This is a genomic window from Streptosporangium sp. CA-135522 (assembly GCF_050949235.1).
Classification (GTDB): domain Bacteria; phylum Actinomycetota; class Actinomycetes; order Streptosporangiales; family Streptosporangiaceae; genus Streptosporangium.
The window spans coordinates 9193539-9249914 of sequence record NZ_CP192026.1 but is presented as its reverse complement, the minus strand read 5'-3'; the positions used below and the strand labels follow the sequence as shown (position 1 = coordinate 9249914).

The window sequence follows — 56376 nt, the reverse complement described above, 5'->3', positions numbered from 1 at the left end:
CGAGGCGCTCGCCTCCGCCCGCAGGATCCACGTACGCGGCGCCCGCCCCGCGACCTCCGACCTGGCCCTCGCGGTCGCGATCCCGGTCGCCCTGTACGGATTGGACGAGCTGGAGGATCCCGCTCTGGCGGCGGAGCTGAACCGCGCGCAGGCCCAGGGGGCCGCGACCGGCTCCAGCTGCGCCGGGGGCGCCTGTGGCGGCGGCTCTTCCGGCCCGGCCGACGGATCCTCCTACGGCGACGGCTCCTCCTATGGCGGCGGCGGTGACTTCGGCTCCGGCGGCTGGGGCGGCGGGGGAGACTCGGGCGGTGACTCGGGTGGCGGGTCGAGCTGCGGCGGCGGGTCGGGCTGCGGCGGCGGCGGATGCGGGGGTGGATGCGGTGGCGGCTGAGCGTTCGCCGTGGGTGACGGGGGAGGAGTAGTGATGGGGAGCGAGAGGCTGGGAGTCGGCATCGGGTGGCGGCCGGAGATCGATCTGACCGTGGAGCGCATGCCCGGCGTCGACTTCGTCGAGGTGGTGGCGGAGAACGTGCGTCCCGACCGGCTCCCGGAGTCGCTGCGGGTGCTGCGCGCCCGTGGGACGCCGGTCATCCCGCACGGCGTCGGGCTGGGCGTGGGCGGGGCCGAGCCGCCTGATCCGGCCCGACTGGCACACCTGGCGGCCTGCGCGCTGGCCCTGGACGCGCCACTGGTCAGCGAGCACCTGGCATTCGTGCGCGCGGGCGGCATGGAGGCCGGTCACCTGCTCCCGGTTCCGCGCACCAGGGCCGTGCTCTCGGTGGTCGCCGACAACGTACGGCGGGCGCAGGCGGCGCTTCCCGTCCCGCTGGCCCTGGAGAACGTGGCGGCCCTGTTCGGCTGGCCGGAGGACGAGATGACCGAGGCGCAGTTCCTCGGCGAACTGGTGGAGATGACCGGGGTGGGCCTCCTGGTCGATGTGGCCAACCTCTATACCAACCAGGTCAACCTGGGCCTGCCGGCCATCGGCGCGCTGGACGGCCTGCCGCTGTCCGAGCTCGCCTACGTGCACGTCGCTGGTGGCCACGCCCATCACGGGGTCTGGCACGACACACACACCGCGCGCGTCCCCGATGAGGTGCTGGACATCCTGTCCGAGCTCTGCGCCCGGGTCGATCCGCCCGGCGTGCTGCTCGAATGGGACGACGACTATCCCAGTGACGCCGCGCTCGAAGCGGAGCTCGGCCGCATCCGTGGCGCGATGGCCCGCGTCTGATGATCGCACCCGACGATCACGCTCGCGCCGCGTCGCCCGTCGCCCAGGATTCCCCGGTCGCCGCTCAGGGCTCCCCGCCCGTCGCCCAGGACTCTCCGATCGGTGCCGTGAAGGAGCCGGCCGGTGCCGTGAAGGAGCCGGCCGGTGCCCGGGAGGCACTGGCCGCCGCCCAGGCGCGGTTGCTGGCCGCCCTGGTCGCGGAGGGGGAGCCGCCCGCGGGATTCGACGAGGCGCGGCTGCGGATCCAGGCGTCCAGCCTGATCTCCAAACGGCGCGCGACGGTGGGCAGGCTCCGGCCGGACCTCGTCGCGGCGCTCGGTGGTGACTTCGCGCGGGAGTTCGAGGCCTACGCCCGTGGCCGCCCCAAGCCGCCCGGCGGTTCCCGTGCCGACGCCCGGGACTTCGCCGAACGGCTCGGAGAGGCGGGGCGAGTGCCGCCGGAGCGGGAAGCGGCCACCGGGGCCCGTCGATGGTCGCGGCTGCGCGACGGCGCCCGGAGACTGCTCAAGCGCGCCGGCCCTGCGGGGGGATCATGACCCTCGGGCGGCGCGGGCACATCCGGCACCGGAACGTTCGTTGGGAACGTTTTGGCAGGCTGTGCCGGGGATACCCTCTCTGAGGTGGGGGGACTGCGTTGCCTTGATGGGTCGTATCTGACCGTTACGCCGGTGGCGTGCCGGGACAGCGTCGGCCTGCCGTACGAGATCACGCTCGAACTCCACCGGGACGGCGCGCTCTACGGGACGGTGGGAGAGCGGTGCGGCTGGCTCCTCGTCCGGTTGGCCCGGGGCGTCGCCGAGGCCCGTGCCGTTTCCGAGGCGCAGTGGCCCGATCCCGACGACCGGTTCCCCGATGAGGAAGAACTGTTCGCCTTTCGTTACCGGACGAGGAACGGGATCGTCAGCGGCGGCGAACTCCGATGTCAGCTGCGCACCATCCCGATCTGGATCCCCGCCCAGCGCGGGGCCACCGGCGAATGGCGGCTGACCAGACGGGCGTTCGTGGAGGCGTGGGGCGGTGGTGGAGTGGGCATGAGGGCGGTGCTGACCTCGGCCGAACTGGCGGCCTTCGTGGAATCGCTCGTCACCGAGGCGGAGGAGTGCCTGGCACCCCAGGAGTCCGGCAACCCGACCAGAACCCGATAGACGGGGCGGAGAGGTCTCCCGGGCGGTGATAATTGCCTGTCAGCGCCCTTCGTCGGCGGGGCGTTGAGGGGAGGGGCTCCTATGGGCGTGCGCGATCTCGTCTACCGGCTGTACGAGCGACGGCTGGAGGCGAAGCTGCTCCGCCAGAAGGACATGTTCCCCAGGCACGTCGGCGTCATCGTCGACGGTAACCGGCGCTGGGCGCGCTCGATGGGCATCGCCGACGTCAGCCGAGGTCATCGCAAGGGCGCGGACAAGATCTCGGAGCTGCTCGGCTGGTGTCGCGAGGCCGGTGTCGAGGTCGTCACCGTGTGGCTGCTGTCCAGCGACAACATCAACCGGTCCAAGGACGAGCTGGACCTCCTCGTGAAGATCATCGAGGACGTGGTCCAGGAGCTCGTCGCCGACGGGTGGCACATCAACCCCATGGGCGCGCTCGATCTTCTGCCCGCTCACACGGCTCATGTCCTGAAAAACGCAAAAGAAGCAACATCACACCGTCCGGGTTTGATTGTGAACGTTGCTGTTGGGTATGGAGGAAGGCGTGAGATCGCTGATGCGGTGCGCTCCCTTCTCCAGGAGCACGCCAGCAAGGGCGCGAGCATCGAGGAGCTGGTCGAGGTCCTCGATGTGGAGCACATCGCGGAGCATCTCTACACGCGCGGCCAGCCCGACCCGGATCTCGTCATCCGGACCTCGGGGGAGCAGCGGCTTTCCGGCTTCCTGCTCTGGCAGAGCGCCCACTCCGAGTTCTACTTCTGCGAGGCCTACTGGCCTGACTTCCGCAGGGTCGATTTCTTGCGGGCTCTCCGCTCCTATGCCGCGCGGCATCGACGGTACGGCTACTGAAACACCACATGAACACCCCCTTTCGGACAGGCTTGTGCCTTGGGAAGGTGGGTATTCAGGACGTACCGTAACAAGTAGGCGGGCACGGTCCGCCTACTCCGGAGAGGGCTCGCCTTTGCGTCACGACTGCCAAGGAGGGCCGGTCACCGGCGCCTGCTCGGCAAGCCGCGAGCGTGAGCCCGGGTCCGGTCCGCATCCCAGCTCATGGCAGGGCGCCCCCCATGGCGCCCGGGGGAGAACGCGTGGCAAACCCTTCGTCCTCACCCACGTCGCCGGTAACCAGCCGGCGCACGTACGTCCTGGACACCTCGGTACTGCTGGCTGATCCAGCGGCGATGAGCCGCTTCGCCGAGCACGAGGTCGTCCTCCCGATCGTCGTCATCACCGAGTTGGAAGGCAAACGCCATCATCCAGAACTCGGATACTTCGCGCGTAAGGCGCTGAGATACCTTGACGACCTGCGGGTGACACATGGGCGGTTGGACGAGCCCATGCCGATCGGCGAGGGCAGCCTCCGGGTCGAGCTCAACCACAGCGACCCATCGATCCTGCCCGTCGGTTTCCGGCTCGGCGACAACGACACCCGTATCCTCACCGTGGCGCGGACCCTCGCCGCGGAAGGGCGCGACGTGGTGCTGGTCTCCAAGGATCTGCCGCTGCGCATCAAGGCCGCCTCCATCGGTCTGGCCGCGGAGGAATACCGCGCCGAACTGGTGGCGGAGTCGGGCTGGACCGGCATGGCCGAGCTCCAGGTGACCGACGAGGACGTCGAGACGCTCTTCGAGCACGGCACCGCCGATCTGGTCGATGCCCGTGACCTGCCCACCCACACGGGCCTGCGGCTGCTGTCCAGCCGGGGTTCGGCGCTGGGCCGGGTGCTGCCCGACAAGTCGGTGCGTCTCGTCCGCGGCGACCGCGAGGTGTTCGGCCTGCACGGCCGGTCGGCCGAGCAGCGCATCGCGCTCGACCTCCTGATGGATCCCGAGGTCGGCATCGTCTCCATGGGCGGCCGGGCGGGCACCGGCAAGTCCGCCCTCGCCCTCTGCGCGGGCCTGGAAGCCGTCCTGGAGCGCCGTCAGCACCGCAAGGTCATCGTCTTCCGCCCGCTGTACGCCGTGGGCGGCCAGGACCTGGGCTACCTGCCCGGCTCCGAGAACGAGAAGATGGGCCCGTGGGCGCAGGCCGTCTACGACACCCTCGGGGCGGTCACCACGCCCGAGGTGATCGAGGAGGTCATGGACCGGGGCATGCTCGAGGTGCTCCCGCTCACCCACATCCGTGGCCGCTCCCTGCATGACGCCTTCGTGATCGTGGACGAGGCGCAGTCGCTGGAGCGCGGGGTGCTCCTGACCGTGCTGAGCCGGATCGGGGCCAACTCGCGGGTCGTGCTCACCCACGACGTCGCCCAGCGCGACAACCTCCGGGTGGGCAGGCACGACGGTGTGGTGGCGGTGGTGGAGAAGCTCAAGGGCCACCCGCTGTTCGCGCACGTCACGCTGACCCGTTCGGAGCGTTCGCCGATCGCCGCCCTGGTCACCGAGATGCTGGAGGACGTCACGATGTAGGCGGGGTCCCGCCGTCCCGCCGGTCCCGTCCCCGCGAGCCGCCGTCCTGGCGGCCGCGGGCACGGGACCCGTGGCAGCGGGCTCGATCACGGCGGGAGCCGCACGCCTTTCGCCGCGAGATCGCGATACTCGAAGCAGGTGTGATCCCCCAGCGACTCCGGGGTCCCGGGAAACAGCCGGGTGACCTCGACGCTCCAGATGCTCGCCTGCTTGTTCTGCCTGATGGTGCAGGTGATCTGGGCGAGCCCCTCCCGGGAGACCTTCCCCGTGCCCGTGATGATCACATTCAGCCGGTAGCCCTGGTTGTCCACGGGATCGTTGCGTTCGGCGGTGTCGGAGTAGCGGGTGCTCTCGGTGTCGTAGTGGCTGAACTCGTCGAGCGCGCTGCTCAGGCCCGGTTTCGGCGGCAGCTTCCCGGCCCGGAACAGGGTGGTGATGATGTTGTCCGCCGAGTCGGAGGCCACCGGGATCCTGACGGGCTCCAGCCGGCCGTCGCGGAGCAGGTAGACCGTCACCAATGTCGGGCTGTAGCTGATCACCGGCGGGTGGCCCTGGTCGCGCACCCCGGTGGGGGCTATCCCGCAGCCGCACAGCGCCAGGGCGGCCAGGAGCAGGCTTCCCAGCCGCCTGGCGGCGGGCGTGGCCGTACGGCGGGGCCTGGCCGCCGGGGCGGCCGGAGCGTGAAGTCGCGTGTCAACCGGAGCCGCAACCGCAACCGGAGCCGGAGCCGGAGCCGGAGCCGCAACCGGAGCCGCAACCGGAGTTGGAGTCGGAGCCGGAGTGTGGAGCCGTGTGCCGCGCGGGGACGTACGGCGGGCCCTCATGCCGGGGGCAGCCAGACCGTGAAGAGCGTGCCCGGTTCCTGCCGTCGCACCGAGATGGTGCCGCCGTGCAGGCGCGCGTTGGCCCGCGCGATGGACAGGCCCAGGCCGCTGCCGTCACCCCGGGCGCCCGCCTTGTAGAAGCGGTCGAACACGTGAGCCAGAGCCGTCGCCGGGATGCCCTTGCCGTGGTCGCGCACTTTCACCTCCAGGCCGTTGGGAGTGCTGCGGGCGGTCACCACGACGGGGGGTTCGCCGTGGCGCAGGGCGTTGCCGACCAGGTTCGCCAGGATCACGTCGAAGCGCAGGGGGTCGACGGAGAAGGCCAGCCCCTGCGGCACGTTCACCTCGACCTGCTCCGACCAGCCGCGCAGCTCCAGGCAGTCCCCGATCGCGTCGGCGACGTTCACGGTGTCCACGTGCAGCGTGGCGGTGCCCGAGTCGAACCGGCTCGCCTCGATGAGCTGCTCCACCAGGGTCCGCAGCCGCCCGATCTCCCGCAGCACCAGCCGCACGGCCGCCGCCGGCTCCCGGGGCAGCCGCTCGGCCTCCTCGGAGAGCATGTCGGTCACCGCGGTCATCGCGGTCAGCGGGGTTCTGAGCTCGTGCGAGACGTCGGCCACGAACCGGCGGGACATCGCCTCCAGCGAGCGCAGCTCGGACACGCTCCGTTCCAGGGCTGCCGCGGTGTCGTTGAACGTCGCGGTGAGCTCGGCCAGCTCGTCCTGGCCGTGCACCGGCAGGCGGGTGTCCAGGTGGCCGGCGCCGAGCGCGCGGGCCGCCGACCCGAGCCGCCGCACCGGCAGCAGCACCCGGCGGGCCGACAGCAGCGCGACGGCGAGCGCGATGATCAGCATGATGATTCCCGCGGTGGCCAGGGGGCGCCGCAGGTCGGTCAGGAGCTGCTCCTCCTCTGCGAGGGGGACGAACACGAAGACGCTCATTCCGGTGGGCTGGGCGATGCTGTAGGGCTCGATCCGCCACACGGGGGTGCCGATGAGCAGCCACATCTTCCCGTCGATCTCCTGGAGCTCGGTCACCATCCGCCGGCTGGCCCCGATCTTGAGGGCGTGGGGGACGTCGCTCATGCTGAAGTCGCCGTCGGGGTAGAGGTAGTCCTCGTAGCTGACCACCACCCCGCCGTTGCGCATGCGCAGGCTCTTCTGGAGCGTGCTGATCTGCGTGTCGGTCGGCGGACTGTCTCCCGGCCAGAGCGCGCCGATGGGCACCCTGATGCCCTCCAGGGTGTCGCGCACGTCGCTCACGGCCACCTGCTCGGCCAGGCTGATCACGCGGCGTTTGACCAGTTCGTAGCCGATCCCCGCGACCAGCGTCGAGGCCGTCACCGCGATCAGGGTGAAGGTGATGACCAGGCGGCCGCGCAGCCCGGTGTAGGCCCGCTTCACGGGGGACTGAACCGGTAGCCGAAGCCGCGGACGGTGTGGATGAACTCGGGCTCGGCGGGCACCGATTCGATCTTGGCGCGGACCCGCTGGACGCAGGCGTCCACCAGGCGGGAGTCGGCGACGTGAGTGTGATCCCAGACGGCGCGCAGGAGATACCTGCGGTTGAGCACCTGGCCCGGATGGCGGACCAGTTCGAGCAGGAGCCGAAGCTCGGTCGGGGTCAGGTGGACCTCCCGGCCGGCCAGCGACACCTTGAGCGCCCCTCGGTCGATGACCAGGTCACCGAAGGTGATGCGGTCGGAGGCGACCGACTCCACCCGGCGCAGGATGGCGCGGATCCGGGCGTCCAGCACGCGTGGTTCGACCGGCTTGACCACGTAGTCGTCGGCTCCCGCCTCCAGGCCCACGACCACGTCGAGGTCGTCGCCCCGCGCGGTGAGCAGGATCACCGGCAGCTGGTCCAGCCTGCGGATGCGGCGGCACACCTCCACCCCGTCGATTCCGGGGAGCATGACGTCCAGGATGACGATCTCCGGACGGCGTGCCCGGATGTGGTCGAGCGCCTCCTCGCCGCTGGCGTAGGAGGTCACGGAATGGCCCTGGCGCGCCAGCGCCAGCTCAAGCCCGGTCCGGACCGAGGGATCGTCTTCAACAAGGAGGATGCCGGCCACGCGGTCATTATTAATGCAATGCCCGATAAGACCTGCATCATCACGAAACTGTGACACGAGGGGGACAGAAACCCGATGTGCCCTTGAGAGCCTGACAGAAGCGCTCCCGACGGCTCGGGGGTACGTGGGGGGCTCGCGCGGTAGGTGTGATGAAAATCACACCTACCGCGCTAAATGTCAGTAAAGTCCAGGTAACCAGCCAGTAGGCGGCAAAGAAGCCGGCGAACCGCATGGGGAACACCAACCAACTCTCCCGTTCGGGTTGCGGACCACCCCCCTGTCCACGGCAAGCTCATAGGTCGTGAGTTCAGGATCACCGCACTTGAAGGAGCACTCAGCTCCCCGCCCCCGCCGTACGGCCGACAAGCCCGTCAAGGCGAAGAAGCAGGGATGGCTGACCCCCAAGCGCGTCGTCATCATCGGCGCGGTGGCGGTGATCCTCGTGGGCGGCGGGGGCTTCACCGTCTACACCGCGATCCAGAACGCCTCGGCCCCGCCGGCCGCGCCGCTCAGTCTGGACGACCTGTCGAAGATGCTCGGCGACAACCCGTTCGGGCCCGATCCCAAGGCCGACGTGCTGAAGGCCCAGGCGGCCCAGGCGCTCAAGTCCGACAGGCTGAAGGCCCAGCGCGACCATCGCAAGCCGCTGGCCGCGATCGTGATTCCCAAGAAGGCGCCCGGCGGCGGCGGCTTCGACCCGCAGGCGCTCCCGCCCGGCACCGCCAACCCGACCGGCAACAAGGCGCTGGGCAAGCAGATGCTGGAGGCGCGCGGCTGGGCCGACCAGTGGGGTTGCCTGGAGAAGCTCTGGATGAAGGAGAGCGGCTGGAACGAGCGGGCGATGAACCGCTACAGCGGCGCCTACGGCATCCCCCAGTCGCTGCCCGGCCACAAGATGGCCAGCGCCGGCAATGACTGGCAGACCAACGCGGCCACCCAGATCGAGTGGGGACTCGGTTATATCAAGGGTCGTTACGGTACGCCTTGTGGTGCCTGGGGCCATTCCCAGGCCAAGGGCTGGTACTGAGACACCAGGAGTCGGCAAGTCTGGCCGCCTGCCGGCCGTGGGCGTCGCACGCTTGGCCGTATGGATGTGAAGGTCAGCGTGGTGGTGCCGGTGCACAACCCCGGTGATACCGCCGACGCGTGTATCCGTTCGGTGCTGGAGCAGTCGATGCCCTCGCAGGAGTACGAGGTCATCTTCGCCGACGACGGATCGGACGACGGGATCCAGCAGCGCCTCGACTCCGTCGCGGCGGTGCGGCCGAACGTGCGGGTGCTGCATCTGGGCCCCGACGGCTCCGCGACGCGCGCGCGCAACATCGGGATGGCGATCGCCAAAGGCGAGTACGTCTACCTGATGGGGCAGACGGACCGTCTGGAGCGGGTCGCCCTGGAGCGGATGTACGAGCGTGCGGTCGAGACCGACGCCGACATCCTCATCGGGCGACTGGTCAACGACCAGGGGCCGCCCTCCACCGTGTTCGACGGAGACCGCGAGCGCGCCGACCTCTTCAAGGACCGGCTGCTGTCGCTGCTCACGCCGCACAAGCTCTACCGCAAGACGTTCCTGGACGTCGAGGCGTTGAGCTTCCCCGAACCCGGCGGGCGCCTGGCCGAGCAGTCCTTCGCCATCCGGGCGTACTCGCGGGCGAAGGTCGTCGCGATCCTGGCCGACCAGGTCTGCTGCCACGTCGAGGAGCGGCTGGAGCCGCCGGGCGACCCCTACGTCCGGGGCGCCGAGCTGCGCGAGCTGCTCGACATCATCGACTTCGAGGTTCCGGCCGGGCGCCAGCGCGACCGGATGTACGCGCACTGGTTTCGCACCTCGGTGCTGCGCCGGCTCGGCGGAGGCAGGTTCGTCTCCGCGACCCCCAGGGAGCGGGCGATCATCTTCACGGCCCTGCGTGAGCTGACCGTCCAGCGTTTCCCCCCGCGCCTGGACCGCCACCTGCCCGTGCATCTGCGCGCCCGCGCCGCGCTGCTGCGCGCCGGCCGGCTGGACCAGCTGGTCGTGCTGGCCGAGGCGATGCGCGGCACCCGTCTGCAGGCCGACCTCCGGGAGGTCGTCTGGGAGGACGGCACGTTCATCATGGGACTCACCGTGGAGATCATGCGGGGCGACGGGTCCCCGATGCGCTTCCTGCCGTACGGCGAGGACGGCCTGCTCTGGGAGCCGCCCGTGCCCCTCGACGGGCTTCGCCTCGCACCCGAGCTGGCCGACGTCTCACAGACCGCATCCCGCGCCCGGTTCGAGGTCTACCTCAGGCACGAGGAGACCGGGCTCGTCTACTTCCTCCCGGTGGCCTGCTCGATGACGCGCTCACGCCACCGCAACGGGGTCAGGTTGCAGGTGAGCGGCACGGCCCGGCTGGACGTCGCCTCCGCCGCCCTCGGCCGCCCGCTGCCGCCCGGATTGTGGGAGATCCACGTGCGCATGTACGGCGGATCCCACCGCGCGCGCACCCGCGTGACCGGCTCCCCGCTGAACTGCACGGGGGTGCTGGCCGACTACTCCAAGCGGCTGGTCATCCCCTGGTGGTCCGACCGGGGCGAGCTGGGGGTCTGCGTGGAGCCCCGCTCGTTCGCCGAGTCGATCGTCCTGGTCTCGGCGGGGACGACCATCACCCGGCAGCGCGAGCACGTCTTCGTCGTCGTGCCCGTGCCGTACGTGCCGCCGAGCGGGGGACCGCCCGCCGAGCTGGTGCTGCGCCACGCGGCGCGCGGGGAGCGGGAGGTCTGCGCGCCCGCCCTGGTCGAGCCGGGCGTGCCCGGCCAGCATCCCGGACGGCTGGTGGCCAAGGTCCCCATCCGGCTGACGCGCCGCGCCGGCTTCCTCGCACCGGGTGACTGGACGCCGTTCCTGAGGGTGGACGGGGTGGAGACCGCGCTCCGCTTCGGGCTCGAGATGAGCCGCGGCGGCCGGGTGGAGATCCGCGAGTCGACCGCGGCCACGCCCGCGCCCCGGCGCCGGCTGCTCAGGCGGGTGCTGGCGCGGGTCCCCGGGGCACGGAGGGCGGTCCGGCTCACCCGGACCGTGCAGGAGCACTACCTGCCGAGCTGACAGCCGTTGACGAGGTCCCCGCTCGCGGGGCGCGGCACGGTCGCGCTCGGTGGCGGGCTCTGCCCCTGTTCCACCCAGCTCGTCAGGGCCTCGAACGCGCTGCGGAAACACGGCAGCAGCGGCCGGAGCCGGTCGGGGTAGGCGGCGTAGAGGCTGTCCACATGGGTGCCGTCGGCGATCCGGTAGTACCGGAACGGCCGGCGCTCGCCGACCATGTCCGCGTAGACGTCCCCGGACCGGGAGATCGGCAACAGCGCGTCCAGCGTGCCGTGCACGGTGATCAGCGGCTTGCCGATCCGCCCGGTGAGCCCGATCCTCTCCACCGCCCGGTACGGCTTGCGCGCGTCGTAGTCGTAGTCGGTGTCGCAGGCGGGGGTGCCCGAGGCACAGAAGGGCGTGCCCGCCTCGGCGTCGCCGTCGAAGGCGGGGTCGAGCTCCTCGCGGTAGACGCGCTGGGTGAGGTCCCAGTAGTACTGGTAGTGGAACGGCCACAGGAACTCCGACCCCCTGGCGAACCCGGCGTCGTACATCGCCTGGGTGTCGCCCTTCGGGTAGGCCCGCAGCGCCGGAGGCAGGAAGGTGAGCAGGTTGTCGCCCTTGACCCGCCAGAGCGTGCCCTCCCAGTCGACTCCGCCGTCGTACAGCCAGGCCCGGTTCTCCAGCTGCCAGCGGACCAGGTAGCCGCCGTTGGAGATGCCCGCGGCGTAGGTCCGCTCGGGGAGCCTGCCGTAGCGCTGCGCGAGGACCGCCTTGGCGGCGACCGCCACCTGGGTGACCCGCCGGTTCCACTCGGCGACCGCGTCGCCCGGCCGGCGGCCGTCCTTGTAGAAGGTGACCCCGACGTTGCCCTTGTCCGTCACGGCGTAGGCGTAGCCCTTGGCCAGCGCCCAGTCGGAGATGGTGAAGTCGTTGGCGTACTGTTCCCGGTTGCCGGGGGTGCCCGCCACCACCAGCCCGCCGTTCCAGCCGTCCGGCAGCCGGAGCACGAACTGGGAGTCGTGGTTCCAGCCGTGGGTGGTGTTGGAGGTGGAGGTGTCGGGGAAGTAGCCGTCGACCTGGATGCCGGGCACGTTCTTGGGGTTGACCGCCCCGGCCGGATGGAGCCCGGCCCAGTCGGACGGGTCGGTGTGCCCGGAGACGACCGTGCCCGCGGTGGTGAGATCGTCCAGGCAGGCCTTCACCTGAAGCTCGGCCCCCGGAACCGCCACCCGCTCCAGCCGGGCGCAGTGGCCCCCGTCCGGCGCCTGGGCACCCGACGCTCCGGTGGCCGCCACCCCGATGTCCGCCACCCCGGCGCCCGCGGCCGACGCGCCCGCCACCAGGGCGGCGACGGCCAGGGCGAGCCCGGCGACCGGCCCGCGGAGTCCCAACGCTGTGCGCATCCGTCAGCTCCGCTTCAGGTGGTCGATGAGGGCGGCGCGGAACTCCTCCGGCCGCTCGATGTGCGGGCTGTGACCGCAGTCGAGGACGATCTCGTCGTAGGCGCCGTAGCGCTGGAGCGCGGCCCGGGTCTGGGCGACCATCGGCTGTGCCGGGGTGCCCGGTGATCCGGGGACGACGCCGAGGGCGCCCAGGTGGGCCAGGTCGAACAGCGAGGTGTCGGAGACGATCACGTCGGCCTCGCCCCTGATCCACAGGATCGGCGGTTTCGGATCGATCGTGTGCAGGTCGTCCAGCCGCAAGTGCGTCGGCGCGAGCGCGTTGAGCACCCCCCGGTCACCGGGGGCGACGCCCGGCCACGCCTCGGACGTCGCCGCGTCACCCGGGTAGTGGTCCTCGCCGACCCTCGTCGAGAGCATCGACTCGACGAGTGCGTCCTCGTCCGCGATCACCGTGCCGGGCTTGACGTACGTGCTCCGCAGCACGTTCCTCGGCGACACCGGGGAGTCGTCGGAGCGGTCCCCGGCCGCGAGCAGCCGCACGAAGTCGGGGTTGGCCGCCCCGGCCCCGCCGCCGGTCCCGTCGGGGTGGTTCAGCGCGCCGTCCGGCCCGTTCGTGCCGCCGAAGCCGTACGGTGAGACCGGGTTGACCAGTGTCACGCTCCGCACCGCGGACGGCCGGTCGCGCAGCGCCTGGAGCACCACCCCGCCGCCCATGCTCCAGCCCACCAGGTGCGCGCTCTCCAGCCCGAGGGCGTCGAGCAGGGCGAGCACGTCGTCGGAGTAGTCCCGCAGGCCGCGGGTGGCGTCCACGGGCGCGGGATCGCTGTCGCCGAAGCCGCGCAGGTCCACCGCGAACGGCCGGTGCTCCCCGGCCAGGGCGAGCAGTGTCCCCCGCCAGAAGGCGGCGCTCGACACGTTCCCGTGCACGAACAGCACCGCCTCACCCCCGCCCGCGGGTCCACCCGCCGACAGCACGTTCTGGGTGATCCGGGCGGTGGGCACCCGCCGGTCGTCGAGATGCATCGAATGTTCTCCGTACGGCTCAGCGGGTGGTGGAGGTGGGGGTGCCCTCGGCGTCGCGCAGGGTGGCCAGGTCCCGACCCCTGGTCTCGCGGGAGACGAAGACGGTGATCAGGGTGAGCACGGCGGCGCCCGCCACGTAGAGCATGATCGGGAACGACGACTTGTAGGCCTGCAGCAGGGCCACGGCGATCAGCGGGGCCAGGCCGCCGGCGACGATCGAGGCGAGCTGGGCGCCGATCGACACGCCGGAGTAGCGCATCCGCGTGGCGAACAGCTCGGAGAAGAACGCCGCCTGCGGGCCGTACATCGCGCCGTGCATGACCAGGCCGACCGTCACCGCCAGGGTGACCGCCGCGAAGTTCCTGGTGTCGATCAGCGGGAAGAACGCGAAGGCCCACAGGCCCACGCCGGCCGCGCCGAGCAGGTAGACCGGTCGGCGGCCGAGCCGGTCGGAGAGCGCGCCCCACAGCGGGATCGAGAAGAAGTGGACGGCCGACCCGATCAGTACCGCGTTGAGCACGAGGGGCTTGCCCAGCTTGGCCGCGGTCGTCGCGTACACCAGCACGAACGCGGTGAGCACGTAGTAGGAGACGTTCTCGGCGAAGCGGGCGCCGATCGCGGTGAGCACGTCGCGCCAGTGGTGCCGGAAGACCTCCACGATGGGCATGCTCGTGGCGGGCTCGGCGTTGGCGACGGCCTGCTGGAAGACCGGCGACTCGCTGATGGACAACCGGATCCACAGACCGACCAGCACCAGCACGCCGGACAGCAGGAACGGCACGCGCCAGCCCCAGCTCTGGAAGGCGTCGGCGGACTGGACGGCGGCCAGCACCGCGAGCACCGCGGTGGCCAGGAGGTTGCCGCCGGGGGCGCCGGACTGCGGCCAGGAGGCCCAGAATCCGCGTCGTTGCGCGTCGCCGTGCTCGGAGACGATGAGCACCGCCCCGCCCCACTCACCGCCGAGGGCGAAGCCCTGGACGAGCCGGAGCAGGGTCAGCAGCAGCGGCGCCAGCGCGCCGACCGCCGCGTGGGTCGGCAGGCAGCCGATCAGGAAGGTCGCCCCGCCCATCATCAGCAGGCTGACGACCAGGAGCCTCTTGCGGCCGAGGCGGTCGCCGTAGTGGCCGAACACCAGTGCGCCCAGCGGGCGGGCGACGAAGCCGACCGCGTAGGTGAGGAAGGCCAGCAGGGTGCCGGTGAGCGGGTCCGACGCGGGGAAGAAGATCGCCGGGAAGACCAGCGCGGCGGCGGAGCCGTACAGGAAGAAGTCGTACCACTCGATCGTCGTGCCGATCAGGCTGGCCGCGACGATCTTTCCGATGGGCGTGCGGGTTTTCTCTGCCATCTCACTCACCAATGGGTTGCGCTGTTGGGGGGATGTCGGCTCACGGTACGTAGTGACCGGCGTCACTCCTATGGGTTCGGCCGCCATACCGGGCGGCCGGGCTATGTGGGCATCTCGGGCGGCGGGCGGAGGGAGCGGCGGAAAACGCGCGTTTTCCTCGTGAACCCGCGTGAACCCTCGTGAACCCGCGTGGACGTGTGTGAACCCTCGTGAACCCGCGTGGACGTGTGCGAGCGTGCGTGAACCCGTGTGGACGTGTGTGAGCGTGCGTGAACCCGTGTGGACGTGTGTGAGCGTGCGTGGGCGCATGAGGGAACGCTCACGCGCGTGTGGAAGCGCACGGGTGCGGGTGGGTGCGCACGGCGGCGCGCGTCAGGCGCTGAGGCGGTGCAGGCGCAGGGCCAGCTGGATCTCCAGGGCGCGCTCGGGGTCCTGCCAGTCGGCGCCGAGGAGCTGGGCGATCCTGTCCAGGCGCTGGGTGACGGTGTTGACGTGGATGTGCAGCACGTCGGCCGTGCGCGACAACGAGCCGCCCGTGCCGAAGTAGGCGGTGAGCGTGCGCACCAGGGCGGTGCCCCTGCGGGCGTCGTAGTCGAGCACCGGGCCGATCGCCGAGCCGAGGAACGCCTCGATGTCGCGCCCGTCGCCGACGAGCAGCCCGACGAAGCCCAGTTCGGTGGCGCCGGCCCCCTCCCCTGCCCGGCCCAGGGCCAGCAGCGCGTCGGCGCAGCGCTGCGCCTCGCGGTGGGCGGCGGCGACCTCCGCCGGGCCGCGCACCGGGCCGGAGGCGCCGGCCGTGGCGGGATGGCCGAGAGAGGCGCTGAGCTCGGCCGCCACCCGCTTGGCCAGGTGGCCCGGCTTGTCGCCGGGCAGTAGCAGCACCACCTCGTCCCCGCGCAGGGCGGCCAGGCCGTGGCTCAACGTCGCCTGGGAGGAGGCCCAGAAGGCGGCACGCTCGCGCCGGCCACCGTGGCGGACCACGACCACCACGTGGTCGGCGTCCAGGTCCACCCCGACCCGCCGGGCCCGCTGGCCCAGGCCGTCGAGGGCGGGACGGGAGATGAGATCGTCGAGCAGCTCGCCCCTGACCCGGCCCTCCGCCTCGGCCACCGTGCGCCGAAACAGCAGGAGCAGGGCGGTGACCAGCGCGGCCCGTTCGAGGATGCGCTGGTCGGTGTCGGCCACCTGGCCGTCGGCCCGCAGCACGAGCGTGCACAGCGGCTCGGCTCCCACGTCCACGGAGGCGACCAGCAGGTTGCCCTTCTTGACGGTGCGGCCCAGCGCACGCGACGACCGTGCGGCGTCCGCGATCACGGACGCGGTCGTCTCCGAGCTCCGCTTCGCATCCGCGACCCCGCCCTCCCGCTCCGGCAGGCCCGCGGCCAGCTCACCCGCGTCCCCGGTGATCGGCCGTCCGGCGTCGTCCAGCACGACCAGCGAACCGCCGAGCACCTCGGTGACCACGGCGGCGACGTCCTCGACCCCGCCGCCGCGCAGCACCAGGCCGGTCATCCGGTCGTGCGCGAGAGCGGCCCGCTCCACGGCCGCGCTGTGCGCGTTCACCTGCCGGTTGGCCTCGCTGAGCTCCTCCAGAGCGTTTCTGGTCTCCTGCAGCAGCCGGGCGTTGTCGATCGCCACCGCCGCGTGCGCGGCCAGCGAGCCCAGCAGCACCACCTCGTCCTGGGTGAACGGGCGCACGCTCCGGTTGGCCGCGAACAGCACCCCGATGACGCGGGCGCCCAGCTTGAGCGGCACGCCCAGGATGGCGACCAGACCCTCCTCGTGCACCGCGTCGTCGATGTGGAACATGTGGCGGAAGCGCTCGTCGGCGAAGTAGTCGGCCGTCGCGTACGGCGTCGCGGTCTGGGCCACCAGCCCGCCGAGGCCGGCGCCCATGGCCAGCCGGAGCGCGCGGAACTTGGCCGAGACCGAGCCGTCCGTCACCCGCATCCAGGTGTCGCCCCGCTCGGGGTCGTGCAGCGTCATGTAAGCGGCGTCGGTGCCCAGCAGCTGCCTGGCCCGGTGCACGATGGCCTCCAGGACGGCGTCGAGGTCCCGCAGCCCGGCCAGGTCGCCCGCGGTGTCGAACAGCGCCGACAGCTCGGCCTCGCGCTTGGCCCTGCGCCGCAGCAGCGCCCGCACCTTCAGCGCGGCGAGCTTGGCCTCCTCCAGCTCGGCCAGCCTCGCCATGTCGGCTCCGCCGGCCCTGGCGGCCAGGATGGGGCCTTCGAACTCGACCGCCGACGCCTCCCTGGCCAGCAGTTCGAGAAAGACCCGTGTGCTCATGCCCTCATTTTCTTTCATGGGTCGTCATGGCGACGCCGTCATGGCGACCTCAGCGGGCCGTCCAGCCGCCGTCCACGGGCAGGGAGGTTCCCGTGATGAACGAGCCGTGCGGGCCGCACAGGTAGGCGACCAGCTCGGCCACCTCCTCCGGCTCGATCAGTCGTTTGACCGCCGCGGGGGCCAGCATGATCTGCTCGACGACCTCGTCCCTGCCGATGCCGTGGGTCTCGGCCTGGGCCTTTACCTGGTTCTCCACCAGCGGGGTGCGGACGTAGGCGGGGCTCACGCAGTTGGAGGTGACACCATGGGGGGCGCCTTCCAGGGCGATGACCTTCGACAACCCTTCAAGCGCGTGCTTCGCAGTGACATACGCAGACTTGTACGGCGAGGCGCGGAGCCCGTGGACCGACGAGATGTTGACGACCCGTCCCCACCCTCGCTCGTACATGCCCGGCAGAACCGAGCGGACCAGCAGGAACGGCGCCTCCACCATGACCTTGAGGATCTTCGAGAAGACCTCGGGCGGGAACTCCTCGATCGGCGCGACGTGCTGGAAGCCGGCGTTGTTCACCACGATGTCCACATCGGTGGGCAGCGCGTCCACGAAACCGGGCGCCGACAGGTCCGCGACCACCGGTGTCCCGGAGACCTCCGCGGCCACCTTCGCGGTGGCCTCGGCGTCCATGTCGATCACCACCACGTGCGCGCCCGCGGCGGCCAGCCGTTGCGCGCAGGCGCGCCCGATCCCGCTGCCCGCCCCGGTCACCACGGCTCGCCGCCCCGCTAGGTCACTCATGCTGCCGAATCTAGGCAATCATCCGAATCCCAGCCCATGTCGCCAGCCGCCATAGTCGCGCCATCGCCTATGTGTGCCGGACGCATCCGCGTGCGGGACGCGTCAACGCCCGGCAACGGTCACCGCGAGGCGACGGGGTAGCGGATGATGGTCCGCATCTTCTCCGGAGCCGTACGGCCCGGCACGGACAGATAGATCTCGTGGTGCCTTCCGGCGACGGTGAGGCCCTGGTCGGCGACGAACTTCAGCAGCGTCTCGACGGTGGCCGGCTCCTCGTCGTAGGGACCCGTGTGCAGGATCTGGGCCGCCTCGCCCCCCGCCAGCGGGGCGAGGCGGATGCCGTCGACGTTCGCGCCCGGCTTCTTGCCGCGGACGGCGTGCACCGCCCGCGCCGCCGTCTCGGAGGTGACCCGCGCCGGCTGGGGAATGCACATGGTCCACCGCATGGCGGCGCGGTCGTCGGGAGTGCCCTCCCACAATCCTTCGAGCGGGGCGACCGAGTAGGTCAGCACGGGCTTGAGCTCCGCGCGGATCGCGTAGGCGACGCCGTACAGGCCCTCGACGACGGCCCGGTAGTGGTCGCCGGAGGGGTCTCCGGAGCCGTCCACCATGAGACAGGTCCGCTCGGGAACGTCCAGGAGCGACGGCGTGGCCTTGGCGGCGTAGAGGGCGGGGTAGGTCTTCTTCATGGGGCCAGGGTGGGCTCTCCCTTCGGGGGAGAGTCCAACCCGGCAGAGTCCGGCCCAGCCGTCGCGGTCAGACGGTGACCGGGTAGGTGAGCGCCAGTTCGTCGCCCGGTACGCCGCGGATGCCCCAGTTGACCTGAGGCGACTCCAGGATCACGATCTCCAGGTCCTCCACCGGGAGATCGAGCCTCTCCTGGACTCGGGCGAACAGGGCGCGGATCAGGTCGCGCTTGGCCTCGTCCGACCGGCCCTGGAAACAGACGATCTCCACGATCAGATACCGCTCGCTGCGCTGCGGGCAGAGCAGGTCCTCGGCGTCCAGCAGCAGGAACCGGTGGAATCTCTTGTCCTGGGGGAGCCGCCACACCTCGGTGAGGCAGCCGTGCACGGTGTCCGACAGCTCCTGACGCCGGTCGGACCAGACGTCGCGGCGGCCGTAGAATTTGATCTGAGTCATGGAACGAAGTGTTCCAGGGGCTGATCTACGACGGCGGCCGGGTCATGGACAGCACGTCGAGGAGGGCGTCGAGCTGCTCCTCGGTGATGGCGCCCCTGGCGACGTGGCCGCGCTCGATGACGACCTCCTTGATGGTCTTGCGTTCGGCCAGGGCCTGCTTGGCTATCTTGGCGGCCTCCTCGTAGCCGACGTGGCGGTTGAGCGGCGTGACGATCGACGGAGACGATTCGGCGTACTCGCGCAGCCGGTTGGTGTTGGCCGTGATGCCGTGGACGCAGCGGTCGGCGAGCAGCCGGGAGGCGTTGGCCAGCAGCCGGATCGACTCCAGCGCGTTGCGGGCGATGACCGGCAGCATCACGTTGAGCTCGAAGTTGCCCGAGGCCCCGGAGAAGGCGATCGCCGCGTCGTTCCCGATGACCTGGGCGGCGACCATGCACACCGCCTCGGGGATCACCGGGTTGACCTTGCCGGGCATGATCGACGAACCGGGCTGGAGGTCGGGGAGGTTGATCTCGCCGAGCCCGGCGCGGGGACCCGAACCCATCCAGCGGAGGTCGTTCGCGATCTTGTTGAGCGATATCGCGACCGTGCGGAGCTGCCCGGAGAGCTCCACGACGGCGTCCCGGGCCCCCTGGGCCTCGAAGTGGTCGGGAGCCTCGGAGAAGGGAAGCCCGGTGGCCTCCCGCAGCTTCGCGATGACCTGGGCGGCGAAGCCGGGCGGGGTGTTGACGCCGGTGCCGACGGCCGTGCCGCCCAGGGGAAGCTGGGCGAGGTGGGGGAGCGCGCCCCGCACCCGGGCGATGGCGTTGTCGATCTGGGTGGCGTAGCCGCCGAACTCCTGGCCGAGCGTGACCGGGGTGGCGTCCATCAGGTGCGTCCTGCCCGCCTTGACCACCCGCTCGAATTCGAGCGACTTCTCCCGCAGCGCGGTGGCCAGGTGCCTGAGGGACGGGATGAGGTGGTAGGTCACCTCGGTCGTGGCGGCGACGTGGATGGAGGTGGGGAAGACGTCGTTGGAGGACTGCGAGGCGTTGACGTGGTCGTTGGGGTGGACGGGCCGGCCCAGCCGCTCCTCGGCGAGGGTGGCGATCACCTCGTTGACGTTCATGTTGGACGAGGTGCCGGATCCGGTCTGGAAGACGTCGATGGGGAACTCGCCGTCCCACTCGTTCTCCGCGACGTCGGTGGCGGCCTCGGCGATGGCCTGGGCCAGGTCCTTGTCCAGCACTCCCAGCCCGGCGTTGACCTCGGCGGCGATCGCCTTGATCAGGCCGAGGGCGGCGATGTGCGGGCTTTCCAGCCCGCGCCCGGAGATGGGGAAGTTCTCCACCGCCCGCTGGGTCTGCGCCCGCCACTTCGCGTCCGCCGGTACCTTCACGTCACCCATCGAGTCGTGCTCGATCCGATACTCGCTCATGGGTCCAGTCTGCGACCTGAGAGATAAAGCGGAAATTCAGCGCATGTTCGCCACGACGAGGATCAGGATCACCACCACGGCGACGGCCGCCACTCCCATGAGGACGATCAGGCCGACGCGGGTCCTGGCCGGCGTGGTGGTCTGCTCCGGACCGCCCCGGCCCGCGATCGCGAACAGATCGGTCCCCAGCCCCTGATACGGCCGGCGGCCCTGGTCGGGTGCCGGCGGCACCGGCTGTCGCGGTCGCTCCGGGCCGGGCGCTCCCGACTGCCACGCGAGGTCTCCTCCGCCTCCCTCCGGCTCCGGGTGATGCTCGTCGGAGGCTCCGGGCCGCCAGGGGCGATCGCCGTCGGACGCCCCTGGTCGCCATGTACGGCCCCGATCGCCCCCTTCGGGCCCCGTGTGGCCGACAGGGCCCTCGCCGGGGACTCCCGGCCGCCAGGGGGCCGCGGACGCGGGTCCTGCCGGGCCGGGCGGCCTCACGATCTCCGTGGGCCGCGCGTCCGGGAAGTCCGGGGAGTCTCCCGCGCCCGGGTTCACCGGGGTCGCAGGCCTCCGATCCGACGACGGTCCCGGTTCCCGCTCGGCCGGAGCCGTCCCCGGCCGCGGGCCCGCCGGGGCGAGCGGCGGCGTCGCCGGAGGGAAGGCCGAGGAGAGAGCCCGGGACGCCTGGGCGGGCGGCTCGGGGGCCGAGTCCGGGGCGCCGGTGGGGAGGCGGAGGCCGCCCTTGGGACGGATGACCAGCATGGTGCGGTCGGCGTCGAACTCCTCATCCGCCGGATGGGCGTCGTCGGCCGCCGGCGGGGGCGCGCTCGCCGCTTGCGCCCGGGGCCCGCCCGCCGCCGCCGGAGGCGCGCTCGCGGGAGTCCCCGGACGCGTCCGCGCCGGGCCCGGCGGGACGACGGGCGTCACGGGGGTTGGCCCCGCGGAGGCCGAGGGCGTGTCGGCCACCGCCCGGAGCATCGCCGCCGCCTGTGCCGGCGTCAGCCGTAACGTGTGGTCCCGCTCCAGGAGTTGCTCCAGCACGGGACGCAGCGGCCCGGCCTGCGCGGGCGGATCGGCCCTGTCGGTCATCAGCGCGGCGAGGGTCTCGGCCACCGAGGACCGCTCGTAGGCCGGCCGGCCCTCGACCGCGAAGTAGAGCGTCGCCCCCAGCGACCACAGGTCCGACTCGGGCCCGGTGTGCTCCCCGCGGGCCCGCTCCGGCGCCGTGTATCCGGGGGAGCCGATCACCATGCCGGTCTTGGTGAGGTTGGTGTCGCCCTCGGCCTTGGCGATGCCGAAGTCGGTCAGCACCACCCGCCCGCTCTCGGTGATCAGCACGTTGCCGGGCTTGACGTCGCGGTGCAGCACCCCCTGGGCGTGGGCGGCGCGCAGCGCCCCGAGGAGATCGACCCCGATCTCGGCGACCAGCCGGGGCGGCAGCGGCCCTTCCTCCTCGACCACCTGCTCCAGGGAACGCGCCTGAACGAGCTCCATGATGATCCATGGGCTGCCGTTCTCGATGATCGCATCGTGCACGGTGGCCACGGAGGGATGGCTGATGCGGGCGGCCGTACGACCCTCACGGATCATTCGCTCCCGCAGTTCGGCGCGCTGTGTCTCGCTGAGCCCGGGCTCCTGGCGGATCTCTTTGACCGCGACCTCTCGGCCCAGGGAACGGTCGTAGGCACGCCAGACCGTCCCCATGGTGCCCCGGCCGAGTGGCGTGATCAGCTCGTAGCGGTCAGCGAGCAGGCGCGTCTGCTGTTCCGGCATGAGAAGAAGATAGCGATCCCTTCTTGAAGAACGCTTTATCCACGCTTACGAAGTTCCCTCGGCCACAGCAGGCGCGGGAGCATCAACCGGATGAACGGCGTCATGAACCGGATGAACGGGCGTTGGGCGGGGAGCCGTTCGGCCTGCTTGCGGTGCACGCCCTCGGCCGGTCGCCGGTGCCCGCGAGGCTGCGGCACCGGGGTCGGCATCGGCAGCGGCGCCGGGATCGGCGCGGAGCCGACCCGATGCGTTCCGCGGTGCTGCGGGCGACGGCTGAACGGGGGAGCGGTGATCGTCGCGGTGTTCCTGGGCGGCCTGCCCGCGGTGTTGCCCACGGGCTTGCCCTGGGTCCGTGCGATCGGCTCCTCGGCAGATCCGCCCGCCGCCACCCGGGCGAGCATCAGCGAGGCGCGCACCGCGTCGAGCCGGGCGTTCGGATCGATCTTGAGCAGGCCCTGCAACACCGGGGTCAGCGGGCCGGCTTTCTCCATCGGGATGGGCTCGCCGCTGGTCAGGGCGGCCAACGCGGCGGCGGCCGTACGGCGGCCGTGCAGGCCGCGGCCCTCGACGGCGGTGTAGAGGGTCGCGCCGAGCGACCACAGGTCGGCCGAGGGGTGGGCTTTTGAACCCAACACGCGCTCGGGGGCGATGTATCCGGCCGAGCCGAGCACGATGCCCGCCTGGGTGATCGACACGTCGCCTTCCAGCGCGGCCAGGCCGAAGTCGGTCAGCACCGCCCGGTCGTCGGTCACCAGGACGTTGCTGGGCTTGACGTCGCGGTGCAGGATCCCCTTGGCGTGCACGGCCCGCAGCGCGCCCAGGACCTGCCGCCCGATCTCCGCCACCTGGCGCGGCGGCAGCGGGCCCCGGTCCTGCAGGAGCTGCTCCAGGGACCGGGCCCGCAGCAGCTCCATCACGATCCAGGGGCGCTCGTCCTCGGTGACGACGTCGAAGACGGTGATCACCGAGGGGTGGGCGACCATCGCGGTCGCCCGTCCCTCACGCTCGGTCCTGGCGCACAGCTCCGCCCGCAGCTCCTCGTCGAGGACGAGGGGCAGCCGAACCTCCTTGACGGCCACCTCTCGGCCGAGCAGCTCGTCATGTGCTCGCCAGACGGTGCCCATGCCGCCGCGCCCGACCGGCTCCGACAGCCGGTAGCGCGCTGCAAGAAGGTATCCGGACGGCGCACGCATGTGGGGCAGCTTACCGATTTGCGTAATGCGACCAGTAGACACCGGGCCGAATCTTCTTGCGTTCTTCGGTCAGATTTTCGTGCTCGTAACTGTTGAGAAGCGCCGGGCGACGTCCGCCCAGTTCACGATGCCCCAGAGCTTCTCGACGTAGTCGGGCCGCACGTTGCGGTACTGCAGGTAGTAGGCGTGCTCCCAGGCGTCGAAGACCAGCAGCGGGGTGGTGTTCATGCCGACGTTGCCATGGTGGTCGTAGACCTGCTCGATCACCAGGCGGCGCGACAGCGGCTCCCAGGCAAGGATGCCCCAGCCGGAGCCCTGGACGCCCGCGGTGGCGGTGGTCAGCTGCTTGGCGAAGGCCTCGAACGAGCCGAAGTGCTCGTCGATCGCCGCGGCCAGCTCTCCGTCGGGACGGTCGCCGCCGTCGGGTGAGAGGTTCTCCCAGAAGATCGAGTGCAGGACGTGGCCGGACAGGTTGAAGGCGAAGGTCTTCTCCAGTCCGACCAGCCCGCCGAACTCGCCCTTGTCGCGGGCCTCGGCCAGCCGCTCCAGCGTGTCGTTGGCCCCCTTGACGTAGGCGGCGTGGTGCTTGGAGTGGTGCAGCTCCAGGATCTCGCCGGTGATCGCGGGCTCCAGCGCCGCGTAGTCGTAGGGCATGTCCGGAAGGGTGTACTCACCCATGGGGGTCTACCTCCTCGTCGATCATTGACCTTCCGGACACTATTGCAAATAGTTCGCATCTGCGTCAGCCTTGCGACTTAGTCCTGCCACTATTGCGAATAGTTCGCAACTAATTCATGATGGCAGGTGTAGGTTTGGTCCTTGAGGGGGTCTCATGCCTGTCGGGCTGACGTTCGACGCGAAGCCGGGCACCGCAGCGTTCCGGTCGATTTATGCGGCGGCGTTCGCACCGCCGCCGTGGCATGAGACCCCTGACCAGATCGAGGCGTTCGCCGATCGCCTGGCCTCCCATGCCCGGACGCCGGGTTTCCGATGCGACGCCGCCTATGTGGACGGCGAGCCCGCCGGGTTCGTCTACGGCTTCCCGAGCCCGGACCCGTGGCCCGACGACCGCCTCTACCGCCCCATCGCCGACGCCGTCGGCGACCTTTCGATGCTGGCCTCCCGCTTCGAGCTCCACGAGGTCGCGGTCGATCCCCGCTTCGCCGGGCGCGGGGTCGGCGCCGCCCTGGTCCGGCGCCTCACCGCCGGCGTGGGCGCCTCCTGGTTGGTGACCGCGCCGAAGGCCGCCGCGGCCGTTCGCCTCTACGAGCGCCTCGGCTGGCGCCGCCTGCGCGAGTTCACCGTCCGCGGCGAGACGTTCCGGCTCTACCTCTCGCCCGATTCCTGAGCCTCCCGTACGGCTCGCCCGGCCCCTCGGCCTCGCCGCCACCGTCTCTGTTCCCCGCGCGGGGCCGCCCCGGCGTCCGGGCCTTCCGTACGGCTCGCACACCCGGCGCCCGACCGGCCCGCCGTTACTCCTTGGCCGCCAGCAGCGAGTAGCGCACCTTGGCGCCCACCTGGGCGGCGGTCAGACGGGTGAGCCGGTAACCCTCGCGCCGCAGCTGCTTCAGCCGGGCCACGTGCCGCGACGCGATCAGCCCGCTGTAGCAGGACCAGGCGCCCTGCGTCCGCTTCCAGACCGCCGTGTACTTCCCGTCGGGAGCGATCGTGACATCCGGCCGGAAATGGTCGCGGGCCTGCCGGTCGAACTCGGCCTGGAACTGCTGTGCCGTCTGTTTGAAGGTGACGTGCCAGTCGGTGCCCTCGGTGTTCTGCACCCAGGCCGCGCTGTAGCGCAGGCTGCCGGGGACGCCGTAGATGGTGATCCACGAGGGGATGTATCCCTTGCGGGCCGCCTCGGCGTTGCGGATGCGGAACCGGGGGCTGGTCATCCCGAAGTGGGCCAGATGCCCGACCTCGCGCTTCTCCATGACGATCGCGAAAACCGCCGCCGAGCCGGCGCCGTGCGCGGCCGTGATCGTCTCCACGTAGCCCTTCGCGACCCATTTCTCCCAGAACGTCTGGTACTCCCCGAGCGTTAGGTCATGCGCGGTCACGTACGCGTCGCCCGGGACCTTGCCCCACAGCGCCGTGTAGCCCCGGTCGGTGATGGAGATCGACAGGGGGCGGAAGCCCGCCTCCTTGAGCCGGGCGGCCTGGCGGCCGTGTTCGGCGGCGCCGACGTCGTAGTAGGCGCGTGTGCCGCCCTCCGACACCGCCGGCGGCGAACCGGCGGCCGGTTCGTCCTCCTGGGTGGAACCCGCCGATCCGCCGCCCTCCTCCTCGGCCGGCTTCGACTTCTTGCCCACGGGCTTCGGCTTCTCGTAGGCCCCGGGGTTCTTCGCCGACTTGTCGCCGGTCTCCGGCTCGGCGGGGTCCTGCACGGGCTTGTCCTCGAATCCCGGCAAGGCCGGATCCCCCGTCGTCTTCCCGCCGGTCCCCGACCGCCCGTCCCGCTTGACGGAGCCGCTCCCCGGGCCCTGCGCCATCGTCCCGCCGGAGTCGCCGGTCGTGCCGAGCTCCGCCTGCCGTGCGGCCACCACCACTCCGGCGGTGGCCAGCACGAGCACCGCGCTCCCGGCGGCCAGCGCGACCCGCGTCCTGCGCCGCCTGGCCGCCGCCGCGACCTCCACGGTGTTGAGCTGCGGGGGACCCGCGGAGGGGCCGCCGACCAGCCGCACCAGCAGGTCCACCGCGTTGGGGCGGTCGGCGGGCTGTTTGGCGAGGGCCGCGGCCACGACGGGCCGGATCGTCTCGGAGACCGCCGTGAGGTCGGGCTGCTCGGTGAGGATGCGACGCATGATCGCCGGGATCTCGCCTCCCTCGAAGGCGTGCCTGCCCGTCGCCGCGAACGCGACGACCGCCCCCCAGGCGAAAACGTCGGCCGCGGGCCCCACCCGCTCGCCGCCGAAGACCTCCGGCGCCATGTACAGGGGCGTGCCCAGCATCTGGCCCGAGGAGGTCATGGTGATGCCGGGCAGCCGGGCGATGCCGAAATCGATCAGGCGTGGCCCGTCGGGCCCCATCAGGACGTTGTCCGGCTTGACGTCGCGGTGCACGATGCCCGCCTGGTGGATCGCGGCCAGCGCCGAGGCGAGGCCCATGGCCAGCCGGTGGACGGCGTCCTGGTGCAGCGGGCCGTCGGCCGTCACGAGCTCGCGCAGGCTGGCGCCCTCGATGTACTCGCTGACGATGTACGGCTGCTCGCCTTCGAGGTCGGCCTCGACGATCCGGGCCGTGAACGCCGGGGCGGTGCGCCGGGCCGTCTCCAGCTCGCGAGCGAAGCGCTCCCGCAGGTCGCCGTCGGCCCAGTTGGGCAGGTGCGGAACCTTCACCGCGAACCGCTGCCCGGCCTCGTCCGTCCCCAGGAACACCACACCCTGGCCGCCGCTGCCCAGCCGGCCGGTCAACCGGAATCGCCCGAGCCGGACGGGGTCGGACGGCTGCAGTGGCTGTATCTGCCTCATAGGTGCAGATATACCGGAAAGATCAACTAAAGGACAGAAAGATCCCCCTTTCTGTGCGCTCGCGGTGCCGTCGCTCAGTCACCGCGCAGGACCGAACGCAGCCGGGGGACGAATCCGTCGGGGTCGTCGACGAAGGCGATGTGGCCGCCGGGGAAAGCCGTCGGCTTCGTGCCGAGCGCCGCGGCGAGCGCGGTCGACGCGCGGTCGCAGAGCTGGCCGGCCGACTCGTCGCCGACGCCGACCACGATGCGGGTGGCCCCGGCGCGCAGGGTGGCGATGTCGGGCCGCCAGCGGGTGGTCGGGCGCATCTCGTGCATGAACCAGAAGCGCTCGGCAGCGACCTGCTGCGGATCGGGCTCGGCCGGCGCCGCCCCGGGCGTGCCGGCGGACTCGTCGAACGCGGGCATGGTGATGTTGGCGTTGATCATGAACTTGGCCCAGGCGCCCGCGGCGTCGCCGGAGACGTAGGTGGCGATGATGTCGTCGACCGCGGCGTCGCGCTCTTCACGGTCGTCGAGCAGCTCATTGAGCGGGGGCTCGTGCGCGATCACGGTGTGCACCTGCCCGGGGTGGGCGATGGCGAGCGCCAGCGCGCTGACGGCGCCGCCGCTGGAGCCGAAGACCGCGGCCGGGCCGGCGTCGAGGTGGGTCAGGAGCCGGGAGAGGTCGTCGGCGCGCATCTCCGGGGTCGAGTCCTGCTCGGGGTCGTCGAGGGGGCTGCGGTTGATGCCTCGCGGGTCGGTGGTGAGCACGGTGTGGTCGGCGGCGAGCAGGTCGGCCAGCGGCGCGAAGGACGTGGCGTCCATCGGGGCGCCGACGAGCACCACGAGAGGGCCACTGCCCCGCACCTCGTAGTGCAGTGTGGCGTCGGAGACCCTGAGGGACCCGGCGGTGACGGTCGTCGTGTGGTTCAACGAAATCTCCTGCAATGGTGCTGTGATGCTCGGTCGAAGGGGAGACTCCCGCCGTGGGGCAGAATCGTCGCTCGTGAGCGAAGTTTTTTCCGTACGGATCGCCGGCCCGGCCGCCGAGGGCATCGAGGACCCCGACCTGGCGCGGGCGCGCGCCGGGGACGACGCCGCGTTCACCCGCCTCGTCCAGCCGCTGCGCCGGGAGCTGCACGCCCACTGCTACCGCATGCTCGGCTCCACCCACGACGCCGACGACGCCCTGCAGGACGCCCTGCTGCGGGCGTGGCGGGGGCTCGCGCGCTTCGAAGGCCGTAGCTCGCTGCGCTCGTGGCTCTACACCGTGTCCACCCGCACCTGCCTGGACGTCGTCGAAGCCCGAGGCAGGCGGGCCCTGCCCGTCGATCTCGGCCCGTCCAGCGACCGCGCCATGGTCGGAGACACCCCGCTGACCGACATCGCCTGGCTGGGCCCCTACTCCGACGCGGGCCTGGCTCACGGCCCGGCCGGTCCGGACGCGCGCTACGAGCAGCGCGAAGCCGTCGAACTCGCCTTCGTCGCGGCCCTGCAACACCTGCCGGGCAACCAGCGGGCGGCGCTGCTGCTCTTCGAGGTGCTCGGTTTCTCCGCCGCCGAGATCGCCGCGATGATGGACACCACCACCACGTCGGTGAACTCCGCCCTGGCCCGAGCCCGCAAGGTCGTCGCGGAGAAAGTTCCCTCCGCCACCCAGCAGCGGACGCTGCGGGAGATCGGCGACGCGCGGGTGCGGGAGATCGTCGCCGGATACTCGGCCGCGCTGGAACGCGGTGACACCGACGCCCTGGTCGCGCTGCTCACCGAGGACGTCACCTGGTCGATGCCGCCGCTGGCGCACTGGTACCACGGGCTGGAGGCCGTCACCGACTTCGCCGAGCAGGTCCCGCTGACCGGCTGCGGAAGCTGGCGGCACGTTCCGATCAGCGCGAACGGCCAGCCCGGCGTGGGCTGCTACCTCTGGAACGACGACGCCGGCGCCTACCTCGGCTGGTCGGTCAACGTGCTGACCCTGCGCGGCGAGCGAATCGCCGAAGTCACCTCATTCATCGGTCCCGGCCACTTCGCGCCCTTCGGGCTACCCGCCACGCTGCCCTGACCGGGGAGCGACGTCCGACCCGCGCCGAAGGCCCGGCCCCGCTCCCTCCCCTGGAGGCGCGGACGCGGGAGCCGTGGACCGCTCGCCGAGCAAGGTGATCGCGGCGGGCAACAACACCCCCCGGACAACGGTCGCGTCGATCAGGACGGCGGCCGAGAGCCCGACGCCCATCATCTTGTACTCGATCGCCGACAGCACCACGAAGACGCTGAACGCGGCGGTCATGATCACGGCGGCGCTGGTGACGACGCCGGAACTGGTGCCGATCCCGGTGATGACGGCCTGGCGCACCGAGACGCCGGCGGCACGGCGTTCCCGGATCCGGCTGAGGACGAAGATGTGGTAATCCATGCTCAACCCGAACAGGATCACGAACATGAACAGCGGCAACCAGCCGACCACCCCGCCGTAGGGGGTGAAGCCGAGCGCCGTGCTCAGGTGGCCGTCCTGGAACACCCAGGTCAGCACCCCGTAGGCGGCGCCGAGTGACAGCAGGTTGAGAAGGACCGACACCAGGGAAACCGCCAGGGAACGGAACGAGACCGCCAGCAGCGCGAGCGCGAGCACGAGCACGAACCCGATCACCAGCGGTGAGCGTTCGGTGATCTGTCTGGTGAAGTCGTAGGCGAACGCCGTCTTGCCCGACACCGCGTAGTCCAGCCCGTCCAGTGAGCCGAGCGCGGCCGGGGCCTTCACGGCGCGCAGTTCCTCCAGGGAGCGGTTGGCCACCTCGCCCGTGCCGAAGTCGGCCAGCGGGACGCGGGCGACCATGATCCGGCCGACGCGCGCGGTGGAGACCGGACGCAGTTCCTTCACCGCCCGCCGTACCCCGGGAGCGTCCAGTGCGCCGGCCCGTTTCTCCCACACGACCACCCACGCGGGCAGCGGGCTGCCGGGGAACGCCTCCTGCATGCGGATCGCGGCGTCCACCACCGGGACCTCGCGGGGCAGGCTGTCGGTGACCGCGGCGTCCTGCAGCCGCATCCCGAACGCGGGCAGGGCCAGCACGACCAGGACGAGCGCGGCCAGGCCTCCCCACAGCAGCGGACGCCGCACGACCACGCGCGCCACCGCCGTCCAGAAGCGGGACTCGCCGGCCGCGGTACGGCGGCGGCCGAGCCACGGAACGCGAGCCCTGTCGACGCGGTGACCGAGCAGGGCCAGCAGGGCGGGCAGCACCGTGACCGAGCCGACCATGGCGAGACCGACGACCAGGACCGTCCCCGCGGTCAGGCCCCGGAAGTTGTCCAGACCGGTGAGCAGCAGGCCGGTCAGGCACAGCATCACGGTGAGACCGGAGACGGCCACCACGTGCCCCGAGGTTCGTGCGGTGATCTTGAGGGCCTCGGCCACGCCGTGTCCGGCGGCCCGTTCCTCGCGTTCCCGGCGCAGGTAGAACAGCGAGTAGTCGATGCCGACGGCGAGGCCGATCAGCAGCACGACGGAGGAGGTGGCGCTATTGACGGGGACCCAGTGCGCGACCACCTGGAGCAGGCCGAACGCGGTGAGCACGGTGGTGGCGGCCAGCAGCAGCGGAATTCCCGCCGCGATCAGCGAGCCGAACACCACCAGCAGGATCGCCACGGTGAGCGGCAACGAGAAGAACTCGGCCCGCTTCATGTCGTCTTTGATGCCGCCGTCCACCGCGTCCGCCAGGCTCACGTCTCCGGCCTGTGCCAGTCGTACGCCGGGATGCCTGGCCGCCACCTCCCTGACCACCGACTCGATCGCGGTGTAGTGGTCGCGGAACCGCTCGTCGGGTCCGGCGATCTGGACGTTGACCAGGCCGGAGCGTCCGTCCGCGGAGACCAGGCCGGCGCCGCCCGGCTCCAGAGGCGAGCGCAGGGCGGCGACCGCGCCCGGCGTCCGGCGCACGCTCGCGGTCAGATCCTCGACGGCACTCCTGACCTCCGGGTCGGCGGTGAGGGGCGATCCGCCCTTCTTGGATGAGCCGCCCTTCCCGAGTGGCTGGACCAGGACGTTCTCCTGCAGCGGGACGTAGCCGCTCTGGGCGTCCAGGACCCGGTCGGCGCGGCCGGACTCGCCCGGATCGGTGCTGTTCGCCGGGTCGAGGCCCAGGACCGTGCCGGCGAGTACGGAGACGGCCACCAGGGCGAACCACCCGATGACCGCGGTCACGCGGTGGCGGACCGACCAGGCGGCGATCCGCTCCGCCAATGGGCCGCGCGATTTGCTTTCAGGCAGCATGAACTGCTGTCCTTTCTATGAAGGAGCGTTCCTGTGAGTTGGCGCGTACTTCTTCGTTCACCTGGGCCGCCGAGTTGCCGCTCGGTGGCCCAGGACATGCGTGCCCGTAGGGCTATTCGACGGTCTTGAGGATCTTCTCGATCGCGGCCAGTCGCTCGCCGATATCACCGAGTTGCCGCTCGATGTCCCGCTGTGCGTCCGCGCTGCTCGATGCGAGCCTGCGGTATTCGTCCTCGCGTGCGAGCGCCGCGCGAGCCCGAACCGTCGCGCCGACCTGGACGATGATCACCGTGATCACCGTGGTGACGAAGACGAAGATGCCGATGGCGCCGGCCACCTCCGCCAGGCTGTGTCCGTCCATCATTCCGATCCCTCCGTGTCTGCCCCAGGTACGGTCAGCGTGCTCACCGCGGCCTGGATGGCCTGTGGGGTCAGCTCGATGGTGAACGGGTTCACCTCGTAGAACTTCATCGCCTTGCCGTCCTCCGAAAGCTCCGTCCGGCCCGTCACCAGCCCCGCCGCCTCCAGCTTGCGCAGGTGGACCTGCAGGAGGGGACGGCTGATGCCCAGCTCGCGGGCGAGCCGGCTCACGTAGTCGCGTCCTCCCGCGAGCGCCGCGAGGACGCGCAGCCGGTGCGGATTGGCCAGCGTGGCCATCACCTTCAGCAGCTCGTCCCCGGTCGGCGCCGGGGCGCTCACGACGCGTCCCCATACATGCAAATAAAAGTTAGCAGGTGCCTAGTCGGATTTACCAATCTGGGCCCGGAGTGAGTCGGGCATCGCGTCCATCCGTGACCTGGCCGCTCCTCACCCGGTCGGACCGCGTACGGAAAAGGCCCGGCTCCTCGAATGCGTGTTCGAGGAGCCGGGCCTTCGAGATCGGGGGCGGGACCCGCGGAGGTGAGACCGGGGTCAGCGGCGGCCGATGGACAGGACGGGGCCGGTCGTGTCGGTGAAGAAGTCCTCTATCTTGTCTGTCTAACTGCAACCGACTTATCATGCCGATCATGGTAGAGAACCCCCGTGTGCTGGGCGTGGTCCGGCTCAGCGTCACCACCGATGCCAGCACTGCCCCGGAGCGTCAGCGCGACGCCATCCAGCACTGGGCCAATTCCCCGCACGTCAACGGAACCCTGGTTGGTTGGGCTGAGGACCTGGACGTGTCCGGCGGCCTGGACCCGTTGAAGCGGCCCAAGCTCGGCCCCTGGCTCAGGGAGCGGGAAGACGAGTTCGATGTCATCGCCGTCTGGAAGATCGACCGGCTTACTCGTCGCTCCAAGCACTTCGCCGAGATGATGGAGTGGTGCCAGAAGCGCGGTAAGACCATCGTCTCTGTCACCGAGGGCATCGACATGTCCACCCCCATGGGAAAGATGTTCGCTCAGATCATCGCGGCGTTCGCCGAGGGGGAGCTGGACACGATCCGCGCCCGCATTCAGGCCAGCGCTCAGACCCGGCTGGAGATGGGCGTGTGGACCGGAGGGGTTCTTCCGTTCGGCTACCAGTTCACAAACAACGCTGCGGGCAAGGGCAAGAAGTTGGTCCAAGACCCTGAGTACGCGGCTCTTCTACGGGAGATCGTGGACAGAGTGAAGACTGACTGGTCGGCCTACCGGATCGCTGTAGACCTTAACAACCGCAAGGTGCCGACATGGCGGGACTATCTACGGATCAAGTCAGGGAAACCGTCGCGAGGAGTTCAGTGGACCTCAAGCACCATCGTGGCCATCGTCACCAACCCGACCGCCGCAGGGTTCTTCACCTATAAGGGGGAGCAGGTGGAGGACGAGGAGGGCAACCCGGTCATGATCGCATCGAACCCGATCATGACTGCGGAGGAGTGGAACCAGATGGTCATCCGCTTCACCACCGATGAACGCAAGGCGGTCAGGTCTACCCCGTCACGCTCGATGCTTGGAGGAGTGGCGGCCTGCGGTGTGTGCGGTGCCAACGTGTCGTCTGCGAAGAAGACAAAGCAGAACAAGAGCGGCACCGTTAACCACTTCTACTACGCCTGTAACAACCTTCAGACGGGTACTTGCCCGCTTCCAGGAAGAGCAAGGAGAGCACTCCTTGACGAGTTGGTGAACGATGCTGTGAGTCGTGCTCTTGGCAAGGCGCCAGTCTTCGAGAAGTCGCCCATGAACTCTGGACCGATCCGCGCTGAACTCGAAGCTGTCAAGGCGCGGCTAGATCGCCTTGAAGGCGACTACATCGCAGGGAAGTACGACGGGGAAGGGCAGGAGGAGTCCTACTGGAAGATGCACAGGAACCTCTCATCCAAGGTCACTCGACTCCGCGCAGAGGTTGAGGAGCTGGACAGCTCTCCGAAGTTCGTGAACACGGGGCGGACCTATGGAGAGGTCTGGGCAGAGAAGGACGACGAACAGAAGCGCGCCTTCCTCAAGAAGCACGGCATCCGCGTTGTCATCTTCCGTGACCTGGTTGATTGGGCACGCGAAAGCGTTGTAGTCGAGTTCGAGGATCTTAAGGAGGTCATCGAAGAGAACGGCCTCCAACTGGACGGGGTCGACTACTACAGGGTGGATCACCAGGTTCCCACTGCGGAAGGCGGCGGCCTCCTCTCCCTTGAGCAGCTCACTGAGCTTGCGCGAGAGCGGATCACGCGAAAGCAAGTCCCACAGGCGGTGTAGTCCAGGCCCCACCAGAAGCCCCGCTTCGGCGGGGCTTCCTCATGTCGCATGTATGCCGACTTGAGCTCAAGATCATCATTCTCTAAACTGGAGAGTTGCTGGAGAGGCACAGCGGTTCTGAGCGCCCAGTAGAGGCGAGGCCCTGTAAGCCCTCTGGCCGCCAACCACAGGCCAGCGCAGTAGTAGTGAGGCCGTACCTGGCTTAGGTCAGGTGTGCCCGCCGGAGACGTACGGGCTCCCCTCGGCTGATGGGTTGGGTCTGCGTCAGTATGCCCAGATTCCATGATCCCGAAGGGAACCCTTGTGTTTGTTGCGTCACCCGAGTTGAACGTCCCTTTGGCAGGCCAAGTCAGGCCGGAGCTGCACAACAGTTCGTTCATTGTGCAGGCCTGGGAGGAAGTGGACACCGAGCAGGCCCGAGACCTGTTCATCATCGACGGCATCGTGTCGGCCAGATCCACCTTGATCTATGGGGAGCCCAAGGCCGGGAAGTCACTTGTCACGGCGGGCGTCCTGGCATCGCTCGTTTCGGGTGAGCCCTTCCTCGGCCGTCCGGTGGAGCGCACCGGCAAGGGATGGCGGCCCGCCGTGTGCTGGACCGACGACGGTGGCGGCAGCGAGTACAAATCCCGCATGGCGGCAGTACTCGGAGACGCCAAGCCCCCTGTCCGCTTCTACGGCCTGCCCTCGATGACTCCCAAGCTCTGGGAGGCGCTCTATGACCTGGTGGTAGAGCAAGGCTCCAACTTCGTCGTCTTGGACGTGCTGAGCCAGCTCACGATGGGGAACCTTAACGACTCTCCCCCTGTCGCCGAGATCTTGAACGGGGTTCGTCACTTCACCCGGCAGGGCATTCCCGTGGTCATGGTGGCTCACGAGTCCGAGAAGGGCGGACAGCACCGCTCAGGCAAACCCCTGGGACATTCCACGATCTCGGGGGGTTTCCGCTGGCGAACCCGCATCAGACGATCCAAGGCCGGGGTCTGGACCCTGGAGGCGGACGGGAACCGGGGTGACAGCCACAAGATCACGTTCACCGGGGATGCGATCGACGTTCCCCGTTTCGAGGTACAGAAAGAGACGGGCGGCGAACAACTCCGATCGAGTGCCCGCACCCGTAGCCGCGACACGCTGAACCAGCGGACAGACGTGGCGCGATACCTCGCGAAGAACGGCCACGGTAGGAACAAGAAGGAAGCCGCCGACATGGTCAAGGCGGCATTCAAGCTGCCCAGCGCGCCCAACTTGTCCAAGTCTGAATGGAAGAACCTTGTAGACCTTGAAGGGGGTCAGTGGGTGTTGAAGGGGCCGCTGGCCGCGTAGACGATTACCGATTACCGGATTACCCCTAATAGGGGGTCGTAGCTCCCCCCTTTACCCACTTAGTCTCTCAACCGACCAGCGGGAGGGGGACTAAGGGCCTGGAGGCCCTAGCCGGAAGGCCAACTACTCCATACAACAACGGGCAGCCTTGGGGGCTGCCCAGCCAGTTAGTTACTTCAGACATTTTTACAGTCCCACGGTTCACGCCGTGGGCACTACTCAGAGTGGCTGTCGGGCCTTTACAGGCCCGTTGGGCGGCTCAGGCCGCCGCCCTCATGGGCGGCTGATGAGCACACTCAGTTAGGAGAAGAAGTCCACCGATTCAAAGATGGTTACCTCACCAAGGTCTTCGACTGCCTCCACTGCAAGAAGGCAGTCCAGGAGACGAGAAAGCTCGGCGAGGGCCGCCCCGGAGCATGGCGCGAGTACTGCTCTAACGAGTGCTTCAGGGAAGCGAAGCGGCTACGGGATCGGGAGCATGCCCGGCGTAGCTACCGCCGCCGAAAAGGCCTGTGCTTGGCTTGTGGCTCCAAGGCAAGCCCTGAGGCCAGGGTTGAGTTCTCTGGCCATTGCTCAGATGAGTGCTGGGACAACCTGCATGAATTGCTGACGTTGATTGGTTAGCCGTCCAAGGGCGTCTAGCACAATTGTTGAACGCGATTGTCTAATACATGGCGAGAGGAAGTTTAGGGCTCTCCTCTCGATACCTCATCGAAGGCCCCCGGCCGTTCCCAGGCCGAGGGCCTTTCACATGCCCACCTATCGTTTGGAGACCTACATGATCACTGTTGACCAGTTCTCAGACATGACGGCCAAGGAAGTCCTCACCGCTTGGCGAGAGAACCGCCTTGACCCTGAGATTCGGATTGTGGCGGTTAACGGACCGCTGGATGACCCCAAGTCCATCACGTACTGGGCTCCCACGGTACACGGCTGGAAGATCTGACCCGCACTACTCAAGCACTGATGTTCGACAGTTCCCCCCTGAAAGAGTTGATGCCCTGATGGCAGTTTTCCCCGCTACTGGTAATACCGAGATCGCGTCGTTCATTCCTGAGGTCTGGTCGGCGCTACTGATGGTTCCTCTCTCCGAGGAACTCGTTCTTGCTTCTGGCCTCTGCGCGAACCGGGATTTTGATGACGAAATCCACGGGTTCGGCGATCGACTCCACATTAACGCGCTGACCCGCCCAACCATTGTTGACTACACCCGAAATGCCGACGTTCAGCCGGAGTTCGTGGAGACCGACAAGCAGACCCTTGTCATTGATCACGGTAGGGCGTTCGCCTTCATCCTGGGGGACCTGGACAAGGTCCAGCAGGCCGCCTACGAGACCGGTAAGCCCGACCCGATCGGCATCGCCACCGATGAGGCGATGCAGGGCCTTAGGGTCGCTGCTGACTCCTATGTTGGCGTGAAGATGCTTGAGGGTGCTCTCCCCGCTAACAAGAAGGTTTTCAAGGCCACCGGGGCGACCCCCGGCGACCCGTTCAATGCGCTCGTTGACTATGGCGTTGTTCTCGACAACAGCGACATCCCCGCCAAGGGCCGATTCGCTGTCGTCCGACCTGAGGTAAAGGCCTTGATGCTCCGTCACGAGCGTTTCATTGCCTCGTCTTACGGCTCGTCAGAGCCTATTCAGAATGGTGTCATTGGCAGTCTTGCCGGATTCACTATTGCGTCCACTCCGCACCTCCCGGTCGGGGTGAACATGATTGTTGGCTCCCCGGTGGCGACCACCTACGGTGACCAGCTCACCAAGCTGGAGGCTCTCAGGCACCCCACGAAGTTCGGCGACGTGGTGCGGGGCCTTCACGTGGCCGGTGCCAAGGTGATCCGCCCTGAAGCTCTGATCATCGCCTCTGAAGCCTGACGGCCGCATTGAGCCCCCAATCCCCTCAAGGATTTGGGGGCTCTTTCTTTGTTTTCACGGAAGGGAAGACGAATGACGGAATTCGGCCCGGAAGGGCAACAGCTCTGGAAGTTTGTTACTGACGAATTCGACCTACCGGAAGACAAGCTCACGCTTCTACGTCGGGCCTGTCACACCGCCGACATTTGCAGCCGCCTGGAGGCGGAGATTGCATCAGGAGATGTCATCACCCTTGCGGGTAACGGGACGGCGATCGTGAACCGCGCCCTCACCTCGCACCGGCAAGCCAGCGAAACCCTGTCCAAGCTCATCAAGTCCCTGGAGCTTCCAGCGCCGGATGAGGACAGTTGAGAGGCAACAACCACACCTATCAGGATCGCCAGAATGGCCGGTTCGCGAGCGGGAAGAAGAAACAAGGGAGGGTATCGCGCCGTAGGGCGATCCCGCATGCCGAGTGTGCATGTCGGAACGAGGATGGTCACGACGTCACCTGTGATCTCTACTACGCCAGCGGGCAGTTTCATGCGGATGTCTCACGAATCATGTCCGAGCACTGCACGCTCACAGAATGCGGTGTTCCGCAGAGCTTCCAGCCGTGCCCGGCGTGCGACGACTAGGCGTTTGATTGTTTCTTCGCGAGCTGCATCAAAAAGTTTCACCGTACGGGGCCGGCGGAGGGAGCACTCCCCTGGCGGGGGTCTTCGCTGCTTAACATAGTGATTACCCCAGGGGCTATAACTAATAATGCCTGATGAGATGCGATACATAACTTTCTAAGCAGCCTGATGAGTAGCCATTGACTAACGAACTAAGTGACGTTTGTTAGTTGACAAAAGAAACCTGAACGGTTTAGCTTCCTGTCCGCTGGCTCCGATTCAACCGAGCAAACGAACTAACTCGGGACTGAGATACCAGCTTCAGACATAGACCAGCCCCAACGCGCTTCAGTTTGGCGACCGGACGCGTTGGGGCCAGCGGAGGAAGGCTATCAAGCCATGCAGAACAACGCCCCTGTCATCAGCGACGACGCGTTCCATGGGCTGTTCGGGCGCATCACGGATGCACTTGACCCCTACACCGAAGGCTCCAAGGTCGGGGTCATGGTGTCCCTGATGTCGGCCTACAGCGCCTACATCGGCTACGGGCCGACCGTGGAGACCGGGAAGGGCTCCTCCCCGCTGGCGCTGTGGGGGGTTCTCGTAGGGCAGTCAGGCAAGGGCCGTAAAGGCGCCGCTACGGGTATCGCTATGCGGGTCGTTGAAGCCGCATTCGCCAGCTTCGCGGAAGAGAGCGTCGTGCAGGGTCTTCCAGCCACGGGCTTGGGGCTCATCACTGAGCTGGCGGACCGTGCTGAGGGCACCCTAGGTACCCCGATCTTGTTCGTGGAGGAGGAGGGAGACGCGCTCCTGTCCAACGCGCGGCGTGATGCCAAGGTGGGCATCTACTTGCGCAAGGCGTTCGACGCCCAGACCATCGCGCACAAGACGAAGATGGATGACCTTCGGGTGCGCCGCCCTCACCTTGGACTGATCATGCACGTGCAGCCGAAGAACTGGGCAGCGGTCGCGGGCGGTAAGGACGCCACAGGCGGCACCTGGAACAGGGTCCTGCCGGTCTGGGTGAGCCAGTCGAAGACACTGCCGGTGTTCGAGTCCTCCGATGCTCACGAGGTCATCAGGGCGGCGGCGCGTGCCCTGCGTCAGGCGGGCGACTACGCCCGGCAGGTGGACGCCGTGACCGTGCCCCGGTATGTGGCCCAAGTGTTCGAAGCCAAGCACCGTCCCATCGTGGAGGCGATGATCTCCACCGAGACCATGAGCCAATACGCCGAACGGGCGATGGCCTACATGATCCGACTGGCCGGATTGTTCGCCCTGTCGGAGCGCCGTGACGAGATCAGCGAGCGGGACTTTGACGCCGCCCTTGCCCTGGTCTGCTACTCCATCGAAACCATCGCCTACGTACTGCCGGAAGCTGAGGCTTCCGAGGAAACCGCCCTGTCGGTGAAGGTTGAGGCCTTCATCAGGAAGGCCGGTGCTACCGGCCGTACCGCTACCGAGATCTACCGGACGTTCAACCTCAAGGCCAGTGACCTTCACGGCATCGTGGCCGAACTGGACACGATCACCGTCGTAAAGGGCGAGAGCGCCAAGGGCCGGGGCGGACGTCCCAGCGTCCGCTACATCTACACTGGAGAGCCCACCGAGACCTTCGACGATGAGGACTTCGAGACCTTCGAAGCGGACATCGTCGAAGACACCGACGATGCGGTCTCGGAAGAAACGAACATCGCCAAGGAACCCCTTGCCCTACTGGCTCCCACCACGATCACGGTGAACGAAGAAACCCACACCGACACTGCCGAGGACATGGGAGAGGGAACCGAGTTGGTTACCCCGACCGATGACGAACTCCTTGAGATCCTGATCATCGATGACGCGGACTTCTGGGGGGAAACCGAGGAAGAGGCCGCCTTGGCGGGCGTAGTTGTCAAGGCAACCCCTGAGGTTCCCTCCGCTGTCCGTGACCTGATGGCCCTGCTTGAGGCCCCCCAGACCGAGGAAGAGACCACGCCGGTTGAGCCTGCCCCCGCCATGCCGACCGGGGTTGCTGCCCTGCGCGCCCTGCTGAACCAGGACGCCCCGGCCGTGGTGCCCACGGCTCAGACCCCTGCTGTGACACCGGTCGCCCCGGTTCCTCTGGCGCTCTTCCAGACCCCGACCTCTGAAGAGATGGCTGCCTGACTCCACCTACACAACAGAGCCCCCGGACCACACAGGGGGCTCTTCTCATTCACAGCTTCCTGTATGCCTACTTGAGGTAGACTCCGCATACCCACACAAGAGGAATGTCTTGATCAGCGCGATGTGCCCTTCGTGCTGCCTAACTAGATGTTCTTTAGATGTGGAGCAGTTTTGCCGGTTTCGTTGGCACGCTGGCAGCGTGTTGCGATCGTTGCTCTCCTCACGATCCCCCTGCTAGTGATCATCATTCTTACGACGCCCACCTGGTTGGTACTGCCGTTTTTTCAATCTGGCCGAGAGTTCATTCTTGAACTAGCTGAGAAGCTGATCGACGCTCTCAAGGTGTTCATGGGGGCACCGGAAACTGAACAGCCCTCTCAGTAACCGTGATCAGAAAGCCGTGCGGAAGATGAAACCCCTGGTAGGGCTCGCCCCATTGGGCGAGCCCTACCAGGGAAGGGTTGCCTATCGGAATCTGGAAAGAGTCATCCCTGATGTTCAGCCAGCCTCGGCGGACCAACCCAGTCTTGTTCTCAGCGCGACAGCTCCGCCTTACGTCGTGCCGCCACCGGGCCGAGATAGGGGAGGGTGGCGTATCGCGTCTGTTCCGGCGCCCGTCCGGCCGCCTTGTTGGCCTTGAAGATCCGGTCGGTGCTGGTGCCATAGGCCGTCACTGTCAAGGTCTGTTCGGGATCGTCGATCAGGGTTACGGTGCATCGGCGTGCCGAACCCTCCACCACTTCCCAGCCCCGACAGACGAACCAAGACAGCTCGTGCCGTTTGTCCCTCACCACGAGTCGCAGTGCCACGGCCGCCAGCCGTTGCGCCAGTCCTCCACGAAGGACCACGCAAGGTAGCCCGCGATGATGAGGAAGATCGGGCCGGTGACGTAGTACCCGACGATCTCTCGCGGATCGGTGATCACTGAAGGTCTCCCGTAATCAATGGCTGCTCGCCTCGGCTGGCGGCGGTGTAGCGCACCTGAAGACGGGTCATTGCAGCATTCACCAGCCGGCCGAGTTCCGCCAGGTCACGAACCTGCCGCGCACGTTCCTCGGATTCCCAGGCTTCGATGGCCGCTTCGATGCTGGAGTGGTTTCCGGCCTTGATCCTGACGTCTTGGCCGTTGACCCTCCGCGTGGCCACGCCGCAGAGGATGTGCCAGTCACTCACCGACACGGCCACCCACTCGGGCCGCCGCGAGGACCAAGTCCACCACCGCATGCGGCTGATCAGCGTTCACTATCTGGGACGTGACACCCACGGCGGGCAAAGAAATTAAGTAATAGCCGGAACGCCGCCCCATGGCCACTGTGGCGACCGTCCACCCCGCGTCGCCGTAGGCGATGAGTTCGGGAGCGTGCCGCCTGAGCTTGCCCTGAGGGGATGGCCTGCCGTCGCCGAACAGCTTCAGGCTGATCCGGTGAACAACCTGAGTGCGAATCTCGCTCGCCTTCAGGAGGCGCTGTACGACGGCTAACGCCCTGTCGTGCTTCTCCGCCGTTGTGTCGGTTACCTCGTGGTCCTCGTGTCCCTCGGTGCAGGACTCTGCTGTCGTCTGTCCGGTCGCCATGCCTCAGACCGTAGAAACCAGCCAGAAGAGATTCAAGAAAGTTGCTCGCAATTGCTTCAACTCATCGGCCTGGAAGACATGGGCCAGAAATCCCGGGAACCTACTCCGATAGATCTTCCATCGTCTGAGTGATGATCCGCCGGGCGTGAGGCCCGTAATGAGCCGCTTTGGTGAACCAATCGAACAGTCGGGCGTACTGCTCGATCTCGTCCGAGAGGGTCAATGTCAGCTCTGCCGCGACGGTTTCGACATGAACAGCACGATCACCGAAGATCCAAAATCCGTGCTGGGGAGCGAACGGCAACGGTGCGCGCATGGGCACGATCCCCAAGTGAACGCGGGGCATCATCGTGATGGCGATCAACCGGTCAAGCTGCCCGAGCATCACGTCAGGGGGTGCCATGCCAAGTCGGAGGGCACTCTCCAAGATTACAAAATGGAACGTCTTGGCGGGGTTGTACAGCACCTCCTGACGGCGCATCCGTGCGGCGACCCCCTCTTCAAGGTCATCGGGGATTCCGTGGAAAGCGATCACCTGCGATAGGCGTAGCCGAGCGTACTCGCTGGTCTGAAGCAGACCGGGAACGAGAACCGACTCGAAGACGCGCAAGTTGGTGATCTCGGCCTCTATCTCCGCCCAGCTCTGTTGACGGGTCTTGGTTCCCAGTCTGAGCTGTCGCCGCCATTCGGCGTAGAGGGTCTCCATAGCCCGCAGGGTGGCGATCAAGTTCGCCGCTTCGCCTGACCGCCCTACGGCATCGCACCAGGCGTGGATGTCATCCTCTGAGGGTGTCTGGCGGCCGTTCTCCAGCTTGCTGACCTTGGATGCCTGCCAGCCGTACCGGGCGGCCAGTTGCCGCCCGGTCATCCTGGCGTCCAGTCGTAGTTCCTTGAGCCTTGCTCCCATCTGCTGACGGGCGCGGTCGATGTCACGCACCGGAGGTCACGAACTCCTCAAGAGGAATCGCGTGCTCCCACGCGAGATCACGCCACTTGCGATGCTGTTCGACCGTGGCCGGGTCTGTGATGATCTCCGCCCCCAGAAGAACGTCATCGGTATCCAGGTGGAGCAGCGCCAGACGTTCATCGTCGAACAGCCACCAATCCGATCGGGGGAGACCCAGTCGTTCGGCCTCCACTCGATCGAGGTAATGAATTTGATCGCCAGCGGGGATGCTGTGGCGGGCTACCGCCATGCTGAACCGGGTGTAGTCGGAGAACGGATGGGACACGACGCGGACGCGCCGGAAGCTCCGCCCATGTGCTGCATGGCTGCGCATGAGATCGAACCATTCGCGCATCCACACCATGTCGTCAGGCTCGCCAGCGAGGAACCGCCGCAGAGGCTCCTCCTCGTCTTTGGCCAGGTGGTAGCGCTCTCGCGTCTCCAGGCGGAACGCGGACACATCGAACGAGGAGAACAGCCTCACGAAGTCATCACCGGACACAAGACGCATGCTGATCACCCTAGGAACTTGAACAACTCCTTGGGAACCTCCACGAACGCCTCCCCGTCGAGGATGTCTCTGGCCTCCGCCAGTGTCGCAGGGTCGGTTACCTGCATGCCTTGGATGACCAAGGTTCCACGATCCGTCTCATAGATCGTGGGGCATCCACCTTGGTTGGACGTACTACCGACGAACCGTAGCTGCATGTGCTTCTCCTGAGAGGAAGTTGCTAGGTGTTTCTCGGTTTCGCTCGGATATTCCGCTGCATGCGGAGAACAGTCAAGCCCCCTCTAGGGAACGCTTAGGCGGGTTGAGGGCATCACGGGTCAGCACAACGTCAGCACCGCGATCGGCAACAGCCCGGAATGATCGAGAACAGCAAGAAGCCCCAACCCGCGACGTGCGCCGCAAGTGGGGGCTTCGAGATCTCGCTAAAGGCCGTTTTACCTGGTTGAACGTGTCGGGATGCCCACGAAGGTAGCCCCGCCGTCAAGTTGCCGTTGGTCGAAGAAGTCCTCACCCTTGTCGTCGACGACGATGAAGGCGGGGAAGTCCTCGACCTCGATCTTCCAGACGGCCTCCATGCCGAGCTCGGGGTATTCCAGGACCTCCACCTTCTTGATGCAGTCCTGGGCGAGGCGGGCGGCGGGGCCGCCGATGGAGCCGAGATAGAAGCCGCCGTGGGCCTTGCAGGCGTCGGTGACCTGCTTGGAGCGGTTGCCCTTGGCGAGCATGACCATGGATCCGCCCGCCGCCTGGAAGCGCTCGACGTAGGAGTCCATGCGGCCGGCGGTCGTCGGGCCGAACGAGCCGGAGGCGTAGCCCTCGGGGGTCTTGGCGGGGCCGGCGTAGTAGACCGCGTGGTCCTTGAGGTATTGCGGCATCTCGCCGCCGGCGTCGAGGAGCTCGCCGATCTTGGCGTGGGCGATGTCGCGGGCGACGACCAGCGGGCCGGTCAGGGACAGGCGCGTCTTGACCGGATACTTGGTGAGCTCGGCGAGGATCTCCGGCATCGGGCGGTTGAGGTCGATCTTCACGACGTCGTCCGACAGGTGCTCGTCGGTGGTCTCCGGCAGGAACCTCGCCGGGTCGGTCTCCAGCTGCTCCAGGAAGATCCCCTCAGGGGTGATCTTGGCCAGGGCCTGGCGGTCGGCGCTGCAGGAGACCGCGATGGCGACCGGGCAGGAGGCGCCGTGGCGCGGCAGGCGGATGACGCGGACGTCGTGGCAGAAATACTTGCCGCCGAACTGCGCGCCGATGCCCAGCTTCTGGGTGAGCTCGAAGACCTTGGCCTCCAGCTCGGTGTCGCGGAAGCCATGCCCGCTGGGGGAGCCCTCGGTGGGGATGGCGTCCAGGTAGCGGGCGCTGGCGTACTTGGCCGTCTTCAGGGCGAACTCGGCGGAGGTGCCGCCGACGACGATCGCCAGGTGGTACGGCGGGCACGCGGCGGTGCCGAGGGAGCGGATCTTCTCCTCGAGGAACTGGAGCATCCGCTTCTCGTTGAGGACCGCCTTGGTCTCCTGGTACAGGAACGACTTGTTGGCGCTGCCGCCGCCCTTGGCCATGAACAGCAGCTTGTACTCGTCCGCGTGGCCGTGGGGGTCTTCGGCGTAGAGCTCGATCTGCGCGGGGAGGTTGGAGCCGGTGTTCTTCTCCTCCCACATGGTGATGGGGGCCATCTGGGAGTAGCGCAGGTTCAGCTTGGTGTAGGCGTCGTAGACGCCGCGGGAGATGTGCTCGGCGTCGGCGCCGTCGGTGAGCACGTGGCGGCCGCGCTTACCCATCACGATCGCGGTGCCGGTGTCCTGGCACATGGGGAGCACCCCGCCGGCCGAGATGGAGGCGTTCTTCAGCAGGTCGAGGGCGACGAAGCGGTCGTTCCCGCTGGACTCGGGGTCTTCGATGATCTTGCGGAGCTGGGCCAGGTGGGAGGACCGGAGGTAGTGGGAGATGTCGTGGATCGCCGTCTCGGTCAGCGACCGGAGCGCCTCGGGCTCGACCTCCAGGAACCTGCGGCCCGCGGCCTCGACCACGCGCACCCCCTCGGCGCTGATCAGACGGTATCGCGTCTCATCCGGTCCCATGGGGAGCAGGTCGGTGTAGTCGAACTCGGGCATCGTCTTCGATCCTCCGTGCCGGGGGCCTTCGGTCCTCCTAGAGGGTACGGCCTCCCGATCGCACTCGATCGCCGCGGTCGGGAAGGGGGGCGTGACCTCTCACACCCCGCGAGAGGTTGGGCGATATAACACGAAAAATGATTATTTGGGAGAAGCGTTAGCCGCTCATGACGTCCATCGTCCCCGCGTGCCCGAAGACTCAGAGGAAGCTGGAAAGAGACCGGAACAAGCATCCGGGACGTAGCCGGGGGGCATCGTGGACAGCATAGACACCATCATGAGCAGCAATATCGTCATGATCGCGATCATTGCGGTCGTCGTGATCGTCGGCCTGACCGTGTCGTTGATCGTCCTCACCCTCAGAAATATCAGAGAGATCGACGGGCAGACCCCCCAGTGGCCGGTGAGCTGGCCGGAGCCGCCGGTGAACCTGCCCCAGCAGCAGGTCGACGTTCCCCAGCAGCGGGCGAGCCTGCCGCAGTCGCAGACGAAGCAGAAGCACTGAGGCCGGTGCTGAGGCCGGCGCCGAGGCCGGCGACCACCAGAGCCACGCCGAGCAGGTCGGGCAGGGAGGGCGCGCCCAGGCCGAGGACCGCCCCGGTGACGATGGCGCCGACCGGGATCAGCCCGGCGAACAGCCCGGCGGTCCCGGCGCCGATCCGGGGCAGCGCGTCGTACCAGAGGAAGAACGCCACGGTGGTCACGATCACCGACTGGTAGCCGAGGCCCATGGCCTCGGGGAGGGTCGGCACGCGCAGCATGGCGGCGCCGTCCGCGAGCAGGCCGGCGACGGCCAGCAGCGGCACGGCCAGCGCGGCCGAATAGGCCGAGACGCGGACCGCGCCCAGCTTGGGCAGCAGCGGGATGGCCAGCAACGAGAAGCAGATCTCGCAGAACAGCGCGCCCAGCGACCACATCAGCCCCGGCAGGTCGCCGCTGCCCAGCCCGGTGGCCAGCGTCGCTCCGGCCACCACCACCGTCGCCGCGCCGATGACACGCGGCGAGGGACGGCCGCCGAGCAGGGCGAGCGCCAGCGGAACGGTGCCGAGCACGGTGCCGACCAGGGTGGGGCCGCCGCGCCGGGTCGCCTCGATCACGCAGACGTTGAAGATCACGAGTCCGAACAGCGACAGCGCGGCCAGCAACGCGCCTTCACGGGGCGTGAGCCGTACGAACCGCAGGCCCGTGACCCGGGTGACCACGAGCAGGATGGCAGCGGCGAGCAGGTAGCGCAGGGCCTGGCCGCCGTAGACGGGATAGTTCTGGATCACTCCGGAGACGCCGGCCAGGGTGCCCACCAGGAACATGGCGCCGGCCGCCTGGCTCAGGCCGCGCAGCCGCGTCCGAGGTGCGGCGATGCTGACATCTGCGTTCATGTCGGCAATGCTAGGAAGCCAATGGTTCCCGTACGGGGTCCAATGGTGCACAGGATATGAGGACCAATTGGCCGATCTGCATCTGGCCGTCGACCGGGCGGCGGGCGGGATCGCCGGGCAGATCGCCCGCGAGCTGCGCGAGGCCGTACGGCAGGGCCGGCTCCCCGCGGGAGGGCGACTGCCGGCCAGCCGGGAGCTGGCCAGGGATCTCGGGCTGTCGCGTGGCGTGGTCGTGGAGGCCTACGAGCAGCTCGTCGCCGAGGGGTTCCTGACCTCGCGGGTCGGCGTGGGCACCACCGTGGCCCCGGCGGCGGGCAGGCCCGTCGCCGAGCCCGGCCGCGATCCCGTGACACCCGCCCGCCACCCGCACCACGAACGCCGTTCCACCTCGCCCGACCTGGGCTCCTTTCCCCGCGAGCGGTGGCTGGCCTCGACCAGGCGGACGCTCGCCACCCTGCCCGCCGACGCGCTCGACTACGGCGATCCCGGCGGCCTGCCGGAGCTGCGCAAGGAGCTGGCCGCCTACCTGGGACGGGTCCGCGCGGCGGACGCCGTCCCCGACAACCTGGTGATCGTGGGCGGGGTGGCGCAGGGGCTGAGCCTCACGGTCCAGGCGCTCGCCGGGCGGCTTCCCCAGGATCGGGCCGGCCACGACCTGAGCTGGTTCGTCGACCGGACCGCCAACCCCCCGCCGCCCTCCGGCCGGATCCGGCTCGCGGTCGAGGACCCGGCCAGCCTGCGGCAGCTTCCGCTGCTCCGCGCGGCGGGCGCCGACCTGGTCGCGGTACCGGTGGACGGCGAGGGCGTCGACGTCGAGGCCCTGGCGGCCACCGGAGCGCGGGCCGTGCTGCTCACCCCCGCGCACCAGTACCCCACCGGAGTGGTGCTCTCCCCCCGCCGACGCGCCGGGCTGATCGAGTGGGCCGCCCGGACCGGCGCGGTGATCCTGGAGGACGACTACGACGCGGAGTTCCGGTTCGACCGTGATCCGGTGGGGTGCCTGCAGGGGCTCGCCCCCGGCCGGGTGGTCCTGGCGGGAAGCGTGAGCAAGTCCCTGGCCCCCGGGCTCCGGCTGGGCTGGGTGGTGGCCCCGCCTGGAATCGCCGAGGTGGTACGGCAGGCCCGCGCCGCGTTCGACCTGGGCTCGCCGGTCCTGGAGCAGCACACGCTGGCCGACTTCATCGCGACCGGCGCCTACGACCGGCACCTGAGGAGGATGCGCCGGGAGTATCGCGCCCGGCGTGACGCCCTCGTGCGCGCCCTGGCCGAGCACCTTCCCGAGATCACGGTGCGCGGGGTCTCGGCCGGGCTGCACCTGTTCGCCGAACTGCCCGGCGGCTGGGACGAGCCGTCGGCCGCCCGGACGGCTCAGTCCTGCGGCCTGGCCGCCGAACCGGTGGGCCCGATGCGGCACGCCGCGGGCCCACCCGCCCTGATCATGGGTTTCGCCCGGCTTCCCGTCCATCACGCCGACCGGGTCATCCGCGCCTTCGCGGACGGCCTGCGGAGCTGATCGCCGGGTCGACGGCGGATCATGCCACGGATGCGGCGTGCGGAGCGCACTCGCGTAAGAGACGGAACGCCCTCGCTCAAGAGGTCGTCTATATGTCCTGACAAACCTTGACGACCTTGGATTTCTTGCTTAGAACTAAAGACCGGCCGCTATCTCCTTCGGAGGCATTATGCGTGTTGGTCTGCTAGGTCTTGGCCGGATCGGGGCATTCCACGCCGCGACGCTGGCGGCGCATCCCCGGGTCGACGAGCTGGTGGTGGCCGACGCCGACGGCGCGCGGGCGGCCGGGATCGCCGCCGGGCTGAACGCCGGAGTGGGAGACCCTTTCGACGCCGACGCCGTGGTCATCGCGACCCCCACCGCCACCCACGCCGAGCTCCTGACGCGTGCCTGCGCCCAGGGAGTGCCGGTGTTCTGTGAGAAGCCGGTCGCGCCGGGCGTGGAGGACACCGTCCGGGTGCTCAAGGCGGCCAGGCGGAGCGGGGTGGTGGTGCACATCGGTTTCCAGCGCCGGTTCGACGCCGGGTACGTCGCCGCCCGCGATGCCCTGCGCGGTGGTGAGCTGGGCACGCTGCACCGGGTGCACCTGGTCACCGCCGATCCGGCGCCCCCTGCGCCCGGCTATCTCCCGCTGTCGGGCGGCATCTTCCGTGACTGCCACATCCATGACTTCGACATCCTGCGCTGGGTCACCGGCCGTGAGGTGGACACCGTCTACGCCACCGGCGCCAACCGGGGCGAGGCCTTCTTCGCCGAGGCCGGGGACGTCGACACCAGTGCCGCGCTGCTCACCCTGGACGACGGCACGCTGGTCACCGTGCAGGGGTCCCGCTACAACGGCGCCGGATACGACGTGCGGATGGAGCTGGCGGGCACCCTGCGCACCCAGACGGCGGGGCTGGGGGCACGCGCGCCGCTGAGCGGCGTCGAGGGCTCCGGCCCGCCCGATGATCCCTGGCCCGACTTCCAGGCCCGGTTCGCGGCCGCGTACATCGCCGAGATCGACGCCTTCCTCAGCGCCGCGCGCGGGGACACCGGCAGTCCCTGCACGGTCCAGGACGCCCTGGCCGCGCTCCACATCGCCGAGGCCGCCGAGCTCTCCAGGCGAGAGGGGCGTCCGGTTCGCATGGCGGAGGTGGTCCAGTGAAGACGGCCGGTGCGCCCATCTCCTGGGGCGTCTGCGAGGTTCCCGGCTGGGGCCGCCAGCTCGACCGCGACCAGGTGCTGGCCGAGATGCGGGAGTTGGGCCTGACGGCCACCGAACTGGGCCCCCAGGGGTTCCTGCCGCCCTCGCCGTCGCGCTGCCGCTCCCTTCTCGCCGAGTACGGCCTGCGCGCGGTCGGCGGGTTCGTCCCCGTGGTCCTGCACGACCCCCACCACGACCCGCTCCCGGAGGTCCGCGCCGCCATGCGGGCCTTCCGGGACGGTGACGTGGAGGTGGTCGTGCTGGCCGCGTCCACCGGCGGCGAGAGCTACGACGCCAAGCCCGCCCTGGAGGCGAACGGCTGGAAGACCCTGATGGCCAACCTCGGCCGGATCCTCAAGAACGCCAAGGAGTTCGGCCGCACGGTCACCCTGCACCCCCACGTGGGGACCATGGTGGAAAACCCCGAGGAAGTGGGCCGGGTGCTCGACGGCAGCGCGGTCGCGCTCTGCCTGGACACCGGCCACCTGCTCGTCGGCGGCGCCGACCCGCTGGACGTCGTCCGCCGGGCCGCCGGGCGGATCGCGCACGTCCACCTCAAGGACGTCGACGCCGAGCTCGCCGAACGGGTCGGGGCCGGTCGGCTGTCCTACACCGAGGCGGTCAAGGCGGGCCTGTACCGCCCGCTCGGCCGGGGCGACGTGGACGTCTCCGGCATCGTCGCGGGCCTGACCGCCGCCGGATACGCGGGGTGGTACGTCATGGAGCAGGACGTCGTCCTCGGCCCCGGAGACGACCCCGTCCCCGGGGAGAACGTCCGCGCGAGCCTGGCGTATCTGCGGGAACTCACCGATGGGCGGGGCGGGCAAGACGGGCAAGACGGGCGGGGCGGGCAAGACGAGCGGGGCCGACAGGGCGGGCGGCGTGAGCAGGGCGGCGACCGCCCGGCCGCCGCGCCGCTAGACGAGGAACCCGCATGATCGAAGTCCTGGCGATGGGGCGGGTCGGGGTGGACATCTACCCGCTGCAGGTGGGGGTGTCGCTGCGGGAGGTGGAGACCTTCGGCAAGTATCTGGGCGGGAGCGCGACCAACGTGGCCGTGGCCGCCGCCCGGCTGGGCCGGGCCAGTGCGGTGATCACGCGGACCGGGGCCGATCCGTTCGGCGCGTTCGTGCACGACGCGCTGCGCGCCTACGGGGTCGATGACCGCTATGTCAGCGCGGTGCCGGGGCTGCCCACGCCGGTGACGTTCTGTGAGATCCGGCCGCCGGAGGACTTCCCGCTGTATTTCTACCGCGCTCCCAAGGCGCCGGATCTGGAGATCGGGGTCGAGGAGCTGGATCTGGCGGCGATCGCCGGGGCGCGGCTGTTGTGGACGACGGTGACGGGGCTGTCGCAGGAGCCGTCGCGGGCGGCGCATTTCGCGGCCTGGCGGGTGCGGGGGCGCCGGCCGTACACGGTGCTGGATCTGGACTACCGGCCGATGTTCTGGCCGAGTGCGGCGGCGGCGCGGGCTCAGGTGCGTCGGGCGTTGGGGCGGGTGACGGTGGCGGTGGGCAATGTGGAGGAGGTCGAGGTGGCCACCGGGGTGGCGGAGCCGTATGCGGCGGGCCGGGCGTTGCTGGCGGCCGGGGTGGAGCTGGCGGTGATCAAGCGGGGGTCGGCCGGGGTGCTGGGCATGACGGCGGGTGAGACGGTGGAGGTGGCGCCGGTGCCGGTGGAGGTGGTCAACGGGTTGGGGGCGGGGGACGCCTTCGGGGGTGCGTTGTGTCACGGGTTGCTGGCGGGGTGGTCGTTGGCGCGGACGCTGCGTTTCGCCAACGCGGCCGGGGCGATCGTGGCGGGGCGGCTGGCCTGCGCGCCCGCGATGCCCACGATCGACGAGGTGCGGGACATGCTCGACCCGCAGCGGCCGAGCCCGGTGCGGGGGAGCGAGTGTTGAGCGAGGCCGAGCCCGGGACGGGAGAGCGAGTGCTGAGCGAGAAGGACCACCGCCGCCTGCTCGACACCCGTGCGCGCTCTCCCTGGCGGATCGCGGAGGCGGCGGCGGCACGGCGACGCAGGAGCCTGCTGCAGGGGCGCGACCGGATCCTCGTCATCGCGGCCGACCATCCGGCGCGGGGCGCGCTCGGCGCGGGCCGCCGCCCGATGGCCATGGAGAACCGGGCCGACCTGCTGGACCGGCTCATGACCGCCCTGGCCAGACCCGGCGTGGACGGGCTGCTGGCCACCCCCGACGTCGTCGAGGACCTGCTGCTGCTCGGCGCGCTGGAGGACAAGCTCGTCATCGGGTCGATGAACCGGGGCGGCGTGCAGGGCTCGGCGTTCGAGTTCGACGACCGCTTCACCGCCTACGACAGCGCCTCCATCGTCCGGATGGGCCTGGACGGCGGCAAGATGCTCTGCCGGATCGGGCTGGACGACCCCGCCACCGCCGGCACCCTGGAGTCCTGCGCCAGGGCGATCACCGAGCTGGCCTCGCACGGCCTGGTGGCGATGATCGAGCCGTTCTGGTCGCGACGGGTGGACGGGACGGTCGCCCACGACCTGTCCGCCGAAGGAGTCATCCGCTCCATGCACGTCGGCCAGGGGCTGGGCGCGACCTCCGCGCACACCTGGCTGAAGATCCCGGTGGTCGACGACATGGCACGCGTGATGCGCGCCACCACGCTGCCGACCCTGCTCCTCGGAGGCGATCCGGGGGAGACCCCCCACCGGGCCTACGCCGCCTGGCGGGAAGCTCTCCGCCTTCCCGGGGTGCGGGGGCTTGTGGTGGGCCGCGCGTTGCTGTACCCCTCCGATGACGACGTGGCCACGGCCGTCGACACCGCCGTGGCGATGCTGGAGGTGGAATGAGCGAGCGATCGTGCAGGCACCGTGCCGAGACGTCACGCCTCGACGGGCCGCGAGGGGAGGAGCGGCGATGACCTTCATTCCCGCAGGCAGCACGGCACTGTCTCCGTGGGCCCTGCTGATCACCCCGGAGTCGGCCGGCTGGACCTACGCCGGGCTCCGGCTGCTCTGCCTGTCCGGCGAGAGCGTGGAGTTCTCCACCGGCGACGAGGAGATGCTCGTGCTGCCGATGTCGGGCTCATGCGTCGTCGAGTGCGAAGGAGTACGGCTCACACTCCACGGCCGGACCTCGGTCTTCCAAGCGGTCAGCGACTTCGCCTACCTGCCCGTCGGCGCGACCGTCCGGATCTGTGGCCAGGGCCGGTTCGCCTTCCCCGCGGCCCGCGCCGGCCGCCGCCTCCCCGTCCGCTACGGCCCGGCCCGCGAGGTCCCCGTCGAGATCCGCGGCGCCGGCCACGCCAGCCGGCAGGTCAACAACTTCTGTACCCCCGACACCTTCGACTGCGACAAGCTCATCGCGGTCGAAGTCCTCACCCCCGCCGGCAACTGGTCGTCCTACCCGCCCCACAAACACGACACCGCCTCCCCCCACGAAGCCGTCCTTGAGGAGATCTACTACTTCGAAGGCGGCCCCGGCTACCAACGCACCTACGGCACCCACGACACCCTCACCGAAGTCGCCGCCGGCGACGCGGTCCTCGTCCCCCACGGCTACCACGGCCCCTCCATGGCCGCCCCCGGCTACGACCTGTACTACCTCAACGTGCTGGCCGGACCCGCCGCCACCCGCTCCATGACCTCCTGCGACGACCCCCGCCACGCCTGGATCCGCGCCACCTGGGCCGACCAGCCCATCGACCCCCGCCTGCCCCTGACCCCGACCACCCGATGAGCCCGACACCGAGCACGAGGAGAAGCGCGATGAAACTCACCACCGCCCAAGCCCTCGTGCGGTTCCTGGCCAACCAATGGACCGAACGCGACGGCCAGACCCACCGCCTCATCCCCGCCATCATGGGCGTCTTCGGCCACGGCAACGTCGCCGGCATCGGCCAGGCCCTGACCGAACAGGGCGCCGGCACCGCCGCCGCCCTGCCCTACTACCCCGCCCGCAACGAACAAGCCATGGTGCACACCGCGGTCGGCTACGCCCGCACCCGCCACCGCCTGGCCACCCTGGCCTGCACCACCTCCATCGGCCCCGGCGCCACCAACCTGGTCACCGGCGCCGCCCTGGCCACCATCAACCGCCTGCCGGTACTGCTGTTGCCCGGCGACACCTTCGCCACCCGCGCCGCCACCCCCGTCCTGCAAGAACTGGAAGACCCCCGCACCTACGACATCAGCGTCAACGACACCCTGCGCCCGGTCAGCCGCTACTTCGACCGCATCCACCGGCCCGAACAACTACCCGCCGCGCTTCTGGCCGCGATGCGGGTGCTGACCGATCCCGCCGAAACCGGCGCGGTCACCCTGGCGCTGCCCCAAGACGTCCAGGCCGAAGCCCACCACTGGCCCGCCGACCTGTTCGCCCGCCGCATCTGGCACGTGGCCCGCCCGGTGCCCGAACCGGCCGCGCTGAGCCGCGCCCACCGGTTGCTGCTGACCAGCCGCCGACCGCTGATCATCGCCGGCGGCGGCGTGCTGCACAGCCAGGCCGGCGCGGCCCTGGCCGCCTTCGCCGCCCGCCACCACATCCCGGTCGCCGAGACCCAGGCCGGCAAGGGCGCCCTGCCCCACCGGCACCCGTGCGCGGTCGGCGGCATCGGCCACACCGGCAGCGCCGCGGCCAACGCCCTGGCCCGCCAGGCCGACCTGGTCATCGGCATCGGCACCCGCTACAGCGACTTCACCACCGCCTCGCGCACCCTGTTCCCCGGCGCCCGCTTCCTCAACATCAACATCACCGCCTTCGACGCGGCCAAGCACGCCGGCCAGATGCTCATCGCCGACGCCCGCCAGGCCCTGGACGCCCTGAGCGGCGCCGAGCTGGACGGCTGGCGCGCCGAAGCGGACTGGAGCGCCACCGCCACCCGGCTGCGCGCCGACTGGAACCAGCACATCGATCAGGTCACCGGCGGTGACGCGCTGACCCAGCCGGTGCTGCTGGGCATCGTCGACCAGATGAGCCGGTCCGGTGACGTGGTGGTCAACGCCGCCGGCTCGATGCCCGGCGACCTGCACAAACTCTGGCGCGCCCGCGAAGCGGGCTCCTACCACGTGGAATACGGCTACTCCTGCATGGGATACGAGATCGCCGGCGGGCTCGGCGTGAAACTCGCCGCCCCCGACCGCGAGGTGTTCGTGCTGGTCGGCGACGGCTCCTACCTGATGATGGCCGGCGAGATCGTCACCGCGGTGCAAGAGGGCGTCAAACTCATCGTGATCGTGGTCGACAACCACGGCTACGCCTCCATCGGCGCCCTGTCGGAGGCGGTCGGCGCCCGCCGGCTGGGTACCGCCCACCGCGCCCGTGACGCCTCCGGTGGTCTGGACGGCCCGCTGCTGCCGGTGGATCTGGCCGCCAACGCGGCCAGCCTCGGCGCCGACGTGCTGCGCGCCCATGACCGCTCCTCGCTGCAGGCGGCCCTGACCCGGGCGCGCGCCGCGGCCCGCACCACCGTGGTGCACGTGGAGACCGTCCCCGGTCCGGCACCGGACACCACCGCCTGGTGGGACGTCCCGATCGCCGAGACATCGAACCTGGCCGAGGTCCAGGCCGCGCGCCGCCATTACGAGGACCGAAAACGCGACCAACGGCCCTACCTCTGAGCCACGAGGTCCGGCTTCGGCTGGAAACCCCTGGCCAGCGGCACGATCAGGGCCACCACGACGGCGGCGGGCACGAACGCCGCCCGCACGTCCACGGTGTCGTTGATGGTGCCGACCACGGCCGCGCCGACGAGGAAGCCGACGTAGTTGAACACGTTGACGCGCGCGATCGCCGTCTCGGCGCCGGAGCCGAGACGGCCGGCGGCCGAGAACGACTGCGGCGCGATGACGGACAGGCCGATGCCGATCAGGCCGAACGACAGGACGGCCACGAGGACGCCCGGGGCGGCGACGACGCCGAGCGTCCCCACGGCCGCGACCACCGCGCCCACGCGGACGACCGGGGCCGGGCCGTACCTGCGCACGGCGAAGTCTCCGGGGACGCGAGCCAGGAGCATGGCCGCCTGGTAGACGAGGTAGGCGAAGGGCACCAGCCAGCCGCTCGCCGACAGCGCGCCCTCCATGTACACGGTGCTGTAGTTGGAGACCGCGGCGTCGCCGACGTAGAGGAACGCCATCGCCAGGCAGAGCGGGATGATCGGCCGCCACGGCACCCTGGCCGTCGTCTGTACGGCGTGCGCCGTCTCCCGCTCCCCGGCGCGGTCGTAGAGCCGGGGAAGCATGATCACTGAGATCGCGGCGCCGATCGCCACCGGGATCGAGAACGACCACCCCAGATCCGTCCCGAGGGCGCTGAAGGCGGAGTTGAACCCGGCGCCCAGCATCGAGCCGACGCTCCACACGGCGTGGAAGCCGGTCAGCACGCTCATGCCGTAGCGGCGCTCGACCGCGACGGCCTGCATGTTCATCGCCGCGTCCACCGCCCCGACGAACAGGCCGAACACCGCGCTGAGCACGTACAGGCCGAGCAGCCGGTCGTTCCATCCGGAAAGGGCCACCACGACGCAGACGGCCACCTGGGAGATCCGCAGCACCGGGCCGCTGCCGTACTTCGCGGCCAGCGGGCCTGCCACGACGCTCCCGACACCGGCGATCACCGGCACGAGCAGCAGCACGAGGGTGAGGTCCCCGTCGCTCAGCCCGAACCTGTGCTGCAGGTCGATCACGTGGGTGAGCAGGGTGGCGAAGCAGAGGCCCTGGACGAAGAAGGCGGCCCAGGTCGCCACCCGCGCCCGCCTGTCGCGTGGGGTCGGCATGACGACCTCCGTAGAACATGAGGAGTGTTCAAGTTCCCGTCAGGTTAGGTGCGCGGCCCCCGGCGGTCAATGGCCGATCACCTGGAAGCGACGGCCTCGTCACGCCGTCACGGCCCCGACGGCGATTATCGTCGAAGGGTGGACAGTTTCCCTCCCCCGTCGATCCGTGACTCCGCCCGCTCGCCGCGCCCCGGCGACCTGCGGGCGGGAAACGCCGACCGGGAACGGGTGGCCGCCGTGCTGGCGGACGCGCTCGCCGACGGCCGGCTGAACCACGACGAGCACGAGGAGCGGGTCGAGGCGCTCTATCGAGCCCGCACGCTGGGCGAGCTCTCCGCGCTCACCGCGGACCTGCTCCCGCCCGAGGCCCAGCCGCTGCAGACCGACGTCCGTCCGGTGATGGCCTTGTTCGGCTCACAGGAGCGCGCGGGGCGCTGGGTGGTGCCCACCCGCTTCTCCGTCACCGCGATCTGTGCCAACGTCACGCTCGACCTGCGCGAGGCGCTGCTGCAGTCGGGACACGTGACGCTCCAGGTCACCGTGATGGCCGCGACTCTCACGCTGATCGTCCCCGAGGGCGTGCGGATCGAGATGCCCGCCTCCTCGATCATGGGAGGTAAGAAGAACCAGGTCCCGCCGTCGCCCGACGGCCCCGTCATCGAGATCACCGGGCTCGTCACCCTGGGCAGCGTCGTCGCCAAGTCGCCCAAGCGCCCCCGCCGCTCGTGGTTTCGCCGCTGAGCGGCGAGACCACGAGCGGCCCAGGGCCGCTCAGCTCGCGCTGTCGAAGTTGATCGCGCTGTAGGCGCGCAGCTTCCAGAGCTGGTGCTCGCTCTCGATCTTGCGGATCGTGCCGGAACGGCCGCGCATGACCAGGGAACTGGTGACGGCGTGGCCGCCGCGGTAGCGGACGCCCTGCATGAGCTCACCGTCGGTGATCCCGCTGGCCGCGAAGAACACGTCGTCGGAGCGGACCAGGTCGTCGGTGCTCAGCGTGGCGTCCAGGTCGAGA

At 69.4% G+C, this 56376-nt stretch carries 54 protein-coding genes (2 of these 54 running past the window's edge); 24 read left to right on the top strand and 30 right to left on the bottom strand.

The genetic code is table 11. The features are described from left to right. The 6 genes from ACQPYK_RS43460 to ACQPYK_RS43435 form a co-directional block, all read left to right on the top strand. Nucleotides 1-391, top strand: partial view of a TIGR04222 domain-containing membrane protein gene (locus tag ACQPYK_RS43460; RefSeq protein ID WP_433245456.1) — the 3' end only. The gene continues 629 nt to the left of window position 1, outside the view; the window shows 391 of its 1020 coding nt (coding positions 630-1020); the start codon falls outside the window, past its left edge; it ends in the stop codon at nt 389-391. A 33-nt stretch (nt 392-424) separates the two neighbouring features. Then, nucleotides 425-1234, top strand: coding sequence for a DUF692 domain-containing protein (locus tag ACQPYK_RS43455; RefSeq protein WP_433245454.1), 810 nt, complete (start codon nt 425-427; stop codon nt 1232-1234). Continuing rightward, nucleotides 1234-1770, top strand: a complete 537-nt coding sequence (locus ACQPYK_RS43450; RefSeq protein WP_433245451.1) for a hypothetical protein — start codon at nt 1234-1236, stop codon at nt 1768-1770. The genes ACQPYK_RS43455 and ACQPYK_RS43450 overlap by 1 nt, the downstream gene beginning before the upstream one ends. A gap of 132 nt (nt 1771-1902) precedes the next feature. Continuing rightward, nucleotides 1903-2379: a hypothetical protein gene (locus ACQPYK_RS43445; RefSeq protein ID WP_433245448.1), complete on the top strand. Its 477-nt coding sequence runs from the start codon at nt 1903-1905 to the stop codon at nt 2377-2379. An 81-nt stretch (nt 2380-2460) separates the two neighbouring features. Next, nucleotides 2461-3228 carry an isoprenyl transferase gene (locus tag ACQPYK_RS43440; protein ID WP_433245445.1) on the top strand — a complete coding sequence of 256 codons (768 nt, stop codon included), beginning with the start codon at nt 2461-2463 and terminating at the stop codon, nt 3226-3228. A gap of 221 nt (nt 3229-3449) precedes the next feature. Continuing rightward, complete coding sequence (locus ACQPYK_RS43435) at nt 3450-4793, top strand: PhoH family protein (protein ID WP_433245442.1); 1344 nt, start codon at nt 3450-3452, stop codon at nt 4791-4793. Between the two features lie 86 nt (nt 4794-4879). Here the strand turns inward: ACQPYK_RS43435 and ACQPYK_RS43430 are convergent, their stop codons facing one another. The 3 genes from ACQPYK_RS43430 to ACQPYK_RS43420 all read right to left on the bottom strand — a co-directional run bounded on the left by ACQPYK_RS43430 (nt 4880) and on the right by ACQPYK_RS43420 (nt 7691). Then, the gene (locus ACQPYK_RS43430; protein WP_433245439.1) at nt 4880-5356 is read right to left on the bottom strand and encodes a hypothetical protein; all 477 of its coding nucleotides are present in this window, start codon (nt 5354-5356) and stop codon (nt 4880-4882) included. Nucleotides 5357-5613: 257 nt separating this feature from the next. Continuing rightward, the gene (locus tag ACQPYK_RS43425; protein ID WP_433245436.1) at nt 5614-7020 is read right to left on the bottom strand and encodes an ATP-binding protein; all 1407 of its coding nucleotides are present in this window, start codon (nt 7018-7020) and stop codon (nt 5614-5616) included. After that, complete coding sequence (locus ACQPYK_RS43420) at nt 7017-7691, bottom strand: response regulator (RefSeq protein WP_433245433.1); 675 nt, start codon at nt 7689-7691, stop codon at nt 7017-7019. The genes ACQPYK_RS43425 and ACQPYK_RS43420 overlap by 4 nt, the downstream gene beginning before the upstream one ends. 322 nt (nt 7692-8013) lie before the next feature. On the opposite strand from ACQPYK_RS43420, the gene ACQPYK_RS43415 reads away from it, so the two are divergent. Further along, complete coding sequence (locus ACQPYK_RS43415) at nt 8014-8718, top strand: lytic transglycosylase domain-containing protein (RefSeq protein ID WP_433245430.1); 705 nt, start codon at nt 8014-8016, stop codon at nt 8716-8718. 60 nt (nt 8719-8778) lie between these two features. After that, a complete protein-coding gene (locus ACQPYK_RS43410; RefSeq protein ID WP_433245426.1) occupies nt 8779-10755 on the top strand; it encodes a glycosyltransferase family 2 protein in 1977 nt (658 codons plus the stop codon). Here ACQPYK_RS43410 and ACQPYK_RS43405 read toward each other — a convergent pair. The 11 genes from ACQPYK_RS43405 to ACQPYK_RS43355 all read right to left on the bottom strand — a co-directional run bounded on the left by ACQPYK_RS43405 (nt 10740) and on the right by ACQPYK_RS43355 (nt 23776). After that, nucleotides 10740-12137: a tannase/feruloyl esterase family alpha/beta hydrolase gene (locus ACQPYK_RS43405; protein WP_433245423.1), complete on the bottom strand. Its 1398-nt coding sequence runs from the start codon at nt 12135-12137 to the stop codon at nt 10740-10742. The genes ACQPYK_RS43410 and ACQPYK_RS43405 overlap by 16 nt on opposite strands. Nucleotides 12138-12140: 3 nt before the next feature. Further along, nucleotides 12141-13160, bottom strand: coding sequence for an alpha/beta fold hydrolase (locus tag ACQPYK_RS43400; protein ID WP_433245420.1), 1020 nt, complete (start codon nt 13158-13160; stop codon nt 12141-12143). 19 nt (nt 13161-13179) lie between these two features. Then, entirely contained in the window at nt 13180-14505 is a 1326-nt protein-coding gene (locus tag ACQPYK_RS43395) for an MFS transporter (RefSeq protein ID WP_433245417.1), read from the bottom strand. A gap of 372 nt (nt 14506-14877) precedes the next feature. After that, on the bottom strand, nt 14878-16791 hold the full coding sequence (locus tag ACQPYK_RS43390; RefSeq protein ID WP_433245414.1) for a helix-turn-helix domain-containing protein: 1914 nt from the start codon (nt 16789-16791) through the stop codon (nt 14878-14880). Between the two features lie 49 nt (nt 16792-16840). Continuing rightward, complete coding sequence (locus ACQPYK_RS43385; protein ID WP_433245411.1) at nt 16841-17587, bottom strand: 3-hydroxybutyrate dehydrogenase; 747 nt, start codon at nt 17585-17587, stop codon at nt 16841-16843. A gap of 119 nt (nt 17588-17706) precedes the next feature. Next, entirely contained in the window at nt 17707-18276 is a 570-nt protein-coding gene (locus ACQPYK_RS43380; RefSeq protein WP_433245408.1) for a GyrI-like domain-containing protein, read from the bottom strand. Between the two features lie 67 nt (nt 18277-18343). Continuing rightward, complete coding sequence (locus ACQPYK_RS43375) at nt 18344-18730, bottom strand: tautomerase family protein (protein WP_433245405.1); 387 nt, start codon at nt 18728-18730, stop codon at nt 18344-18346. 25 nt (nt 18731-18755) lie between these two features. Continuing rightward, nucleotides 18756-20147: a class II fumarate hydratase gene (locus ACQPYK_RS43370; RefSeq protein WP_433245402.1), complete on the bottom strand. Its 1392-nt coding sequence runs from the start codon at nt 20145-20147 to the stop codon at nt 18756-18758. A 36-nt stretch (nt 20148-20183) separates the two neighbouring features. Further along, complete coding sequence (locus tag ACQPYK_RS43365; protein ID WP_433245399.1) at nt 20184-21905, bottom strand: protein kinase domain-containing protein; 1722 nt, start codon at nt 21903-21905, stop codon at nt 20184-20186. 35 nt (nt 21906-21940) lie between these two features. Further along, nucleotides 21941-23098, bottom strand: a complete 1158-nt coding sequence (locus tag ACQPYK_RS43360; RefSeq protein ID WP_433245396.1) for a serine/threonine-protein kinase — start codon at nt 23096-23098, stop codon at nt 21941-21943. Between the two features lie 69 nt (nt 23099-23167). Next, entirely contained in the window at nt 23168-23776 is a 609-nt protein-coding gene (locus ACQPYK_RS43355; protein ID WP_433245393.1) for a superoxide dismutase, read from the bottom strand. Between the two features lie 154 nt (nt 23777-23930). On the opposite strand from ACQPYK_RS43355, the gene ACQPYK_RS43350 reads away from it, so the two are divergent. Further along, nucleotides 23931-24446 (top strand): N-acetyltransferase family protein, encoded by a 516-nt coding sequence (locus ACQPYK_RS43350; protein ID WP_433245390.1) that lies wholly within the window; start codon nt 23931-23933, stop codon nt 24444-24446. Nucleotides 24447-24570: 124 nt separating this feature from the next. Here ACQPYK_RS43350 and ACQPYK_RS43345 read toward each other — a convergent pair whose 3' ends face one another. Both ACQPYK_RS43345 and ACQPYK_RS43340 read right to left on the bottom strand, forming a co-directional pair. Beyond that, nucleotides 24571-26565 (bottom strand): protein kinase domain-containing protein, encoded by a 1995-nt coding sequence (locus tag ACQPYK_RS43345; protein WP_433245387.1) that lies wholly within the window; start codon nt 26563-26565, stop codon nt 24571-24573. A gap of 74 nt (nt 26566-26639) precedes the next feature. Continuing rightward, nucleotides 26640-27479, bottom strand: a complete 840-nt coding sequence (locus ACQPYK_RS43340; protein ID WP_433245384.1) for an alpha/beta fold hydrolase — start codon at nt 27477-27479, stop codon at nt 26640-26642. Nucleotides 27480-27552: 73 nt separating this feature from the next. Here ACQPYK_RS43340 and ACQPYK_RS43335 point away from each other — a divergent pair, with 73 nt between their 5' ends. Continuing rightward, nucleotides 27553-28608 (top strand): sigma-70 family RNA polymerase sigma factor, encoded by a 1056-nt coding sequence (locus ACQPYK_RS43335; RefSeq protein ID WP_433245382.1) that lies wholly within the window; start codon nt 27553-27555, stop codon nt 28606-28608. On the opposite strand, the gene ACQPYK_RS43330 is transcribed toward ACQPYK_RS43335, so the two are convergent. From ACQPYK_RS43330 to ACQPYK_RS43320, 3 genes are all read right to left on the bottom strand, one after another. Then, complete coding sequence (locus ACQPYK_RS43330) at nt 28588-30816, bottom strand: MMPL family transporter (RefSeq protein ID WP_433245379.1); 2229 nt, start codon at nt 30814-30816, stop codon at nt 28588-28590. The two genes, ACQPYK_RS43335 and ACQPYK_RS43330, sit on opposite strands and share 21 nt — an antisense overlap. Before the next feature lie 112 nt (nt 30817-30928). Continuing rightward, nucleotides 30929-31180 (bottom strand): hypothetical protein, encoded by a 252-nt coding sequence (locus tag ACQPYK_RS43325; RefSeq protein WP_433245376.1) that lies wholly within the window; start codon nt 31178-31180, stop codon nt 30929-30931. After that, complete coding sequence (locus ACQPYK_RS43320) at nt 31177-31515, bottom strand: ArsR/SmtB family transcription factor (protein WP_433245373.1); 339 nt, start codon at nt 31513-31515, stop codon at nt 31177-31179. The genes ACQPYK_RS43325 and ACQPYK_RS43320 overlap by 4 nt, the downstream gene beginning before the upstream one ends. Before the next feature lie 308 nt (nt 31516-31823). On the opposite strand from ACQPYK_RS43320, the gene ACQPYK_RS43315 reads away from it, so the two are divergent. From ACQPYK_RS43315 to ACQPYK_RS43290, 6 genes are all read left to right on the top strand, one after another. Next, nucleotides 31824-33470 carry a recombinase family protein gene (locus tag ACQPYK_RS43315; RefSeq protein WP_433245370.1) on the top strand — a complete coding sequence of 549 codons (1647 nt, stop codon included), beginning with the start codon at nt 31824-31826 and terminating at the stop codon, nt 33468-33470. 282 nt (nt 33471-33752) lie between these two features. Then, a complete protein-coding gene (locus tag ACQPYK_RS43310) occupies nt 33753-34793 on the top strand; it encodes an AAA family ATPase (RefSeq protein WP_433245367.1) in 1041 nt (346 codons plus the stop codon). Between the two features lie 778 nt (nt 34794-35571). After that, the gene (locus tag ACQPYK_RS43305) at nt 35572-35739 is read left to right on the top strand and encodes a hypothetical protein (protein ID WP_433245364.1); all 168 of its coding nucleotides are present in this window, start codon (nt 35572-35574) and stop codon (nt 35737-35739) included. Nucleotides 35740-35797: 58 nt separating this feature from the next. Then, nucleotides 35798-36667 carry a hypothetical protein gene (locus ACQPYK_RS43300; protein ID WP_433245361.1) on the top strand — a complete coding sequence of 290 codons (870 nt, stop codon included), beginning with the start codon at nt 35798-35800 and terminating at the stop codon, nt 36665-36667. 72 nt (nt 36668-36739) lie between these two features. After that, complete coding sequence (locus ACQPYK_RS43295) at nt 36740-37018, top strand: hypothetical protein (protein WP_433245358.1); 279 nt, start codon at nt 36740-36742, stop codon at nt 37016-37018. A gap of 644 nt (nt 37019-37662) precedes the next feature. Next, entirely contained in the window at nt 37663-39411 is a 1749-nt protein-coding gene (locus ACQPYK_RS43290) for a DUF3987 domain-containing protein (RefSeq protein WP_433245355.1), read from the top strand. Nucleotides 39412-39944: 533 nt separating this feature from the next. Here ACQPYK_RS43290 and ACQPYK_RS43285 read toward each other — a convergent pair. From ACQPYK_RS43285 to ACQPYK_RS43245, 9 genes are all read right to left on the bottom strand, one after another. Beyond that, nucleotides 39945-40220 (bottom strand): hypothetical protein, encoded by a 276-nt coding sequence (locus ACQPYK_RS43285; RefSeq protein WP_433245352.1) that lies wholly within the window; start codon nt 40218-40220, stop codon nt 39945-39947. Next, the gene (locus tag ACQPYK_RS43280) at nt 40199-40336 is read right to left on the bottom strand and encodes a hypothetical protein (protein WP_433245349.1); all 138 of its coding nucleotides are present in this window, start codon (nt 40334-40336) and stop codon (nt 40199-40201) included. Before ACQPYK_RS43280 ends, ACQPYK_RS43285 begins: the two co-directional genes overlap by 22 nt. Then, the gene (locus tag ACQPYK_RS43275; protein WP_433245346.1) at nt 40333-40584 is read right to left on the bottom strand and encodes a hypothetical protein; all 252 of its coding nucleotides are present in this window, start codon (nt 40582-40584) and stop codon (nt 40333-40335) included. The genes ACQPYK_RS43280 and ACQPYK_RS43275 overlap by 4 nt, the downstream gene beginning before the upstream one ends. Beyond that, nucleotides 40577-40984 carry a hypothetical protein gene (locus ACQPYK_RS43270; RefSeq protein WP_433245343.1) on the bottom strand — a complete coding sequence of 136 codons (408 nt, stop codon included), beginning with the start codon at nt 40982-40984 and terminating at the stop codon, nt 40577-40579. Before ACQPYK_RS43270 ends, ACQPYK_RS43275 begins: the two co-directional genes overlap by 8 nt. Nucleotides 40985-41084: 100 nt before the next feature. Then, a complete protein-coding gene (locus ACQPYK_RS43265) occupies nt 41085-41921 on the bottom strand; it encodes a helix-turn-helix domain-containing protein (protein WP_433245340.1) in 837 nt (278 codons plus the stop codon). Beyond that, entirely contained in the window at nt 41914-42441 is a 528-nt protein-coding gene (locus ACQPYK_RS43260) for a DUF6879 family protein (RefSeq protein ID WP_433245337.1), read from the bottom strand. Before ACQPYK_RS43260 ends, ACQPYK_RS43265 begins: the two co-directional genes overlap by 8 nt. Nucleotides 42442-42446: 5 nt before the next feature. Further along, entirely contained in the window at nt 42447-42638 is a 192-nt protein-coding gene (locus tag ACQPYK_RS43255; RefSeq protein WP_433245334.1) for a hypothetical protein, read from the bottom strand. Between the two features lie 237 nt (nt 42639-42875). After that, nucleotides 42876-44549 carry a fumarate hydratase gene (locus ACQPYK_RS43250; protein ID WP_433245331.1) on the bottom strand — a complete coding sequence of 558 codons (1674 nt, stop codon included), beginning with the start codon at nt 44547-44549 and terminating at the stop codon, nt 42876-42878. A gap of 368 nt (nt 44550-44917) precedes the next feature. Then, nucleotides 44918-45925, bottom strand: a complete 1008-nt coding sequence (locus tag ACQPYK_RS43245; RefSeq protein WP_433245328.1) for a DMT family transporter — start codon at nt 45923-45925, stop codon at nt 44918-44920. A gap of 67 nt (nt 45926-45992) precedes the next feature. Here ACQPYK_RS43245 and ACQPYK_RS43240 point away from each other — a divergent pair, with 67 nt between their 5' ends. The 7 genes from ACQPYK_RS43240 (at nt 45993) to iolD (ending at nt 54207) form a co-directional block, all read left to right on the top strand. Continuing rightward, a complete protein-coding gene (locus ACQPYK_RS43240) occupies nt 45993-47438 on the top strand; it encodes a PLP-dependent aminotransferase family protein (RefSeq protein ID WP_433245325.1) in 1446 nt (481 codons plus the stop codon). 169 nt (nt 47439-47607) lie between these two features. After that, a complete protein-coding gene (locus ACQPYK_RS43235; RefSeq protein ID WP_433245322.1) occupies nt 47608-48585 on the top strand; it encodes a Gfo/Idh/MocA family protein in 978 nt (325 codons plus the stop codon). After that, nucleotides 48582-49562, top strand: coding sequence for a TIM barrel protein (locus tag ACQPYK_RS43230; RefSeq protein ID WP_433245319.1), 981 nt, complete (start codon nt 48582-48584; stop codon nt 49560-49562). Before ACQPYK_RS43235 ends, ACQPYK_RS43230 begins: the two co-directional genes overlap by 4 nt. Next, nucleotides 49559-50524 (top strand): 5-dehydro-2-deoxygluconokinase, encoded by a 966-nt coding sequence (iolC, locus tag ACQPYK_RS43225; RefSeq protein WP_433245316.1) that lies wholly within the window; start codon nt 49559-49561, stop codon nt 50522-50524. The genes ACQPYK_RS43230 and iolC overlap by 4 nt, the downstream gene beginning before the upstream one ends. A gap of 32 nt (nt 50525-50556) precedes the next feature. Beyond that, the gene (locus ACQPYK_RS43220) at nt 50557-51438 is read left to right on the top strand and encodes a Cgl0159 family (beta/alpha)8-fold protein (protein ID WP_433259092.1); all 882 of its coding nucleotides are present in this window, start codon (nt 50557-50559) and stop codon (nt 51436-51438) included. A 67-nt stretch (nt 51439-51505) separates the two neighbouring features. Beyond that, a complete protein-coding gene (iolB, locus tag ACQPYK_RS43215; RefSeq protein WP_433245313.1) occupies nt 51506-52327 on the top strand; it encodes a 5-deoxy-glucuronate isomerase in 822 nt (273 codons plus the stop codon). Nucleotides 52328-52356: 29 nt separating this feature from the next. Next, nucleotides 52357-54207 (top strand): 3D-(3,5/4)-trihydroxycyclohexane-1,2-dione acylhydrolase (decyclizing), encoded by a 1851-nt coding sequence (gene iolD, locus ACQPYK_RS43210; RefSeq protein ID WP_433245310.1) that lies wholly within the window; start codon nt 52357-52359, stop codon nt 54205-54207. Here iolD and ACQPYK_RS43205 read toward each other — a convergent pair. Further along, nucleotides 54198-55364 carry an MFS transporter gene (locus tag ACQPYK_RS43205; protein ID WP_433245307.1) on the bottom strand — a complete coding sequence of 389 codons (1167 nt, stop codon included), beginning with the start codon at nt 55362-55364 and terminating at the stop codon, nt 54198-54200. The two genes, iolD and ACQPYK_RS43205, sit on opposite strands and share 10 nt — an antisense overlap. 138 nt (nt 55365-55502) lie before the next feature. On the opposite strand from ACQPYK_RS43205, the gene ACQPYK_RS43200 reads away from it, so the two are divergent. Next, nucleotides 55503-56105, top strand: coding sequence for a DUF1707 SHOCT-like domain-containing protein (locus ACQPYK_RS43200; RefSeq protein WP_433245304.1), 603 nt, complete (start codon nt 55503-55505; stop codon nt 56103-56105). A gap of 30 nt (nt 56106-56135) precedes the next feature. Here ACQPYK_RS43200 and glpX read toward each other — a convergent pair whose 3' ends face one another. Continuing rightward, nucleotides 56136-56376: the 3' end of a class II fructose-bisphosphatase gene (gene glpX, locus ACQPYK_RS43195; protein WP_433245301.1), read on the bottom strand. Its footprint extends 794 nt past the window's final position; only the last 241 of its 1035 coding nucleotides appear in the window; its start codon lies beyond the right edge, outside the window — the gene reads right to left on this strand; it ends in the stop codon at nt 56136-56138.

Bases quoted from the DNA above. Each gene is read 5' to 3' on its own strand.
- ACQPYK_RS43435 (WP_433245442.1), top strand. From the start codon at position 3,450: ATGGCGCCCGGGGGAGAACGCGTGGCAAACCCTTCGTCCTCACCCACG.
- ACQPYK_RS43385 (WP_433245411.1), bottom strand. From the start codon at position 17,587: ATGAGTGACCTAGCGGGGCGGCGAGCCGTGGTGACCGGGGCGGGCAGC.
- ACQPYK_RS43455 (WP_433245454.1), top strand. From the start codon at position 425: ATGGGGAGCGAGAGGCTGGGAGTCGGCATCGGGTGGCGGCCGGAGATC.
- ACQPYK_RS43260 (WP_433245337.1), bottom strand. From the start codon at position 42,441: ATGCGTCTTGTGTCCGGTGATGACTTCGTGAGGCTGTTCTCCTCGTTC.
- ACQPYK_RS43250 (WP_433245331.1), bottom strand. From the start codon at position 44,549: ATGCCCGAGTTCGACTACACCGACCTGCTCCCCATGGGACCGGATGAG.
- ACQPYK_RS43290 (WP_433245355.1), top strand. From the start codon at position 37,663: ATGCAGAACAACGCCCCTGTCATCAGCGACGACGCGTTCCATGGGCTG.
- ACQPYK_RS43390 (WP_433245414.1), bottom strand. From the start codon at position 16,791: ATGAGCACACGGGTCTTTCTCGAACTGCTGGCCAGGGAGGCGTCGGCG.
- ACQPYK_RS43440 (WP_433245445.1), top strand. From the start codon at position 2,461: ATGGGCGTGCGCGATCTCGTCTACCGGCTGTACGAGCGACGGCTGGAG.
- ACQPYK_RS43355 (WP_433245393.1), bottom strand. From the start codon at position 23,776: ATGGGTGAGTACACCCTTCCGGACATGCCCTACGACTACGCGGCGCTG.
- ACQPYK_RS43395 (WP_433245417.1), bottom strand. From the start codon at position 14,505: ATGGCAGAGAAAACCCGCACGCCCATCGGAAAGATCGTCGCGGCCAGC.
- ACQPYK_RS43245 (WP_433245328.1), bottom strand. From the start codon at position 45,925: ATGAACGCAGATGTCAGCATCGCCGCACCTCGGACGCGGCTGCGCGGC.
- ACQPYK_RS43235 (WP_433245322.1), top strand. From the start codon at position 47,608: ATGCGTGTTGGTCTGCTAGGTCTTGGCCGGATCGGGGCATTCCACGCC.
- ACQPYK_RS43360 (WP_433245396.1), bottom strand. From the start codon at position 23,098: ATGCGTGCGCCGTCCGGATACCTTCTTGCAGCGCGCTACCGGCTGTCG.
- ACQPYK_RS43305 (WP_433245364.1), top strand. From the start codon at position 35,572: ATGATCACTGTTGACCAGTTCTCAGACATGACGGCCAAGGAAGTCCTC.
- ACQPYK_RS43400 (WP_433245420.1), bottom strand. From the start codon at position 13,160: ATGCATCTCGACGACCGGCGGGTGCCCACCGCCCGGATCACCCAGAAC.
- ACQPYK_RS43410 (WP_433245426.1), top strand. From the start codon at position 8,779: ATGGATGTGAAGGTCAGCGTGGTGGTGCCGGTGCACAACCCCGGTGAT.
- ACQPYK_RS43450 (WP_433245451.1), top strand. From the start codon at position 1,234: ATGATCGCACCCGACGATCACGCTCGCGCCGCGTCGCCCGTCGCCCAG.
- ACQPYK_RS43365 (WP_433245399.1), bottom strand. From the start codon at position 21,905: ATGCCGGAACAGCAGACGCGCCTGCTCGCTGACCGCTACGAGCTGATC.
- ACQPYK_RS43295 (WP_433245358.1), top strand. From the start codon at position 36,740: ATGACGGAATTCGGCCCGGAAGGGCAACAGCTCTGGAAGTTTGTTACT.
- ACQPYK_RS43315 (WP_433245370.1), top strand. From the start codon at position 31,824: ATGGTAGAGAACCCCCGTGTGCTGGGCGTGGTCCGGCTCAGCGTCACC.
- ACQPYK_RS43310 (WP_433245367.1), top strand. From the start codon at position 33,753: ATGATCCCGAAGGGAACCCTTGTGTTTGTTGCGTCACCCGAGTTGAAC.
- ACQPYK_RS43330 (WP_433245379.1), bottom strand. From the start codon at position 30,816: ATGCTGCCTGAAAGCAAATCGCGCGGCCCATTGGCGGAGCGGATCGCC.
- iolD (WP_433245310.1), top strand. From the start codon at position 52,357: ATGAAACTCACCACCGCCCAAGCCCTCGTGCGGTTCCTGGCCAACCAA.
- ACQPYK_RS43205 (WP_433245307.1), bottom strand. From the start codon at position 55,364: ATGCCGACCCCACGCGACAGGCGGGCGCGGGTGGCGACCTGGGCCGCC.
- ACQPYK_RS43255 (WP_433245334.1), bottom strand. From the start codon at position 42,638: ATGCAGCTACGGTTCGTCGGTAGTACGTCCAACCAAGGTGGATGCCCC.
- ACQPYK_RS43325 (WP_433245376.1), bottom strand. From the start codon at position 31,180: ATGATGGACGGACACAGCCTGGCGGAGGTGGCCGGCGCCATCGGCATC.
- iolC (WP_433245316.1), top strand. From the start codon at position 49,559: ATGATCGAAGTCCTGGCGATGGGGCGGGTCGGGGTGGACATCTACCCG.
- ACQPYK_RS43345 (WP_433245387.1), bottom strand. From the start codon at position 26,565: ATGAGGCAGATACAGCCACTGCAGCCGTCCGACCCCGTCCGGCTCGGG.
- ACQPYK_RS43375 (WP_433245405.1), bottom strand. From the start codon at position 18,730: ATGACTCAGATCAAATTCTACGGCCGCCGCGACGTCTGGTCCGACCGG.
- ACQPYK_RS43350 (WP_433245390.1), top strand. From the start codon at position 23,931: ATGCCTGTCGGGCTGACGTTCGACGCGAAGCCGGGCACCGCAGCGTTC.
- ACQPYK_RS43405 (WP_433245423.1), bottom strand. From the start codon at position 12,137: ATGCGCACAGCGTTGGGACTCCGCGGGCCGGTCGCCGGGCTCGCCCTG.
- iolB (WP_433245313.1), top strand. From the start codon at position 51,506: ATGACCTTCATTCCCGCAGGCAGCACGGCACTGTCTCCGTGGGCCCTG.
- ACQPYK_RS43300 (WP_433245361.1), top strand. From the start codon at position 35,798: ATGGCAGTTTTCCCCGCTACTGGTAATACCGAGATCGCGTCGTTCATT.
- ACQPYK_RS43380 (WP_433245408.1), bottom strand. From the start codon at position 18,276: ATGAAGAAGACCTACCCCGCCCTCTACGCCGCCAAGGCCACGCCGTCG.
- ACQPYK_RS43370 (WP_433245402.1), bottom strand. From the start codon at position 20,147: ATGAGCGAGTATCGGATCGAGCACGACTCGATGGGTGACGTGAAGGTA.
- ACQPYK_RS43270 (WP_433245343.1), bottom strand. From the start codon at position 40,984: ATGGCGACCGGACAGACGACAGCAGAGTCCTGCACCGAGGGACACGAG.